This is a genomic window from Desulfotomaculum copahuensis, assembly GCF_001655685.1.
Lineage (GTDB): Bacteria > Bacillota > Desulfotomaculia > Desulfotomaculales > Desulfovirgulaceae > Desulfotomaculum_G > Desulfotomaculum_G copahuensis.
This window is the reverse complement of the sequence record NZ_LYVF01000191.1, coordinates 1-41,016: the sequence shown is the minus strand read 5'-3', so window position 1 is coordinate 41,016 and position 41,016 is coordinate 1. Positions and strand designations below refer to the sequence as shown.

The window sequence follows — 41,016 nt, the reverse complement described above, 5'->3', positions numbered from 1 at the left end:
ATTTGCGCGGTGTCGGAGAAATGAATGAAACGCCTTTTGCCACAACCGGTGAATGGTCGCAGATGAGGGCAGCATCTGCGGCTATTTTTTTACCCGCTCCGGTCAAGTAACGCTGTCAAGCCAGTAGTTTGCAGCCCGGGAAAAACCGCGTGCTCATCGTCACGCGGTTTTTTCACGGGTGAAAAGACCTGCCGGAGCCGGTGCATGATGCGTGTGTGTATATATGTGCAGCGGTGCAAAGAAAGGTATGCGGGTTACCGTTCCGGCGGCTGAAGCGGCTCCACTAATAAATGCTCCCCGAAAGGGGAATATTTTAACTGTTTCCGTTTTCACGGCATTACGCGGCAGCAAACCCCAAGGAGATAACATGATTCTAAATACAGATCAACTACGACAAAAAGCACATGAACTTGCCCTCATCCATGAGCCTTACCTGAAGCGCCGGTCAGCCGGGCGTTTGTGGCGCGAGCTTTACGCCGACGTCAAGAATTTGCGCACTTTTATACACTCACTGCAGGACGGCCGGACGGCTTGCGCGCAGCCCGCGGAAGAATGGCTTTTGGATCATGCCGAATTCATTGAAGAACAGGTATCGGCCATCCGGCACGAACTGTCCGTGGAATTGTTAAAGGCGTTGCCCTGCTTGCGCCGGACCGGCGAGACGAGAGTGCTGTCCGTCTGTACCAGCTATCTCGAACATGTGGACGGGAATCTGGATGAGGATTCACTCGTTGCCTACCTCAACTCCTACCAGGAAGTGGCAGTTTTGACCATTGCCGAGGGCTGGGCGGTGCCGCTGGTGCTGCGCATCGCCTTGATCCGCCGCCTGGCCGCGGTAATGGAGTTGGTCCGCGAGCGGCGGGAAGCCTGTTTGCTGGTCGAGCGGCTGCTGGCCCGGATCGGGCCGGCGCAGTTGACCCCGGATGTCTTAAAGGCCGCCCTCGAATCGGCCGGCCAAAACATCCCGCTTTCCGGACCGCTGATCGTCCAGTTGATCCGGCATTTGCGCGAGCGGGCGGACGATACGGCCACCGTGCGCGAATGGCTGCTCTGCAAACTGGAAAACGGCCCGGACAGCCTGGATCGCATCATTTCCTACGAATATCAGCTGCAGGCCGCTTATCAGGTGACCACGGGCAATCTGATCGGCAGCCTGCGCAAACTATCGCGTTTGCACTGGCGCGACCGGTTCGAACAGATTTGCCGGGTGGAGCACACACTGCGCACGGAAAGTACCGGTGTTTACCCGCGGCTCGACTTTTCCAGCCGTGATGTGCTGCGCAGGCGCGTTGAGCAGTTGGCCCGCCGCCTGGGTGTGCCGGAAAACCTGGTGGCACAGCAGGCTGTCGAACTGGCCGCCGTGGTACACGGCCAGGCGCAGGCGGAGCGTACGCCGGCGGCTGATCACGGCGGCAGTCCGGCGGAGAGTGCGCAGGCGGCCGGGGGCAGTGGCAATCAGGCGGAGCGTACGCCGGCGGCCGGAACTGCCGACAGTACTGCCGGGCAGGCGCAGGCGGCCGGGGGCGGCGGCAATCCTGCCGGGCGGATGCAAGCGTCTGATGTCGACGGCAGTCCGGCGGGGCAGGTACAGACAACCGGAGGGGACGCCAGCGATTCCGTTGAGCAAGCTACGGCCGCCGTGGCACACGTGCGGGCGCAGGCGGAGCGTACGCCGGCGGCCGAAGGGGACGCCGGCAGTACCGCCGGGCCGGTGCAGGCGGACGGGGAGGACAGTAATCCCGCCGGACCGCCGGTGACCGGTGTCGCCGGCAGTCCGGCGGAGCAAGCGGAACTGCCGCGCCGGGCGTTTGCCGCCTACTACCTGCTTGAACCGGACGGCGTCCGTGAGCTGCGGCGCGCGTTGAAAATGTGCGGTCCCTTCCGTTGCCTGCCGGAAACGGGAATTTTGCGCCGCGCCGGCGGCGTCTACTTCACCGCCCTCACCGCGTTGTTCGTGGCCGCCCTGACCGGGTTCGCCGTCTGGATTGCCGGGAACGCAAGTTACACGCCCGTGCAGTGGGTGGTGATTTTGCTCGCCCTCTTCCTGCCCGCCAGCGAGTGGGCCGTTACGGCCGCACATTGGCTTATTGAGACGGGCAGGCGCCCGCATCCGCTGTTACGCTATGATTTTTCGCGCGGCGTGCCGCCGGAAGCGTCCACCATGGTCGTTATTCCCGTGATCTGGTCCACAGTCAAAGAGGTGCGTGAACTCACGGACCGGCTGGAGATGCATTACCTGGCCAACCGCGACCCGCACATCCACTTTGCCCTGCTCGGGGATCTGGTTGACGCGGCGGCGGAGAAGGTGCCGGCGGACGCCGCCGTGCTGGAAGCCGCGCGGGCGGGCATCGGGGATTTGAACTGCCGCTATTCCCGGCCGGGCGGGAGTACATTTCATCTCTTTCAGCGCCGGCGGATCTGGAACTCCGCCGAGGGGGTCTGGATGGGCTGGGAACGCAAGCGGGGCGCGCTGGTGGAACTGGTCGAACTGCTCAAGGGACGCACTGATACCACTTTCGATTGTGTGGTTGGCGACAGTTCCGTCCTGCCGGGCATCCGTTACGTGATCACACTGGATGCGGATACGCAGCTGCCGCTGGAAAGCGCGCCGCGGATGATCGGCACATTGCACCTGCCTTACAACCGGCCGCGCTTGAACCGTACGCAGACGCGGGTTGTCGAGGGCTACGGGGTGCTGCAGCCGCGCATCGGGATCAGTTACGAGGCGGCTGTCCGTTCACGGTTCGCCTATTTGTGGTCGGCGGATCCGGGCATTGATCCGTATTCTTTCGCCGCCTCGGATCCCTACCAGGACTGGCTGGGGCAGGGTATCTTCACGGGAAAGGGCATCTTTGACGTCGATGTTTTTGCCCGCATATTGTGCGAACGGATTCCCGAAAACCGGGTGCTCAGCCATGACCTGCTGGAAGGTGGGTTTTTGCGCGCCGGCCTGCTCTCGGACATCGAATTAATCGACGGGCACCCGTCCACCTTCAGTGCCTACCAGAAGCGGATGCACCGCTGGGTGCGCGGTGACTGGCAGTTGCTTCCCTGGCTGTTGCACCGTGTGCGCAACCGGCAGGGAAAGCTGTTGCCGGTTGATTTGTCTCCTTTGAGCCGTTGGCAGATGATTGACAATTTGCGGCGCAGCCTGCTGTCTCCGGCGCTGTTTACCGTGCTTCTGCTTGGGCTGACCGTCCTGCCCGGTTTGCCCGGGCGCTGGCTTGCACTGGTGTCCGCCACCTTGTTTTTGCCCTTGATCCGCCAGCTGGCGGCCATCAAGCGGACAATGCGGTGGCTGAGAGGCTTGCCGGCCACAGCCGGGCAGGTTTGCCTGAACATAATCATCCTGCCGTTTCAAAGCGCTCTGCTGCTGGACGCCATCGCCAGAACGCTGTACCGCTTACTGGTATCAAAACGCCATTTGCTCGAGTGGGTCAGCGCCGCGGAAGTCGAGCGCCGCAGCCGGGGCGGGCGCCACACCGCCTTGCACGGTATATACGGCGGTTTTACGCTGGTGCTTGCCTTTGCGGCGGCGGCAATGGCCGTTTCCGTTCCGGGGTTGCGGCTGACCGCTTTGGCGCTTTGTGTGGTTTGGGCCGCCGCGCCGCTGGTGGTGCGATGGCTGGACCGGCCCTTGCATCCGCCGGGGCGCCCGCTGCCGGCGGCTGATCAGGAGGAACTGCGCAGGCTGGCGGAGCGGATTTGGGCCTTCTTTGAAGACCATGTAACTGAAACGGACCACTGGCTGCCGCCGGACAATGTGCAAATTGATCCCCCCAACGGCGTCGCCCACCGTACTTCGCCCACCAATATCGGACTGTATTTGGCCGGCGCGCTGGCGGCACGGGATCTGGGCTTCATCGGCACGCCCGGACTGGTTGATCGCTTGGAGCGCACGGTTGGTACACTGGAGCGTTTGGATAAGTGGCACGGCCACCTGTATAACTGGTATGATACGGTCACGCTCAAACCTCTGCCTCCGCTGTACGTTTCCACGGTGGACTCCGGCAACTTCACCGGCTGTCTGATCACAGTCAAAGAGGGATTGGCGGAGTGGCTGCAAAAGGACGGCGATAGGGACGGGCGGGCGGTTCCGGACCGGCCCGGCGAAGGGCGGGCGGCATCCCTGCAGGTGGCTTTTGCCGAAGAGCTGTCGCCTGCCGGCCCCGGGGAGGATTGGCCGGCTCGCGGGCGCAATCTGCTTGCCCGCCTGGAGACGCTGATCGACGGGACGGACTTCCGGCCGCTTTATGACCGTAAGACCAGGCTGTTTCATCTTGGTTATCTTGCCGGGCGGCGCGAACCGGATCAAGTCCTGTATGACCTGATGGCCTCGGAGGCCAGGCTGGCCAGCTATATTGCCATCGCCTTCGGCCAGGTGCCCGTGGCGCACTGGTATGTGCTCGGGCGGACCATGACCGCGGTGGGGCGGCGGGTTGCGCTGCTATCCTGGGCCGGAACCATGTTTGAATACTTGATGCCGCCTCTGTTCATGCGTATTTACCGGAATAGCGTCTGGGCCAGCACTTGCCGCGCAGTGATCAGGCGGCAGATCGAATATGCGCGTCAGCGGGGCGTTCCGTTCGGCATTTCCGAATCCGGCTACTATGCCTTCGATCACCGCATGAACTATCAATACCGCGCCTTCGGTGTACCAGGCCTCGGTTTCAAACGCGGCCTCGAGCAGGATCTGGTTGTGGCGCCCTACGCGACCATGCTGGTCCTGCCGTTTGCCGGAGAACGGGCGCTGGCCGGTTTGCGCAAAATGAAGGAGTATGGCGCGGAGGGCAAATACGGCTACTATGAAGCCATTGATTTCACGCCGGAGCGGTTGCCGGAAGGCCGCAACAGCGTGGTGGTGCGCAGCTTTATGGCCCATCATCAGGGTATGAGCCTGCTCGCCCTGGCCAACCTGTTGGCGCCGGAAAAAATATACGGGCGCTTTCACCGTGACAAGCGCGTCAGGGCGGCGGAACTGCTGCTACAGGAACGCATTCCCGCGCGGCCGAAAATAATCAAGCACCCCGCCGCCGCCCGTGTACGTCCGGCCGGCGGCGGGCCGGCGGCAGGCGGCGCCTGGCGGGAGCATCCCGTGGACACGCCGGCCCCCGAGGTTTGCGTCCTTTCCAACGGAACTTTTACAAGTGTGGTCACCAACAGCGGCAGCGGGTTTTGCCTTTATGCGGGTCTGGCCGTTACACGCTGGCGGGAGGATCCGGTGCTGGACAATTGGGGGAGCTATATCTATATCCGCGATGTTTCCCGCAACCTGGTCTGGTCGCCGTCCTTTCAGCCCTGCCGTGTTTCGCCGTCCGAACAGAGGGTGCAATTTTCCCTTGACCGGGCCTGCTTTATGTGCGTGCACGACGACATAAAGACGGACCTTGAGATCTGCGTATCTCCGGAATGGAACGCCGAAATCCGCCGGTTGACCCTGACCAACACCGGCAATGAAGCGCAGGTGATCGAGGTGACCACCTATCTTGAACCGGTGCTGACATCTGTTGCCGCCGATGAAGCGCACCCGGCCTTCAGCAAACTCTTCATCAAAACGGAATACGCGGCGGAGGCCGGCTGCCTGCTGGCCGGACGCCGGCCGCGCCGGGCGGACGAGCGGTCTTTATGGCTGGCACATGTGCTTATGACCAATGCACAAGCACCCGGCGCGGTGGAATATGAAACCGACCGGGCCGCCTTTATCGGCCGGGGTCATAAACTTTTCCGGCCGCAGGGAATTGATTGCCGTCTGCGCGGAACAGCGGGTTCCGTAGTCGACCCCGCCCTGGTCATGCGCCGGCGGCTTGTCATCGAACCGGAGGGGCAGGTAGAGTTGTTTGCTGTCACTGCGGTGGCGGAAACGAAAGAAGAGGCGGTGGAAATTGCCGGCCGTTTCCAGGGGAAGGCGGCGGTGGAACGAACCTTTCAAATGGCCTGGAACCGCAGTCAAATCGAACTGCAGCATCTGCGCCTGACCGCCGGCGAAGCGATGTCCTTTCAGGCCCTGGCCGGCCGGGTGCTTTACACCCCTTTACCGGGGCGTGAACGGCGGCAGTACATGGCGGCCAATACCAGGGGGCAGTCCGGCCTCTGGGCACACTGCATTTCCGGGGACGTGCCGGTTGTCCTGGTGCGCATTGCGGACCGGATCTACCTGCCGTTTGTCGTCAAACTGCTGACCGGATATGAATATTTGCGCCGCCTGGGCCTGTCTTTTGATTTGGCCGTCCTGAACGAATCGGCGGGCGGCTACCAGCAGGATTTGCAGGAAGCGCTGCGCCGGGCGGTGGAACAGGTGCTTGAACGGCATGAAGCCGTATCCGGCGGTGTTTTCATCATCAACGCCGCCGAACTGCCGGCGGAGGACCGGACACTGCTGTTTTCCGCAGCCCGCGTCGTGCTGCGGGCGGACGGCCCCAGCCTCCGGGCGCAGACCGCCCTGTCCCGGCATAAGCGCACCCTGCCCGCCACCCTGACGCCGGCGGCACCTGCCAACCGTTTTGCCGCCCCGGTGCCGGCAGGTCCGGCCGGGTTGCTGTATTTTAACGGGCGGGGAGGCTTTGCACCGGATGGCCGGGAATACCGGATGATCATAAAAAACGGCAGTTGTCCGCCGGCGCCGTGGATCAATGTAATTGCCAATCCACAATTCGGCTGCCTGGTCTCCGAACTCGGCACCGGCTACACCTGGTGGCGCAATAGCCGGGAGTGCAAATTGACCCCGTGGTCCAACGATCCGGTGCTCGACCCGCCGGGGGAAGTGTGTTACCTGCGGGACGAAGAAAGCGGCGAAGTGTGGACGGCGGCACCGTATGGCGCGCCGGTGGACGGTTCCTGCACGATTGTCCACGGCCGGGGGTATACGCGTTTTCAACACGAAAGGCACGGTGTCGGGCTGGAAATGACTGTCTTTGTACCGCTTGATGATCCGGTCAAAGTGATCGAACTGCGGTTGTGGAACAGGAGCGGCGTGCGGCGGCACCTGTCGGCCGCCTATTATGTGGAATGGGTGCTTGGTGTGCAGCGGCCGGAAAACGCCCCTTTCATCGTTACGGAGTGGGAGCGGACGGCCCGGATCATGCTGGCGCGCAATGTCTATCAGGAGACTTTTCGTGAGGCGACGGCCTTTTTGGGTCTTTATGCCGGGCCGCAAACACCGGCCGCTTCTCCGGATGCGGCGGAAGCGGAAAAAGAGGATCCCGCCGGGATGGATTGTGATCTGTCCTGGACAGCGGACCGCAGCGAATTCATCGGCCGCAACGGTACACTGGAAAGTCCGGCGGCGCTGGGCCGGGAGCGCCTGTCCGGTCAGACCGGGGTTTTGTATAACACCTGTGGCGCGGTGCAGGGCAAATTCATCCTGGAGCCGGGGGCCGGCCGGACGGTATGCATCCTGCTCGGCTGCACCACTTCCCGGGAGGAAGCAATAAAACTGGCGCAAAAGTACAGTCAAACCGGTGTTTGCGCGCGGGAATTGGTGCTGGTGCGCCAATTTTGGGACGGCGTTTTGGGACAGCTCACGGTATCCACCCCCAGTCCCGGGCTGGATTTGTTGCTGAACGGCTGGCTGCTTTACCAGGCCCTGGCCTGCCGGATATGGGCGCGGGCCGGCTTTTACCAGGCGGGAGGCGCTTACGGCTTTCGCGATCAACTGCAGGACGTCCTGGCCTTGTTGCACTGCCGTCCCGGTTTGGCCCGGGCGCAGATTTTACTGCATGCCGCGCATCAATATGAAGAAGGGGACGTGCAGCACTGGTGGCATGAAGAGACGGGGCGCGGCATCCGGACGCTTTTTTCCGATGATTTGCTCTGGCTGCCGTATACCGTGGCCCGGTACATCGAGCACACGGGAGACGCCGGCATACTGGACGAGACGGTGCCGTACCTGCACAGCGAGCCCCTGGCGGACGGGGAGGAAGAACGGTACGAGCAGGCGCAAAGCACGGGCGGCGGCACGCTGTACGAGCACTGCCTGCGCGCCGTCGACCGTGTCCTGGAGCGCTTTGGTGAACACGGCCTGCCGCTGATCGGAAGCGGCGACTGGAACGACGGGATGAGCAATGCCGGAGTAAAAGGGCGCGGGGAGAGTGTATGGCTGGGCTGGTTTTTATACGACGTGCTCAACCGCTTCACCGGTTTGTGCCGGCAGCGCGGCGATGAACAGCGCGCCCGGCGCTACCGGGACAGAAGCGTACAACTAGCCCCGGCGCTTGACCGGTACGCCTGGGACGGGCGGTGGTACCGGCGGGCCTTCACCGATGCCGGCTATTGGCTGGGTTCGGTGAACAACGGAGAATGCCGGATTGATGCCATCGCCCAGTCCTGGGCGGTCATTTCCGGCGCGGCGCCGCAGGAAAAGGCGGTGCAGGCGATGTTGTCTTTCGACCGCGAACTGGTGGACCGGGATCTTTCCGTGGCGCGCCTTTTAGCCCCGCCTTTCGAACAGACGGAGCCCAGTCCCGGCTATATCCAGGGCTACCCGCCCGGCATCCGGGAGAACGGCGGTCAGTACACGCACGGGGTGATCTGGAGCATTATCGCCTGGTGCCGGTTGGGCAACGGCGACAAGGCCTTTGAACTGTTCGAGCTTTTAAACCCGCTGAACCACACGCGCACAGCCGGTGAAGTGCGGCAGTACGGCGGCGAACCCTATGTCATGGCGGCGGATGTTTGCACGGCGGAACCGCACCGGGGGCGCGCCGGTTGGACGTGGTATACCGGCGCCGCGGGCTGGATGTATCAGGCCGGGGTGGAGTGGATCCTCGGTCTGCGCCGCCGGGGAGCACGGCTGTACATCCGCCCGTGCATTCCCGGCGAATGGCCGGAGTATTCCGTACGCTACCGGTTTGGCGGCACGCAATACCTGATTACCGTCAAAAACCCGTCGCACCGGTCCGGCGGCGCGACTGCGTTAAAAATTGACGGGCGGGAAGTGGTGCTGACGGATGCGGACAGGCGGGAGGGTCCGTATGTGGAATTGTCCGGCGACGGACGGGTCCATCGGGTCGAGCTTGTGTTGTAGCGGAAGGGGCGCCCGGCACCGGGCCGCTTTTCCGGCGCGGCGGCGCGGGGAAACGGTCAATTGTTGCCTTTCAACTCCCGGAACAGTTTGCTGATCGCTCTTTTTTCGATGCGCGATACATAGGAGCGGGAAATGCCCAGCAGGCGGGCGATTTCCCGCTGGGTGCGGCGGGTGTTTTTGCCCAGGCCGAAGCGCAGGGCAAGCACTTCCCTTTCCTGCCGGTTCAAACCGCCCACCTTGTGCATCAGCCGTCTTTGCTCGAAGTATTCCTCCACCGTTTCCGAAACTATTTCCGGGTGCGTGCCCAGCACATCGATCAATGTAATTTCGTTGCCTTCGCGGTCAACACCGATTGGATCGTACAGCGAAACCTCCGCCTGGCATTTTTTTAGCGAGCGTAAATGCATCAGGATTTCGTTTTCAATGCAGCGGGCGGCGTAAGTGGCCAGACGGGTGCCTTTTTCCGGGTTGAAGGTATTGATCGCCTTGATCAGGCCGATTGTGCCGATGGAAATCAAGTCGTCAGTTTCTTCACTCGTGTGCTCGAACTTTTTGACGATATGGGCGACCAGCCGCAGGTTGCGTTCGGTCAATATCCGGCGCGCTCCGTCATTGCCCTGCCGCAGTAATTTTAAATAGGCGGCCTCCTCTTCTTCGGTCAGCGGTTGTGGAAAGGTGTTGCTGGCGATGTAGGAAACCAGCAGCAACAACCCATTGGCCAGGGATAACACCAACAGCGCCCACAAACCGGGCAACATCCCCATCCCTCCCCGTGCAGGCTGTTAAATAATATGGTGCGGCCTTCCCGGCCGTGCCTGTCCCGGAAGGATGACGAAAACGGTTGAGGAAAGGTACAATTACAAGCCGGATTTCAATTTTACAGAAGGAATTTCCGAGCGGATCATCGAACATAATAAACACTTCCGCGTTGTTTGAAGCCGGGAAGCCGGCCGGTTTCCCGGAATATGTGCTTTAACGGTTTGAAGTAAGGAAAACGACAGGTGAGGGAATGCTATTAGTACTGTACGGGACCAGAGAGGCCCGGGAGTTGATTTCATTGCTCAGCGCCCATGGCTACCGTGTTATGGCCACCGCCCGCACCGCTTATGGCGGCACTTTGGCCGGCATGGGCGGGGCGGTGGAGGTTTTGCCTGCTCCGGCGGACACCGGGGAAATGGTTTCGGCCTTGAAAAAAAAGGGGATCACACTGGTGCTGGACGCCACTCATCCTTCTCCGGGGTTGCTGTCCCAGATGGCCCGGGAAGCCAGCAACCGTCTGAAACTGCCTTTTATTCGCTATGAGCGTAAGGAAACCAGTCTCCCCGTGGATCCGCAGGTACATGTGGTGGATAGTTGGGAAGAGGCGGTGGAGGTGGCGGCCGGCCTGGGGAACACGGTGTTTTTAACCACCGGCAGCAACAACCTGGAGGTTTTTGTCCGCTCAAAGGCCATGCGGGGCAAGCGGTTGGTGGTCAGAGTGCTGCCGGAGCACCGGATCATCAAAAAATGCGATGAGCTCGGACTGCTGCCCCGGGACATAGTGGCCCTGCAGGGGCCGTTTTCCGCCCGGTTCAACCGGGCGATGTTCCAGGCCTACCGGGCGGAAGTGGTGGTCACCCGGGAAAGCGGCGGCAGCACCGATGCCAAAATCCGGGCTGCTTTGGGCCTGAAACTGCCGGTGGTGGTAATCCGGCGCACACCGCCGCCGGGGAACAATCTGGTCCATAATTACCGGCAGGTGTTGCAGTTGGTCCGGCATTACCTGGGGGAACCGGATGATTGAGCGGCAGGCAAAACAAGATATTGATCCGTCCGGCCGGCCGGCGGTGACCGGTGTTGTCCTGGCCGGCGGAAACAGCAGCCGGATGGGCGCAAACAAGGCGCTGCTGAAGTTGGCCGGGCGCCGGCTGATTGAACGGGTGGTGTGCGCCCTGCAAAATGCGTTCGGCCGGGTCATGCTGGTGGTCAACAATTTTGACGATTACCGCTGTCTCGGCCTGCCCATGGTGAGCGACGTTTATCCCGGCCGGGGGCCGCTTTCCGGCATTCATGCCGGACTGCTCCACGCAAAAACGCCGTACATCTTTGTTGCCGCCTGTGATTTGCCGCTGGCCGACGCCCGGTTGGCCCGCCATATGGCCGCCCTGGCGCCGGGCAGTGATGTGGTGATTGCGCGCTCCGGCGGCTGCCTGGAGCCGTTGTTTGCTGTTTACAGCCGGGAATGCCTGGCGCCGGTCGAAAATTTGCTGCGCAGCGGCCGGCGGTGCCGGGTGGTGGACTTTTTCCCGATGGTGCGGATAAAATATATTGACCGAGCGGATTTTCCGCCCGGTATCGATGCGGAACGGGTCTTCTTGAACATCAATACTCCGGCGGATTTGCAGCGGGCCGGCTCTTACCTGCCCGCCGGCAGGGAGTGCGGGAGAAATTAACCGCCGGCAGGGTGTTTATGAAATGGGATGATCTATTTTGGCGCTGCTTTACCCGAAACAATATGTATCCAGTTTGTTTGACGTCGATCCGGATGATCTGCTCCGGCGGGGAATCCGGGGGATTCTTTTTGATCTGGACAATACCATTGTTCCCCGGGATGTGTCCCGCTGTCCGAGGGAAATTACCGCCTGGCTGGAAAAACTGAAACAACACGGGTTCAAGATATGCATTGTTTCCAACAACAACACACAGCGGGTGCGGCTTGTGGCCGATGCCCTGGCCGTGCCGGCCGTTTGCCATGCGATCAAACCTTTAAAACGGCCTTTTCGCCGGGCCATGGAACTGATGGGTACCGGACCGCATGAGACGGCCATTATCGGCGACCAGATATTTACGGACATACTGGGCGGCAACCGGCTGGGCCTGTACACCGTCCTGGTTTCCCCCCTGCCCGGACGGGAGTTCTGGGCCACCCGCCTGTTCAACCGGCGGATGGAAAAATTTGTTTTGTCCCGGTTGAAAAAGCGATCTTACTGGTAGGATATCTCATATGATATTTCATGTCTCAGGGTGGGGATTTATGTGTTACCGTCAATCAGTGGAAGTACCCGGGTGTGCGGGCTGTTCGGCTTTCCGGTGGCGCATTCCTTTTCGCCGGTCATGCATAATGCCGCTTTTGCCGCCCTCGGGCTGGATTATGTCTACGCCGCCTTTCCCGTATCCCCGGAGCAACTGCCGGCGGCGGTGGCGGCGGTGCGTGCACTGGACCTGGCCGGCGTCAACGTTACCGTGCCGCACAAGGAAAATGTGCCGTCCCTGCTGGACGACCTGACGCCGGGCGCCCGTCTGGCCGGGGCGGTGAACACCATAGTGCACCGGGACGGGCGGCTGAAGGGGCATAATACCGACGGGTCCGGTTTCGTCCGGGCGCTGGCGGAAGAAGCGGGTTTCGACCCGGGCGGCAAAACGGCGCTCATCCTGGGCGCCGGCGGGGCGGCCCGGGCGGTGGCTGTGCATCTCGCCCTGGCCGGGGCGGCAAGTGTGCTGGTGGCCAACCGGACAGTGAGCCGGGCGGCCGCCCTGGCCGCACTGTTGAACGGGCACACCGCCGCGCGGGCGGATTTTACAGGCTGGCCGGAAAACTTCGAGCCGGGCGCCCGGCCCGGGCCTTCCGGTCCGGGCCGGGGCTTTGATGCCGCCGGAAGGTCAAAATCACCGTTTGCGCCGGAAAAATCAATGGCCGGAGTGCCTGCCGCCACTCATGACACGGGTGGAATACTTGCCGGTATCGCCGGTGATGCGCCCGCCGCCCGGCTACCGGATGCCGGGACGGTGCCGGCCGTGTCCGGGGTGGCGCATGACGTCTGCGTACGCGTCGCCGAACGGGCGGCGGGCGGCGGAAAATCATTGGCCGCACCTGGGACTTCGCGGACCGCGGGCTTTTCCCGGTTCGTCCGGGATGCGGATTTAATCGTGCACACCACGCCCCTTGGCATGCATACACGGCAGGATACCTGCCCGCCTTTTCCTTTCGATCTTCTGCGTCCCGGCCAGGTGGTGGTGGACCTGGTTTACAACCCGCCGCGCACGGTTTTTCTGACCCGGGCGGCCGCCGCTGGGACGCGGGTGTATAACGGCCTGGGCATGTTGCTCTACCAGGGGGCGCTGGCCTTCGAACTGTGGACGGGGCGTGCCGCCCCGCTGGATGTGATGCGCCGGGCGCTGCCGGTAAAGTTGTAGCCTGAATACAGTTGTTCCATACCCCGGTAAATGGTTTTTTGGAGAGGATGGGTTTTTTTGTTGCGATTCCTTACCGCCGGCGAATCCCACGGTCCGGCGCTGACAGCCATAGTTGAAGGATTGCCGGCTGGCCTGCCGGTTGCTGTGGATTATGTAAACCAGCAACTGGCCCGGCGCCAGGGCGGCTACGGCCGCGGCGGACGCATGCAGATTGAGCGTGACCGGGTGCGTTTTCTGGCCGGGGTGCGGGGCGGTTTAACCATGGGCAGTCCGGTGGCATTGCAGATTGAAAACCGGGATTGGGCCAACTGGCAGGAAATCATGAGTGCTGGTGAGGACGCGCGTCTGGATCAGCGGCTGGTCACCCGCCCCCGGCCGGGGCATGCCGACCTGCCCGGGGCGTTGAAATACGGTCACCGGGACATGCGCAACGTGCTGGAACGCTCCAGCGCCCGGGAAACCGCTGCCCGGGTGGCCGTGGGTGCGCTGGCCGGGCGTCTGCTGGCGGAACTGGGTGTGGAGGTGCTCGGGCACGTGGTGCGCATCGGCGCCGCGGCGGTGCCGGATGATATCCCGTCCCCTCTCGACGGCCTCACGTTACCGGATGCCGGCGGTCCGGACGGCAAGCCGCGGGAAATCGTGGCCGGCGAAAACGGTCCGGGCGACACAGGCGGAAAACCGGCGCCGCCGGGCGGCGAAGCGCTTGTTTGCGGTGCTGTTGAATACCGCTCCGCACAGTCCGGTGACGTTTCCCCGGTCGCTCCACTCGACCAACCGGATACCGCCGCTATAAATCACTGGCGTGAAATCATTGCCGCCTCGCCCGTCTTCTGCGTCCATCCCGCTGCCGGGGAAGCGATGATGCGGGAAATCGACCGGGCGCGGGAAGCCGGCGATTCCCTGGGCGGCGTGTTTGAAATCCGGGTGTACGGCCTGCCACCGGGACTGGGCAGTTGCGTCCAGTGGGACCGGCGGTTGGACGGCCGGTTGGCCGGTGCGCTGATGAGCATTCAGGCCATCAAAGGGGTGGAGGTGGGCCTCGGTTTCACCGCCGCGGCCCGGCCGGGTTCACAGGTGCACGACGAAATCTTCCACACCCCGGGGCGCGGTTTTTACCGCCGCACCAACAACGCCGGCGGGCTGGAGGGCGGCATGGCCAACGGTGAACCGCTGGTGGTGCGGGCGGCCATGAAACCCATCCCCACGCTATACAAACCCCTGCGCAGTGTGGATCTGATCACCAAAGAGCCCTTTGCCGCCTCGGTAGAGCGCTCGGACGTCTGCGCCGTACCGGCCGCCTGTGTGGTCGGGGAAGCCGTGGTGGCCTGGGAGCTGGCTGCGGCCTGCGCGGAAAAATTCGGCGGCGACACTTTGGCGGAAATGCGGGACAACCTGCGGCGGTATTGGGCAGAAGTAAGGTCAAGGACACTGTAGTAATTGCCGGCCCGGAAAATTTTCCGCGGGATGGCGTTAAGCCGGGTACACGCCACCCGGAGTTTGACGGCTTCAAGGCGCCGGACGGGGAAACCGGCCGGTTGGCAAAAGTTTGCTCGCTCCGCCAACGGCCTGCTGTTGTCATGCCGTCGGCGGTCGTGAGGGATGCGTTTCATAAAAGTGGCGCAAAAGAAAAACGGATGATTGTTTGTTGTGCTTTTCCCCGGGCCGGTTTGGGCCGGAAAAGGGAAAATACGGTGCGATCCGGTAAAGAGGGTTGTTTTGATGAAAAACATTGTTTTGATTGGTTTCATGGGCACCGGCAAGTCGGCCGTCGGCCGCCGGCTGGCCGCACGGCTGGGCCGCCAGTTTGTGGATACGGACGAAGAAATTGAGCGGGTGACGGGACGCACCGTGGCCCAGCTTTTTGCCCGCGAGGGGGAGGTCCGCTTCCGTTCCGAAGAAGCGCTGGTGGTGAAAAAAGTGGCCGCACGTGCCGGGCTGGTGGTGGCCACCGGCGGGGGAGCGGTTTTGACCCCGGCCAATGTCGAGACGCTGAAGCAGAACGGCATCCTGATCGGCCTGACTACCGATCCGGAAATTATTTTTCACCGGGTGCGGCGCAAGAAGGACCGACCGTTGCTAAACGGCGCCGGGGATCTCCAGACCCGGATCAAAGAAATGCTTGCCGCGCGTGCGGATGCTTACGGGGTGGCGGAGTTCACCGTGGATACCGGAAGGCATGGACAGGAAGAAACGGTTGAGCTGATTGTCAAGTATTTGCAGGAAAGGTGTCAGTCAAGCGACCGCTAGACGGCCGGCGGCCGTGCGCGTGCCGGGCGGCGCTGTTTGATGCTCCGTTTTGCCCGGGGAAAACCGGTGTCACGTTAAAGATCCTTATGTGCAGAGGCTGTTTCTAAAAATATCAGGCAGGTGGCATGAGGCAATATGCAAAAAGTTTACATAAATCTGGCCGAACGCAGCTATTACATTCACATCGCCCCCGGCCTGCTGGCCCGTTTGGGGGAGCACCTGGCCGCCCTGGACGTGGGCCGGCGGGTGCTGCTGGTGACCAACCCCACTGTGCGCCGCTTGCACGGCGGTCCGGCGGAAGCGTCTTTGACCGCCGCCGGTTTTGCGGTGGTGCCGGCGGAAATCCCCGACGGCGAGGAATACAAAAGCCTCGCTTCGGCTGAAAAGCTCTACGATCTGGCTTACGGCCGGGGGCTGGACCGGCGCTGCCCGGTGGTCGCCCTGGGGGGTGGCGTCACGGGAGACCTGGCCGGTTTCGTGGCCGCCACCTACCTGCGCGGCGTGCCCTTCATCCAGGTGCCCACCACCCTGCTGGCCCAGGTTGACTCCAGCGTGGGCGGCAAGGTGGCCGTGAACCACCCGCGGGGGAAAAACATCATCGGCGCCTTTTACCAGCCCCGGCTGGTGCTGGCCGACCCGGACGTGCTGAAAACGCTGGACGCCCGGGAAATCAGCGCCGGTCTGGCCGAAGTGATCAAATACGGCGTGATTGCCGACGCCGGCTTCTTAGCCTGGTTGGAGGAAAACCTGGAGCGCCTGCTGAACCTGGAACCGGCGGCGCTGGCCCATGCCGTGGCTGTTTCCTGCCACATCAAGGCACAGGTGGTGCAGGATGACGAAACCGAGCAGGGCCGGCGGGCCATTCTCAACTTCGGACACACTGCGGGCCACGCCGTGGAGGCGCTCACCGGCTACACCGCCTGGCGCCACGGGGAAGCGGTGGCCATGGGCATGGCGGCTGCCTGCCGCCTGGCGGTGCAACTGGGCCGGTTGGAGGAAGCCGCCGCCGCCCGGGTGAAAAAGCTGCTTGTCCGGGCCGGCCTGCCGGTGGACGTGCCGGCCGGTTTGTCCCCGGCGGAGATGCTGGCCTCCATGCGTCACGACAAAAAGGTCATCGCCGGCCGGCTGACCTTTGTGCTGCCCACGGCGATCGGACGGGTGGAAATTCTCCGGGACGTGCCGGAAGAAGCGGTGCGGGGGATGCTGGAACAGCGGCGATAAGAAATTTCTCAGGTTTGAAGCCGGGAATTGTAGCCCGGCTACGTATGGACGAAGCGCCGGATGAGTGGTAAAATATTCCTTCCCGGCACATGATGCCGGATTCATGTGACCGTTCGAAAATTCAAAAAACAGTTGCTTCCTGTTTTTCCGATTCAGTATAATTAATTGACGACACGCGGGCGCGAGGCCGGCAATCATCAAAGTAAATGGACCGGCCGCCGGTGGTTAACTTTTCTTAAGCGGTACCGGTGGCGGGCCGCCCGGTCCCCGGCCGCCGTCCTTGACAGAGTATGGAACAAATTGCGTGGTAAAGTTGAGGGAATAAACATGCCCGCATCCACCGTCCAACCGAAACCCCGCCGCCTGCTGGGCGATCTGCTGGTGGAAACCGGCGTGATCACTCGCGAACAACTGCAGCAGGCGCTGGCCGGGCAGCGGCGCAGCAGCGAACGCCTGGGTCGCGTGCTGGTGCGCATGGGCTTCGTCACCGAGCGGGACATCACCAGTGCCCTGGCGGACCAGTTGGGCATCGCCCAGGTGGGCGGCGGTCTGGTCACCGATCCCCAGTTGCTGGCCCTGCTGCCCGAGCAACTGGCCCGCCGCTACAAGGTGATCCCGCTGGCCCGGGAGGGGCGCCGCCTGAAGGTGGCCATGGCCGATCCGGCCAACCTGATGGCTCTGGACGACCTGCGCCTGGTCACCGGCCTGGAAATCGACGCCCTTTTAGCCGGCGAGCGGGAGATCGAATCGGCGCTGCAGCGCTATTACGGACTGCCCGAGCTGGAGAAGGCCTTTCAGGAATTCCAGGTGATCGAGGAAGAAGCCCTGCAACTGGAGGAGCCGGCCGAGGTGGCCGCCGACGAAGCGCCGGTGGTGCGGCTGGTGAACAACATCATCGTGCAGGCGATCGAGGAGCAGGCCAGCGACATTCACATCGAACCCGGGCCGGAAAGCGTGCGTGTGCGCTACCGGGTGGACGGCATGCTGCGGGAGGCCATGCAATTGCCCCGCCGCTCCCGGGCCTCCCTGGCCGCGCGCCTGAAGATCCTGGCCCAGTTGAACATCGCCGAAAAGCGCTTACCTCAGGACGGGCGCATCCAGATCAAATACCGGGAGCGGGAAATCGACCTGCGGGTGTCCACCATGCCCACCGTGTTCGGGGAAAAGTTGGTGATCCGTCTTTTGGACCGCAGCCGGCAGATTACCGGCATAAAGGAACTGGGCTTCACCGGCGAAAATCTGGAGCGCTTCCAACGCCTGCTGCGTGGCACACACGGCATGGTGCTGGTCACCGGACCGACTGGCAGCGGCAAAACCACCACCCTCTACGCCGCCCTGGAGCAGTTGAACACCCCGGAAAAAAACCTGATCACCATCGAAGACCCGGTGGAATACCTGCTGCCCGGCATCACCCAGTGCCAGGTGGCGCCCAGGGCGCGCTTCACTTTCGCTGCCGGCCTGCGCTCGATGCTGCGCCAGGACCCGGACGTGATCATGGTCGGGGAGATCCGGGACGGGGAAACGGCGGAGATCGCCGTGCGCGCCGCCACTACCGGCCACCTGATGCTTTCCACCCTGCATACCAACGACGCGGCGGGCGCGGTGGTGCGGCTGGTCGATATGGGCGTGGAGCCTTTCCTGGTCGCCTCCTCCCTGCTCGGGGTGGTCGCCCAGCGCCTGGTGCGCCTGATCTGCCGCCACTGCCGGGAGGCCTATCAGCCGGCTCCGGACAGCATTGAACGCACCTTCCTGGGCATTCCGCCGGAAAAGCCCCTTACTCTCTACCGCGGCAAAGGGTGCGGCTACTGCGGGCGCACCGGCTACCGGGGCCGGGTGGCCGTCGCGGAAGTTCTGGTGGTGGACGGTCCCCTGCGCCAACTCATTTCCACCCGCGCCGGCGCGGACGAACTGCAGAAACTGGCCGCGGCGCAGGGCATGACCACCCTGCGGGAGGACGGCGCGGCCAAGGTATTGAGCGGGCTGACCACGGCCCGGGAAGTGATGCGGGTGACCTATGCGGGAGGAAACTGACATGGAATTGGCGGAACTGCTGCGCCTGGCCACGGAAACGGGCGCTTCCGACGTACACCTGATGGTGAACACTGTGCCGGTGTTCCGCATGAACGGGGTGCTGATTCCGGTAAGCGAGCCTCCCCTGGACGGCCGCATTCCGGCCCGCTGGCAGCGGCGCCTGCTGCCGGAGGACACCGGCAAACTGGCGGGGCAGGTGATGAATGCGGGGCAACAGGAAAAATTCCAGTCAAGCGGGGAGGCGGACCTTTCCTTCTCCATCCCCGGCGTGGGCCGCTTCCGCATCAATGTCTACCGCCAGCGGGGCAGCACCGGCCTGGCCGTGCGCCCGGTGAAAATGGACATCCCGCCCCTGGCGCGGCTCGGCCTGCCCGAAGTGGTGTCCCGGCTGACCCGCCTGCCCCGCGGGCTGGTGCTGGTCACCGGACCGACCGGCAGCGGCAAGTCCACCACTCTGGCCGCGATGATCGAATTGTTGAACAGCGAAGCCCGGCTGCACATCATTACCATTGAAGACCCGATCGAATTCGCCCACCGGCACCGCCACTGCCTGATCAACCAGCGTGAGATCGGCCAGGACACCGTCTCCTTCGCCAGCGCGCTGCGCGCGGCCATGCGGGAGGACCCGGACGTGATCATGATCGGCGAGATGCGTGACCTGGAAACCATCGCCGGTGCGATTACCGCCGCCGAAACCGGGCATCTGGTGCTGGCCACGCTGCACACCAGCAGCGCCGCCCAGACCATCGACCGCATCATCGACGTTTTCCCGCCCCACCAGCAGGAGCAGATCCGGGTGCAGCTGGCCAATACCATCCAGGGAGTGGTCTCCCAGCAGTTGCTCCCCCGGCAGGACGGCGCTGGCCGGGTGATTGCGGTGGAAGTGATGGTGGCCACCCCGGCCGTGCGCAATTTGATCCGGGAGAGCAAAACCTTCCAGATTCCTTCCCAGATCCAGAGCGGCGCCAGGTTCGGCATGCAGAGCATGGAAATGTCCCTGCGCAACCTCTACCGCGCCGGGCTGATCAGCCGGGAGGAGGCGCTCGGCCGGGCCGGCGATCCGGAAGGATTGCTGCGCATGCTGTAAGGCGTACAGCTATACGAAGCGAAAGTGCTTCGCCTGCTGTGAACCTCCTCCGGGACGAGCCCGGAGGCTTCTCCGCTAAGGTTTCTCATGTCATCGGAATGCTGCCTGCTAAAGCGCATGTCTTACGCTTTCCGCGTGAGCTACATCCCGGCATTTACCGGGAGGCCCGGTCCACGCCGCCTGCTATACCTAAAAACCGTTAAAAGTCATTTAAGAAGTTTTTAAAGAAAATTTAAGCAATTAGTCCTTGCTCAATGGTTTTTTCTCTGCTATACTCTAAAAACAAGGCAAATCCAAAGGCAACCTTTCCGAAAGGGGAGGAGCGCAAAGCCACGGGCCTAAAACGGGTGTGCCCCGTTACGGCGGCCGGGCTGCATTAATGCCGGCGGGTTTGTTTTTTTATATGCATCGAAACCCGCAGCCTGAAAGCAGCGCTGCGTTTTTGTTCATTGGACTGGCATTGCCCGGCCGGTGAAATGTCAGCTGCTTGAACAATTTGTTTACCTGTTGTACGGTTATATTGGAAGCGGGTGATTACATAATGCCGGCCACCTCCTTCGTTTACCGGGCCCGGGACGGCGCCGGGAAAATTCAAATCGGTTATATCGAAGCCGACGGCCCGGCCGCCGCCGCCGCCCTGCTGCGGCAGCGCCGCTATTACGTGGTCAACCTGCGCCCGGCCCCGGAAAAGGGCCGCCGGCTGACAGTACACGGCCTCAATGAACTGCTCGAGAAAAAAGTGGGCGTACGTGACCTGGCCCTCTTTTGCCGCCAGTTTGTCACTGTGGTGGAGGCCGGCATCCCGCTGCTCACCTGCCTGGACATCCTGGCCCGGCAGGCGGAAAACCCGCGCCTGGCCCGGGCGATCGCGGATGTGGCCCGCGAACTGCAGGGCGGGCGCACCCTGGCCGAGGCCATGGCCCGCCAGCACCACGTCTTTCCCGGCATCCTGATCAGCATGATCGAAGCTGGTGAGCTGGGCGGCGTGCTGGACCAGGCATTGCTGCGCATGGCCGACCACTTCGAACGGGACTACGACATCCGGGAAAAAGTCAAATCGGCCATGTACTACCCGTTCGCCCTGGTCTGCATTGGTACTTTGGCCGTGGGCTTCATCGTCACCACCGTGTTGCCCCGGTTCGCCACCATCCTGCAAAGCAGCAACATTCCGCTGCCCCTGCCCACACTGATCCTGATGGGCGTGGCCAACTTCCTGAGCCATTACTGGTACCTGCTGCCCGGTGGATTGGCCCTGCTCTTCCTGGGCGTGCAGCGCCTGCTGCGCATCGAACAGGTGCAGCACCGCCTGGACGCCCTGAAACTGCGCCTGCCCATCTTCGGCCCGCTAATCAAAAAAGTGGTCATCTCCCGCTTCTGCCGCACCCTGGCCACCCTGATCCACGCCGGCGTGCCCCTGATCCAGGCGCTGACCGTGGTCCAGGGCACGGCAGGCAACCACGTGGTGGCGGAAGTAACCGGCCAGGCCCTGGAAAACGTGCGCGAAGGCCTGGACATGGGCGGCCCGCTGGCCAGAAGCAGCGTCTTTCCGCCCCTGGTCAGCCGCATGATCATGGTGGGCGAGGAAACGGGCACCCTGGATCAACTGCTGGAAAAGGTGGCCAACTTCTACGACCGGGAAGTCAACGCCGGCGTGGCCCGCCTTTCCTCTTTGCTGGAGCCGGTGCTGCTGCTCTTCATGGGCGCGGCCATCGGTTCGGTGATCCTGGCCATCATGCTGCCCATGTTCAAAGTGATGAGCGGGGCGGGGCTGGTGCACTGAGTGGTTGCTCAGTTAACGTAATGATTGTCGTCATGTGAGACATAAAAATGCAGGGCGGTATGCTATACCGGGAGGGGGGTGGCCGGGGGCAAAATTAGGGAGTTTTTTGGTGCGGCCGGTGTGGTTAAACAGGGTGTCCTTGATCGATGGGACGTAACAGAAAGAAAACACGGGTAGAACTGCGGGCATGAAATTTTTATATAAACAAGAGGAGGCGTAAGAAAATGAAAAAATTGTTTGGAATCCTGAGAAGCGAGCAGGGTTTTACTCTGGTCGAACTGATGGTTGTGGTGATCATATTGGGTGTGCTGGCGGCCATTGCAGTGCCCCAGTTTACAAAAAATGCGGAAACGGCCAGGGAAAAGGCGGCTGTATCCAGCCTTCAGAATATGAAAAGCGCCATTGATGTTTGGATCGCACAAAACGGCGGCCAGGTACCAGTGGCAACCAACACAACCACTGCCGCAGGAGCAGGCAGTCCCGCCTATAGCGCTTCAGGTACGCAACAAAATATAGATATAAAATCGGTTTTGACCTCGGCCGGTATTAACTGGAGCGGGGATGGAAACAGTATCACCGATCCCTGGGGGAATAGATTCGTTTACGAAGCGGACTCGGCTGCAAACAGCAGTGGAACGGGTTATTTTATTTATTGCGGACCGGACAGTAATAACAAGTATTACTATACTGCCGCATCTTATCAAAGTGCGCAGTGTACCAACGCTGCAGTAACCCCTCTTCCGGATAACACTAAAATTAAAGGAACAATTGGTGCGGTATCTTCTACCGGGTCTTAATCCAGCATTGCGCTGATATTGTTATGCAACCGGTTAGACTTGCTGACTGTTCAGTGATAGTTTTGCTGTTTCCATTGTTGGTAGGGTTGGCTGCCGGCAGCTTTCTCAATGTCTGCATCCACCGCCTGCCCCGGGGCGAGTCGGTAGTTTTTCCTCCTTCCCGCTGCCCCCATTGCGGGCAAAGGCTCGCCGCCCGGGATCTGGTTCCGCTGTTCAGCTACCTGTGGCTGAAGGGCCGCTGCCGCTATTGCGGCAGCGGCATCAGCCCACGCTACCCGCTGGTGGAGGCTTTAACCGGGGTGCTGTTTGCCGTCCTGTACATGCGTTTTGGGCTTAACCTTTTGCTGTTTAAATATCTTTTTCTAACCTCTGTTCTGATTGTGCTTTCCTTCATCGACCTGGAACATTACCTCATCCCCGACCGGATAATCATCTTTGCCTTAGCCGGGGGAGTAATCATAAATCTTTTCACCCGTGACCTGACTTTCCTTTCCGTCCTGCTGGGCCTGGCCGCCCCGGCCGCCTTCCTGCTGCTGCTGGCCGTGGCCAGCCGGGGCGGCATGGGCGGTGGCGACATCAAACTGGCCGCCGTGACCGGGCTTTTCCTGGGCTGGCCCCTGGGCCTGCTGGCCGTCTTTCTCGGCTGCTTGCTGGGCGGCCTGGTTGGCGCGGTGCTGTTGCTGTCCCGCATCAAGGGGCGCAAGGACGCCATCCCTTTCGGCCCCTTTCTGGCCTGCGGGGCAATAACCACTATATTGGGGGGACAGCAAATCTTGAACTGGTATTTGGGTAATTTCCGGATTTGATCATACTGCGGGGCGTGCCGGGCGTGATAAAATGCTTTGGATGTGAACAAGGGGATGGATAAAAATAAATTTAGCCAGAGCGGCCTGACTCTGGTGGAAATTGTTATTGCCGCCATGCTCCTCGCCGTGGTTGTTACGGTGCTCAGTGCTGTTGTGGTCCAGCAGGCAAAATTGAAACAGCGTATGTCCGAAGAAAATTTTGCCCGGCAGCTATTGGAACAGGAATTAAAAGAATACTCTGTCAGGGTCTCCAGAGATGATACCGCTGTACATAATGATCCGCCGGGTCAATTCGACGGGAAGGTTTTTGAAATCAATCCAGTGATCAGCACGGAAAAATCATTTCCAGTCACTCTGCCAAACGGTGACACAATTACATATTCCCTTTACCGGGTGACGGTAACTGTTTCCTGGGGGGCGCCGGCCGGATCGGTTACGGCAACCACCCTGGTCAGCAATGAATTGAATCAAGCCGCTTCCGGGGATTAAAGGCAGGGGAAAAACCAGTGAAAAGAATTTTTACACGCCGGAATCAGGCCGGTTTTACCCTGGTGGAAGTACTGCTTGCTTGTGCACTTTTAGTGACTATAATTTCCGCTGCGTTTAACATATTCCGGACGACGGAAGTAAACGGCAACAACCAGACGGACGAAACGCTGGCCATCCAGCAGGCGACGGTTGCTTTGGACCGGATAACCAAAAGCATCCAGGGGGCAAATTCATTAATTGTAATTGACAACCATACTTTGCAGGCCATGTTCGCGGGACAGGATCCGGTGCTGATCAGTTATGCCGGCGGCACTGTAACAAAACAGCAAAAACAGGAGACTGAAATTTTAGCTGACGGTTTGAAGGGGTTTCAATTTTATGCACAGGTTGACAGTAATCCGGGTGCTATGCAAACCGTCAAAAACGTTGCCGGTTTCCAGGTTACAACTGCGGTAAACGGCAAGGACGCGACGCTATACCGCAGCGTTAAAGCACAAACCAGTGAAACCGTTCATCCGGACATCTCCCTGTCCACTGCCACCCAGGTTGAAAAACAGTTGAACGGTCCGGTATATGTTACCGCTCAAGGCCTGAACTTTGCCGGCGCACCGGATGGTAAACCAAATCAAAGTAATGGCGGCCGGCCGCAGGTGTGGATCAAAAATCCGGACGGCAGCATTACTGATATTTCCGGTCTTGTGGAAATAAGCGGAAGCAATACCCTGCAAATTTCAGAAAAAGACAACCCGCTTGCTTCAGCTTCGCCGGGCGATTATGCCATTATCGTGCAGCAGGGGGAACTGGACACGGCCGCTTCCTACAAAATTACCGCTTCCGGCGGCGGTGGCGGCGGGGGTGGCGGCGGTTCCGGCTGGACCATACCCGCCTGTACCCGCTATAGCGAATGGACACCTGACTGGTGGACGATGTTCTGGCGGGGATGGATGCTTCTCGGCCGTTATCTGTTTCATTTCCCCTGGTCAAATAATCTATATACCGTAATCTATAAGACACAGTCCCACGAAAACAATCTCGACTTTACAGCGCATTTGACGCTTTATGATTTTTGGTGGCCGGCAGGCGGACCAAACGCCTCGACAGCCGGTATAGCTTTTTATGCCCCACCGGCCGGGACACAGAACAATTTTCTTTATTTCGGCATCCAGGAAGCGGGCGGAAAAGCTTATGCCGTTTTTCGTGACTTCAGAGCGGGCAGTCAAGCCGGTTTTACGCAATTGGCCCTGCTGGGTGATTTTCACTCCGGAAATACATATGTTTTGCGTGTTTCCAGCAACGGCAGTAATTTTACTTTTTATGTAAACGACAGCCAGGTGGGCACCAGGGAAATTTCTGATCTACCGGCTAGCGGATACGCCGGGGTCTGGAAGGATTGGGAAAACGTTATGGCTGTTTATACATTTTCAGGTGAGCATTAGATGGACGATTTATATAAACGGGTGCTCAAAAATGAAACGGGCATGGTATTGGCATTTACACTGGTGATAGTCCTGATCCTGTCAATTATCCTGACCGCCCTGTTAATCAGCGTGAGTACGACGGCCCGCATACAGTCCGGTATCTGGCAAAAGGAGCAGGCCCGCTATCTGGCCCAGGCCGGGGTGCAACGCGTCATTTTTGAAACACGCTTTTTGATTGCCGGCAAGGGCAGTTATTTCAACGGGGCGTTGGATACTGTAAAATTACAACAGGGGCTTGTTAATTTGCAGTTGCAGAATGTCACTCTCGGTAATGGGGAATATACCATTTCAAACATCTCCCATCCGGTCACGGTGGATGCCGGTAATGATATTACCGCTTTGGACATTTCATTTGAAAGCACGGGGAGCAGTGCCAATTCGACTGTTGCCCTGCTGGCGACACTGGAATTTCAATTTAATCAATTGTTGCTTTCAAACCAAGGTGGACAACTGCAAGATGCTGTTATGCTGAATAAAATAACAGTTACGCCTGTACCGGCTGCACAAGGCAGTCAGAATCAGTAAAGCAGGGGATTAAGGTGCAAGTATTTTTGAAAAGAGCTTTCTTGTTTGTTCGAAAACAATGCGTCAAGAATATAACTTTTAACCAGGCTGCATTTTCAGCCCCAAAGAATTTTAATCAGGGCTTCCTCCTGCTCGACATCTCCCTGGCCATGCTTCTGGTTGCCGTGGCGCTTTTGCCCCTGCAGGCCATGTTTTCTTACAGCCAGTTGCACCTGTCCGCGGCGCGCAATATGACTGTGGCCGTCATGCTGGCGCAGTCCGGGATGGAGGAGTTGCTGGACCTGCCTTATGAGTCCCTGGTAAGCCAAAATAAGACTCCCCTTCCGGGCCGGCCTGGATTTTCGCGCAGCATTTCGGTCGGTGATTCTCCGGTTGGAAGTTTGAAAACCGTTGTGGTGACAGTTTTTTACCCCGAAGCAGGCGGGGAAAAGCAGGTTTCCCTTTCCGCCCGGCGGGCGGTGCCGGCGGTTTCACCACCCGGTGCCGGGCAGTAGCCAAAAATGGTTACTGGCATTTTACTGGGATAGTGCAGGAAGTTGTCTGGCAGGGGTGTTAAAAAAAGAGTAAGTCAAAGTCACTTTTAAGCACAATATACATAGTACTCCTTGTCACTTGCTACTACATATGGCACTAAAAGAAATTTTGACATGACTTTGACGTAAAACAGAAAAGATCGACTTTTTTTATATTTTGACGTCTGGTATAGTAAAGGTAATTTGCTTTATCAATAAACCAATTGACCAATTGTACGGTTATTTTGATCATTTTAACATGGTGCGGGCTGTGGAGGCAGATATGAAGCGGTTCAAAAGTTTGGCCGGTTTGGGCTCATTCAAGGAGTTGTTCAAACGGAACAAGGCTTTTCTCGGCGTGGAGGTGGATGCAGGGGAGATCCGGGCGGTGGAACTGGCCCCGGATGGCGAGGGATTCCGGATGGCGGCGTTGGTGGTGTTGCCGGGTCCGGAGTTGGGCCCCGGCGGGGTGCCGGATGAAAATAGTCTGACCGAAGTGCTGAAAGAGCTGGCGGAGCGGGCCGGTTTTTCGGCCAAACAGGTGGTGAGCGTTTTACCCGGCACGGTGGTCATTGAGCGGCTTGTGCACATGCCGCCCATGCCGGCGCGGGAACTGACGGGGGCGGTGCGCTTTGAGGCCGGACAGCTCATTCCCGTGCCCCTGGATGATATGCTTTTGCGCCACGTGGTGCTGGGGGAGACGGCCGGGCCGGAAAAACAGCTCAATGTGCTGGTGGCGGCGGCGCCGCAGGATTCCGTCTACCGTTTTCACCAGGCTTTCAACGACGCTGGGCTGACGCTGGCCGCCCTGGATTTGCCGGCGCTGGCCTTGTGGCGTATTTTTTGCGGTCCGGGGAAGGGCGGGTGGTGCCCGGGCCGGCAGGTGATTGTGGATGTAAATGCGGCGGTGACCCGCTGCGCGGTGGTGGAGGAAGGAAGCCTGCTTTTTATCCGTACGGCCCCGGTGGGCTGCCGGGAAATCGGATTGTATGCGGACGGATCAGTGTGGAAAGGGAATTTGTCCGGCGGGGTGGAAGGGCCGGACAAAGGGGATGGCGTTGCCGGCCATCCGGGGGGGCGATCCGGTGCAGCGCCGGATTTGAACTACGGTTCTTACCCGCCGCGAGAACCGCTTCCGGAAGCGGCCGCGGCCAAAGATACCATCAATAACGGCGCTGCCGCTGATGAGGAACTGGATTACCTTTTGTCCCCCGTTGGTTTCTTTGCCGCTGAGGAGCGGTCTTCCGCCGCCCCGCCCGGCCGGGCGCCTGGTGCGGCCCGGCGCACATTGCCGGCGCCTGCCGGGTCTGACGACGGGGACGTTGAGCGGCCGGGGTTGCGGCTGGATGAACTGGTGATCGAAATAAAGCGTTCCCTGGAGTTTTTCCGGGGCCTGTATGCCGGCCGGCCGGTGGACAGGCTGGTGCTTACCGGCCCGGCGGCCCGCCGGCCGGATCTGCCCGGGCTGCTTTCCTTTGAGCTGGATATGGACGTAATCACGGGCCGGCCGCCTTTGTTCCCCTCTCCGGAGGCGGGCGGGCAGGCTACGGATTTTGACCCGGCGCTGGCGGTGGCCGCCGGGCTGTCCCTTTGGGGGGTGGAAAGATGAATTACCGCATCAATCTGCTTCCCCTCGAATTGCAGCCCCGTCCGCCGGTGGAAGGGAAGCGTTTGGCCGTAATCTCCGGCTTAACCGTGCTGGCGGCGCTGATCCTGATTGGCGGCGCCGGCTGGTTGATCAAGTCGTACAACCAGCGGGTGGAACTGGCCGTCATTCAGTCGCAACTGGCGTCGCTTTCGCCGGTGGTGCGGAAGGTGGAGGCGGACCGGGCGGAGGAACAAAAACTGCAGGCTGGCGCCGCGGCGCTGGAAGAACTGCTGGCCCGGCACCGGGTGTGGAAGCCGGTGCTGGATGACATAGCGCAGATTGTGCCGGTGGATATCTGGCTCTCCTCCGTGGACGCAGCCTACGACAAGGATGCGGCAAAGACGCTGCAGCAAACCGCCGCTCTCGCGCCGGGTGCGCAGGCCGGGTCAGCGGGCGGCGGGGCCGGAACACCCGTTAATCCGGCCGGTTCAGGCAATTCTTCGTCCGGAACGGCCATCGCTCCGGCGGGCAATGCGTCCTGGAACGCGGCGGCCGGTGCACCGGGTGGTGCGGCGTCCGGAACCGCCGGCAATAATCCCACCGGGACGGGCGCCAACCCCCCGGCCGGACCGGTGCAGCAGGCGGGCCGGGTGGCCGGACAGCTGGCGCAGCGCAACCAGGCGCAGCAGGCGCAACTGGCCGCCGGGGAAGCGCCGGCGCAGCAGAAGGCCGAAGCGCAGGACAAGGTGCCCCTGCCGCCCAATGTGCTGACCATCAAAGGAACGTCCCGGTCTTTTCCTTCCATCGGCGTGTTTGTGCGCAAGCTTTCGGTGCTGCCCTATTTCCGGATGGTGAGCCTGAAGGAAATCGACGGCCAGGAAGACGGTACATTAATTTTTACCATTGTCTGTTATCTTCAAACTGCCTAAAATCAATTGGCCGTATCAAACGCCGTGATCTTGATTGGGAAAATCATGTGCAAACGGTTTCAGGGAAACGGCAGGTTGTGAAGCCAGTTTGCGGAGCTTGCAGGTGGACGGGAGAGTAAAGAAATTGTAAAAATGAATGGCGGGATATTTTCCCAGTCCGGGTGAAAAGCGGTGGAGATGTTATGTTAACCAGGCTCAGCAGGCGTGAACAGGTGTTGCTGGCGGTTTTACTGCTGGCGCTGGCCGGTTTCTCCGGCTACAAGTACATATTTATCCCCCAATACAGGCATTTTGCCGGTACGGCGGCGCAGTTGGACCAGGCGCGGCGGCAATTGCAGCAGGCGCGGGTGACGGCGGCTTCGTTGCCGGTGGCGGATAAGCGCCTGCGGGAGGCGCGGGCCGGGTACAGCCGGGCGGGAGAGCGTTTCGCATCCGAACTGCGGGACGGCGGCGCGGTGGTGGACATCGGCCTGCGGGCCATCGCCAGTGGGGTGCAGATCACCCGCTGGCAGGCGCAGGATGTGATCGTGGAACCCTATTTCCTGGAACTGCCGGTGGACATGGAGTTACGCGGGCCGTACCAGGGTGTGCTGTCCTTCATCGACAGCCTGGAAAGCCGCAAGGCGGTGCCCAACCTGGTGAGCATCCGCAAACTGTCGCTGGAGGCGCCCAAAGAAAATCAGGGGAGTTCCGGGCAGCCGGCCGGGACCGTCATTACACCGCCGGCGGGCGGGGGCGGGCCGCAGGGGATTTCGGCCAGGCTGTCCCTGGTCTTTTATTCCCAGCCCACGCCGGCCGGCCGGCTGGCGCTGGATCAGGTGGCGGCCTGGAAGGTAGGCCGGACGGATCCGTACAAGGAACCGGATCTGGTTTCGCCCTACCGGGGAGTGACGCCCCGGGGCCTGCCGCCGGGCGTGACGGCCAACGGCGGCGCCGCGGCCAACGGCGGCGCCGCGGCCGGGGCGGCGAATCCGGCCGGTACCCCGGCGGGGGGCAACGCTTATCCCAACTGGTTCCCCTGGCCCGGCTTCCCCGGTCCGCCCCCGGGCGCGTCTCCGTCCGCCTCCGGCGATCCAGCGGGCGTTTCGGCACCGGCGCCAGGCAGCCAATCACCAGTGCAGGGCAGCCAACCGGCGGCTCAAAAAACAGGCCGGCCTGCCGCGCCGGATTCATCCGGCGTCCCGTCCGGCCAGGCAGCCGGCGGGACGTCCAAAACGCCCGCTTCATCCGGTGCCGGGCAGCATTGAGGCTTATTCATTTTTAGAAAACATTTACATCGAAAGGTAAATTATCCTTAATCAGGTAATTAGGAAAAATCGGCGAAGCTGTTAAGAACATTTCCAGTCCCATCAGGAAGAAACATCCGGAAATCCCATGGCAGGATATTGCAGGTATGAGGGATATATTGATTCATGAATATTTTGAGGTTGATTTGGATGAAGTTTGGGAGACGGGCACAAAATAAATAGCGGAATTAGTCGGGCATGTGGAAGATATTTTAAAAGAATTGAATTAATAGGTGATTTTCAGAGGCGGTATCTATAATATTTTCTCAGGAAAATTTTACACCGGAAGGAAAAATAACCTTTGCGTCGAAGAACCTCCTGCAGGTTCTTTTTTTGTCTTTTATTCAGACCCGGGAGTGAAAACGCACATTTACCGGCGGTTTTTGCCGGGGAGGCGTTGTTATGAAGCCTGTCAAAGGCCGTGGGCACTGTATCTTACACCCCACCGCGTTTAGCGCCGGTTTTACACTGGTGGAATTGATGGTCGTGGTAGCTTTGCTGGGTGTTGTCTCCGCCGCTGCCGTTCCCTGTTTCCGCACGGCGCAAGCCCGTTATGAACTGGACGCCGCCGCCCGGCAGATGGCCGAAGATATCCGGGAGTGCCAGCAGGTGGCCCGGGGTTGCCGGGCGGACGGCGGGAAGGCGGACTGTGACAGTTTCAAAGTTGGTTTTGATATCAGCAGGCACGCCTATTCCCTGCGCCAGAATGATTGTCCGTTTAAGCAGGTGCAACTGCCGGCGGGGGTGGAACTGGCCGGAACAAAATTTTCGGAAAATTTGCTGTTTATAAAACCAAACGGCACGCCATTGGGGCAAGGCGGCACGGTATCCCTGCGCAGCCGCATAACCGGCGAATATCTTTACGTGGTGGTGGCCCCGATCTCCGGCCGGGTGCGGGTGAGCAGCACGGCGCCCGGGGAAGGGGAGATCGAGTAAACGGTGAATTTATAATTTGGGCCGGGGGTTGAGAAGCAGCTAAAGAAACCATAGAAATATATGACCCCTTATGATATAATATTTCCATGAAGCTAAGTGAATGGGCGAAGATAAACGGAATCACATATAGAACCGCCTGGAAATGGTTCAAGGCCGGGAAGTTGCCCGTCCCTGCGGAACAAACGCCGACAGGGACGATTCTGGTCAAAGAAAGGGGCGAACTACCAGGGAAAGTTGCGTTGTAGTGGAATCATCACTGTCCGCCCAGGGGAGGCGGGTTGTTGTCGTGGACCAAACCGAAATAAAGGATGACCTGGTGCAGGACATGATAGAAGTACCCACCTCATTTTGCGCCCGGCTGTACGGCCGCGGATCCGCCAAAAACAAAGCAAAAAAGGCGTTGGAGGCAATGGCGCGTGAAGATTAACCGTGCCTGTCGCTATGAGCTAAAACCGGATGCGGCCCAGCGAATCCTTCTGGCCAAGCATGCCGGAACGGTCCGGTTTGCCTACAACTGGGGATTGGACCGCCGGATTCTGTTATACCAGGAGGAAAAGAAACCCACCAACGCCATGGCGCAGCACCGGGAATTAAACCAGCTCAAGCAGACGGAACATCCCTGGATGTACGAAGTTTCCAAATGCGCTCCCCGGGAAGCCCTCCGGGACCTGGACCGGGCCTTCAAAAACTTCTTTGCCGGCCTGAAAGCGGGCCGGAAGCATTGTATAAAACCAAAAAGATACCGGGAGTTCCCCGGGAATTCACGCCTGTGGAGATCCCGCTGGCGGGGACGGGAAACCGTCCAGTCATGGGTCAATGAGGCAGGAATTTCTTGATAGGAATATTTTCCTATAAAGAAAGGAACGGGTTGTCATGCGGACTGGATCTCCGGGGACCGGAAACGGCTTTACCTTGATGGAAGTGGTGGTCGGGGCCGCCCTGACCATCCTTTTACTTGGTGCGGCATTGCAGTGCTGGCAACTGGGGGTGCGCTCCTGGCTGCGCCAGGAACGGCAGATCGACGTGCAGGACAACTTGCGTACGGCCTTGGAACTGATGTCCGGCGAGTTGCGCCTGTCCAAGGATGTCACTTCGACCGGAAATAATGAGTTGCATTTTTGGTGTTGGAATGTCAAAAGCGACAATTGGGTTGAAGTTCACTACTATGTGCTGGAAAATTCATCCCTGGTCCGCGAGCAGGGAGCGGCTCACCCGCCGGTTGCCGCCCACATCAAGAGTATGGCCGTCCGGTATTTTACCTCCGGCGGCAGTATGCCGGTAACGAATCCGGAGCAGGTCACCCGGGTGGAGATCGTGCTCACCGGGGGAATGACCGGTATGGAAGATATGACCATGAGCACCACGGTGCAGTTGCGTCTGAAAGGCTCTCAAAGTGAAACCTGCGGTTCATGAACACATGGCCTGAAGTACTTTGAGGAATTAGACCATTTAAAACCGGTTGGCTGGCATTTTGGTGTTCAATGAACGTCAAAAATGCAGCTGAACGGTGACTGTTGCATACTGATCCGTCGTTATTATAGACGTGCTCTTCCGGGTAAGGCGGTGAAATACGGATGCTTGACGCCTGCGCCTGTTCCAGATGGAATGACCGGGCTTTCCCGCGTCATTCCCGCGGCTTTGCGGCGGTAATGGTGATCATGGTGACGGCGGTGCTTTTTTTGCTGGGTTCGGCGGTGCTGGCCCTGGCCGCCCAGCACAGGCAAATGGCCATCCGCCATTACCAACAAACGCAAGCCTATTACATTGCCGAGGCCGGTGTGCAGACCGTGCTGGCGGATCGAGAATGGCTGAACAGGCTGGAGGGCATTGTGCCTGATTATAACGGCGACCGTGAGAAGGAATACAACAATTCCAAATATTATCCGGCGGACGGTGATCATACACACAGCTTTGGCGGTGGCACATTTATAGTCAAGGCGGTCCTTAAGCAAGACTTTGTAATGCGCAATGAAAAAAATGAACAGGTTCGCTATAAAGTTTTTCGCATCTATTCCACCGGCACCTGTGCCGGCAACACCCGGGTGCTGGTGGTTACTGTACGTGTTCCCACGAATGGGGGCCCGGTGGAGAGGATCACCTGGCAGGAGAAATACCCGCTCTTTTAACATTGAGCGCTTTTTCCCCACTGCGGCCGGTTGTTGTTTTCACCGCGGCATGATGGTAATATCATTGATACATCTGCAAAGAGCCGATCAGTATGCGATGGTGAAAGGGGGTGCCGAAAATGGATAAGTTTAAAGAAGCTGTTGAGCCATATGCTTGCAAGCCGCTGAAACCACTGCCGGAGGGCCGGATCAGTTTTGAAGGGTTTTTGGCCTGGTGCGATGAAGATACATGGGCGGAATGGGTGGATGGCGAGGTGGTCCTGTTGACGCCGGCAGCGTTGAAACACCAGCGGATTGCCCGGTTTCTTTTGTTCCTGCTGGGGGCGTATGCCGGCAAATTTGAGTGCGGCGAAGTTTTACCCGCTCCCTTCCTGGTCCGTTTGCCCCAAACACTGCGCCGGGGGCGGGAACCCGACATTTTGTATGTGGGCAATGAAAAACTGCCGTTGCTCAAAGAAACCTATCTAGACGGCGCTCCCGATTTGATTGTGGAAATAACGTCCCCGGAGAGCCTGACCCGCGACCGGGAGGAAAAATATGTGGAATACGAGGCCGCGGGTGTGCGGGAATACTGGCTCATTGATCCCGACCGGCAGCAGGCTGAATTTTACCGGTTGGGAAGCAACGGACGCTACCACCTGCATACGGCGGATGATCAGGGTGACTATCACGCGGCGGTCTTGCCCGGTTTCCGGTTGCAGGTGAACTGGTTGTGGCGCGAGCCCCTGCCGCCGGGAATTGCGTGTTTGGCGGAAATGGGGCTTATTTGACCTGCCGCCGCCGTTTAGCTTCGCCTTTTACCGGTGCCGGACGGGTTTAAAAAATCCGCCCGGCCGGTTTTCCTATGCCGTCCGCCGGCGGGGTTTAAAATTTTTAATATACATTGCTTACCAGTCCTCTTCCGGGGTATATTATATTGGAGATAGATGGTTTTTCCCCCACCTGTCCGATAAGCGGTCAATTTTAAAGCGAGGTGTTTCCTTTTGGTCGATAAACAGCTTTTAAAGGAAGTGCTGGATCTGGCCCTGGCCAACGGTGGCGATTTTGCCGATGTTTTTGTGGAGCACAAGCAGGCCACGGGCATCGGCGCCGAGGGGGGCAGGATCGAGCGGGTGCACTCGGGCATCGACGCCGGAGCGGGCATCCGGGTGTTGAACGGGGAGTCCACCGCCTATGCCTACACCAATGACCTGAGCCGGGAGGGCCTGGCGGAGGCGGCGCGGGTGGTCAGCCGTGCGGCGAAGGGGGCAAAAAAGGACTACAACCTGGACCTGCGCCGGGTGGAACCGCTGGTGAACTTCACCATCCGGGAGCGCCCGGACGCGGTGGACACCGGGCGCAAGGTGGCGGCGGTGGAGGCTGCCGACCGGGCCGCCCGGGCGGTGGATACGCAGCAGATCAAGCAGGTGATGGTGGGTTACGGCGATGTGGTGCAGCAGGTGGTGATTGCCAACAGCGCCGGCGATTATGTGGAGGATGAACGCATCCGCACCCGCCTGATGGTGCAGGCGGTAGCCGCGGCCGGTTCCGTGATTCAGACCGGCTATGAGGCCGCCGGCAGTCTATCCGGTTTTGAGCTGCTCGAGCGCTTCACCCCCCAGTCCATCGCCGAAACGGCCGCCCGGCGGGCGGTGGAGATGCTGCAGGCGAAGCCGGCGCCGGCCGGTAAGATGCCCGTGGTCATGGCCGGGGAGGCCGGCGGCACTATGGTGCACGAAGCCTGCGGGCACGGCCTGGAGGCGGACCTGGCCCAGAAGAAGCTGTCGGTTTACTCCGGCAAACAGGGGCAGAAGGTGGCCGCTGACGTGGTCACGGTGATCGACGACGCCGGGATGGCCGATCGCTACGGTTCCTACCGCTTTGACGACGAAGGCGTGCCGGCGCGCAAGGTGACTTTGATCGAAAACGGCGTGCTTACCGACTATATGTACGACCGGCTGACCGCCGGCAAGGAGGGACGGGCATCCAACGGCCACGGCCGGCGGGAGTCCTACCAGCACAAACCGATTCCGCGCATGGGCAATACATATATCGCCCCCGGCAAGGCGGATCCGGAAAGGATCATCAAGGAGACAAAAGAAGGCCTGCTGGTGAAGAAGATGGGCGGCGGTCAGGTGAACACCACCACCGGCGACTTTGTCTTCGATGTGGCCGAAGGCTATTTGATTAAAGACGGCCAGGTGGGGCCGATGGTGCGCGGGGCCACTCTGACCGGCAACGGTCCGGAGGTGCTGCGCATCGTGGAGATGGTCGGGAGCGACCTGGGCTTCACCATCGGCACCTGCGGCAAGGACGGTCAGGGGGTGCCCGTTAGCGACGCCCAGCCCACCATCGCGATCAAGGAACTGATTGTGGGCGGCACCGGACACGGCAAGGCCAACGGCCAAATCCGCCGGCTGTAAGCCGGTGCCGTGAAATCTCGCGGTACCGGTTATGCGCGGTTTAAATCCGGAAACACAAAGGGCGGGATGTTCGAAAATCACATCCCGCCCTTTACTGGATTTGATATTCTTCCGTAAAAGCCGTACACACCGAATCCCGCGACCGGGCCGCCGGATGGAGTCTAAAACGCCGCGTAACTCCCCGGCCGGTTGGCCACCAGTTTGGTCATCAGATTGGCCAGCATCTGTCTTTCCTGCTGATCGGCCACCGTCCACAGTTCCTTCAACGCTTTTTGCTCCGGGTTGGCCGGGGTGACGTTGTCCGCCAGCACCTGGCCGGCCTGCTGTGCCAGATTGGTGATGCGCTCCCGGGAAACCCCCAGTTCCTCGGCGAATTCCACCGCCTGTCCCAGAAACCGCTTCCAGTTTTCCCAGTCCGTGTTGACCTGCTGGATGTCCAATCCAACCACTCCTTTTTATTCATCAATAATCCCAATGCTCCACCCTGGACATTGGCTGTTACTATTATGTTCCATTACGCCGGCTGCTATACGGAGCCGTCCGGCCGTTACCCGTAATTGTCTGATATTCCAGCTTATATAATTCATGCCGTCAACAACCATACACATCCGGGTGTTTTGGGGCATATGGTAACAAAGGGAATAAAATTGGCCCGTTTGGAACAACCGGCCTTCGGGATAAACTGTCTGATTTTATGTAAACTCTCTTGTCCAAGATACTAAAGTATGCCTTCAGCTAACCTGAGGAGGTAGGAATTATGAAAATCGGCGACATTGTAACCCGCAAAGTTTACGGCGAGGACATGCAGTTTTGTATTCTCGGCTTCTATACCAGGCAGGACACGGGAGAAAGGGTGGCCATTCTGGCCATGCTGGATCCGGCACAAGTAACAGAAGCCGCGGTGCAGGAACTGGCCCCGGTCTCGCTACGCAACTTGTTTGCCCTGACCAGCGGTTTTTACGTGCATTGACAGCGGCGCCCGGATCCGTGGGCCGCCGTGCCGCATTACGGCGCGGCAAACAACGCCAAATGTGATTAACTGCCGCCGGGCAGTTTTTTATTGGCGGAAAAAGGAATAGCTTTGATTCCATTGAATTATACTATGATAATTGAAAGGAGAGCGGGAAATGGTGAATAACGCGCTGAATATAGCCCAATTTGCGCTGGAACGGGCCGCCGCGCTGGGAGCCGGCATGATTGAGGCTTATCTTAATTCCGGCCGGGAAATGACCGTGGAAGTACGCGAGGGCCGGGTGGAAACCATGAAACTGGCCCGGGACTGTGGTTTGGGACTGCGGGTGATGGTGGACGGAAAAACCGGTTTTGCCTTTACTACCGATTTGAGCCGTGAGGCGGTGGAAAACATTGCCCGGCAAGCATTGGCCAACGCCTCGCGGACAGCGGCCGACCCCTACCGGGTGTTGCCCAAACCGTACGCCGGTTACCCCCGGCTGGATATTTATGATCCGGCGATCAATCAGGCCGGTGAGGAGGAAAAGATTGAACTGGCCCGGCAGATGGAAAAAGCGGCCCGGGAACTGGATTCCCGGGTTAATATTATCGAAAGTTCGGTTTACCAGGACGCGGAAAGCGAGGTCACCCTGGTGAACAGCCATGGTATTGCAGCCACTTACCGCACTGCCTTTTGCGGTCTGTACATAGCGCTGGTGGCCGGCGAGGGGGAGGACAGCCAGACCGGTTTCGCCCTGGATTACCGGCTGCGCTTCAACGAACTGGATGCCGCCGCCCTGGGCCGCCGGGCGGCGGAGCGGGCGGTGCGCATGCTGGGCGCCCGGCCGGTGTCCACCCGCCAGGCCGCCGTTCTGCTGGAACCCTATGTGGCCACCGGCTTTCTCGGCCTGCTTGGACCGGGTCTGACCGCCGAGGCGGTGCAGAAGGGCCGCTCCCTTTTTGCGGGCCGGGTAGGCCGGAACGTGGCTTCGCCAAAGGTGACGGTGGTGGATGACGGCGCCCGGCCGGGAGGTATTGCTTCGGCCCCCTTTGACGGGGAGGGCGTACCCACCGGACGCACCGAGTTGATTGGACATGGTGTGCTCAAGGGATTCCTGCATAATACCTACACCGCCGCCAAGGACGGCGTCAAGTCCACCGGCAACGGCGTGCGAGACTCCTTCAAAGCTACGCCGGAGGTGGGGACGACCAATTTGTATATTGAGCCCGGGGATACTTCTCCGGCCGAACTGATCAAAAATACCGGCGATGGTCTTTACGTGACCGAAGTGATGGGCATGCATACGGCCAACCCCATTTCCGGTGATTTTTCCGTGGGCGCGTCCGGCATTTTAATTGAAAACGGTACCCTGACCCGGCCGGTGCGGGGAGTGGCGATTGCCGGCAATGTGCTGGAACTGCTCAAGGCAGTGGACGGCGTGGGCAACGACCTCACTTTCTTTGGCGGCAAGGGCAGTCCCACCCTCCGGGTGTCCCGTATGAGCATCAGCGGACGGTAAATCGTAACGGCATCGTACCGGTGCATGAACTGCAGCCGGGAAAGGTGTGCGACGGGTGCCGGCGGCTGGACTTTTTGTTGCAAAGGTACGGTTTTTTCTATCATGGCAAGAATTTTCGAGGCGTTCGCGCCCAGGTTTGCAATAAATCTTTTCCAGACGCCCGTTTTTGTGGTAAAATGTGAAATGTGTGCAACGCTCCTTTACGGCGGTGATGATCATGAAAATACTGGTTATGCACGGTCCGAACTTGAATCTGTTGGGGCGCCGGGAGCCCGCCGTTTACGGCGCCCTGACCCTGGACGAAATCAACGCCGGGTTGGGCGCACTGGCGGCCGGGCTGGGCGTGGAAATATCCTTTTTCCAGTCCAATCACGAAGGTGAGTTGGTGGACAGGCTGCATCAGGCGGTGGAAAAGGAGGATGCGGTGGTGTTCAACCCCGGTGCCTTCACCCATTACAGCCTGGCCCTGCGCGACGCCGTGGCGGCTGTCGGCATTCCGGTGATTGAAGTGCACCTTTCCAACATTTATGCCCGGGAGGAGTTCCGCCATCATTCGGTGATTGCCCCGGTGGCCGCCGGCCAGATCAGCGGACTGGGCGGGACGGGATACCGGCTGGCCCTGCGGGCGGCGGTGGAACTGGCCGCGGTCGGGAGGAATAAACAATGCAGCAAAGAATAGCACGGGTCAGGGAGGCGTGCCGTGCCGCAAACGTGGACGCGCTTTTAGTTATGCGTCCGGAAAACCGGTATTATCTGACCGGTTTTACCGGTTCGGCCGGGGCGGTGGTGGTTACCGCCCGGGATGTCCATTTCCTGGCCGATTTCCGTTATTATGAACAGGCAAAGCAGCAGTGCCCTCATTGCCGGGTGAGCATGTTCAAGGATTCGCTGTTTGAAAAGCTGGCCGGGGAACTGCCCGGCTGGGGTGTGACCAGGCCCGGCTGCGAAGGCGATTTTCTTACGTACCGGCAGTTTGCCACCCTGCAGGAAAAACTGGGGGATACCGGACTGACCCCGCTGTACGGCGTGGTGGAAAAGATCAGGCAGGTGAAGGATGCCGGCGAGATTGAACGCCTGGCCCGGGCGGTGGCCCTGGCGGACCGCGCCTTTGAACACATCCGGACTTTTTTGCGTTCCGGCGTCACGGAAAGGGAAGCCGCCCTGGAATTGGAATTTTTCATGCGCCGCCAGGGGGCGGCCAAACTGGCCTTTGACACCATTCTGGCCTCCGGCCCGCGCGGCGCCATGCCTCACGGCACGGCCACGGACCGGGTGCTGCAGGCCGGCGACCTGGTGACCCTGGACTTCGGCTGCACGCTGGACGGCTATAACTCCGACATTACCCGTACGGTGGTGATCGGCCGGCCGCCGGACGCCCGGCAGCAGGAAATCTACCGCATTGTGCTGGAGGCGCAAAAGGCGGGCATCAAAGCCGTGCGCGCCGGGGTGAAGGCCTGTGATGCCGACCGGGCGACCCGGGATGTGATCGCCGGTTACGGATACGGGGATAATTTCGGTCATGGCACCGGTCACGGGGTCGGTCTGGCGGTGCACGAGGAGCCGGCTCTCTCCAAACGGGACGAAACGGTGCTGCAGCCCGGCATGGTGGTCACCGTGGAACCGGGCATTTACCTCCCCGGATGGGGGGGCGTGCGCATTGAGGACATGGTGGTGGTTAGGGAAGACGGCTGCCGTATCCTGACCGGTGCGCCCAAGGAGCAGTTGCTGATCTGCGGCCGGGCGGGCTAGGAGCACAGGCATCACCGGATTTCCGCCGTTATTGCCGCCGGTCCGGCGGACGGACTTTTTTCCGGAGTGCCCGCCGCTAGCCGGGATTGGCTGACCGGTGCGTCGCGACTTTTGTGCCGCGGTACTTCAAGCCGCCCGGCCGGAACCGGTGGATTTTGTATGTCAGCCGCAAAGCAGAAGCCCATTTTCATGTTAATGATCAATAGCGGGAGGTAGAAGGAAGTGATTTCAACCAACGATTTTCGCACCGGGTTGACCATCGAGCTGGACGGCGATGTCTATCAGGTGGTGGAGTTTCAGCACGTAAAACCGGGGAAGGGCTCGGCTTTCGTACGCTCCAAGATTAAAAACATGCGCACCGGGGCAGTGGTGGAAAAGACCTTCAATGCCGGGGAGAAAATTCCCCGTGCGCATATTGAGCGGCGGGAAGTGCAGTATCTGTACAACGACGGCAGCAATTACAATTTCATGGACATGGAAAGCTACGATCAAATGGCGCTGACGGCCGAGCAACTGGGTGATGCGGTGAAATACCTCAAGGAGAACATGACCATCAACCTGCTCTTGTTCCAGGGCAAATCCATCGGTGTGGACCTGCCCAATTTCGTGGAGCTTACAGTGACGGAAACGGCGCCGGGGATCAAGGGCGACACCGCTTCCGGCGGTTCCAAACCGGCCACGCTGGAGACGGGCTATGTGGTCCAGGTGCCTTTTTTCATCAATACCGGTGACGTCCTGCAAATAGACACCCGCACCGGGCAATACATCAAACGGGCGTGATACGGCGGTCATTCCGCTGTTGGCGAGGCGGCATGTAAAGTAAAATGTTTAAAGTCCCCCCTTGCCGGGTAATACTAAAGCAGTCAACTTTTACTGCCCGTATAATTAACCGAGGGGGGTCGAGGTATGGAAGATTTAAGGTCACGGGTTGCTTACCTGCAGGGATTGTCGGCGGGCATGGATCTGTCGCCGGAAAGCAAGGAAGGCCGTCTGTTGGGCGGTATTATCGATGTGCTGAATGATTTTGCCGATTCCTTCGGCCGGCTGGAGGAGGCGCACGGCCAGCTGGAAGATTATCTGGAAAGCATTGACGAAGATCTTTATACGCTGGAAGACGAAATCTACGATCAGGATGATGATCAGGAGCAGGCGGAATATATGGAGGTAAAATGTCCCCGCTGTGGCGAAACGGTGTGTTTTGACGCCGGGATCGTTGAAGATGACGATGTAATCGAAGTAACCTGCCCGAATTGTGATGAAGTGGTTTTCATCAACGACGACCGGTTTGAGGCGGCCGATGAGCCGGAGATGCTCGAGGGCCGCGCTTGCGGCGGTGAAGAGGAAGATGACATATAAGACAT

At 60.0% G+C, this 41,016-nt stretch carries 35 protein-coding genes, 1 pseudogene and 1 riboswitch; of the genes and pseudogenes, 34 read left to right on the top strand and 2 right to left on the bottom strand.

The window, feature by feature from the left end; translation table 11 throughout:
* The first annotated feature begins 367 nt into the window (after positions 1-367).
* Positions 368-9,022, top strand: coding sequence for a GH36-type glycosyl hydrolase domain-containing protein (locus A6M21_RS15575; RefSeq protein WP_242868877.1), 8,655 nt, complete (start codon positions 368-370; stop codon positions 9,020-9,022).
* Between the two features lie 56 nt (positions 9,023-9,078).
* Here the strand turns inward: A6M21_RS15575 and sigK are convergent, their stop codons facing one another.
* Positions 9,079-9,780, bottom strand: coding sequence for an RNA polymerase sporulation sigma factor SigK (gene sigK / locus A6M21_RS15570; protein ID WP_066670783.1), 702 nt, complete (start codon positions 9,778-9,780; stop codon positions 9,079-9,081).
* 251 nt (positions 9,781-10,031) lie between these two features.
* On the opposite strand from sigK, the gene cobK reads away from it, so the two are divergent.
* The 27 genes and pseudogenes from cobK to A6M21_RS15445 all read left to right on the top strand — a co-directional run bounded on the left by cobK (position 10,032) and on the right by A6M21_RS15445 (position 35,435).
* On the top strand, positions 10,032-10,805 hold the full coding sequence (gene cobK, locus A6M21_RS15565; RefSeq protein WP_066670780.1) for a precorrin-6A reductase: 774 nt from the start codon (positions 10,032-10,034) through the stop codon (positions 10,803-10,805).
* Positions 10,798-11,454 carry a molybdenum cofactor guanylyltransferase gene (gene mobA, locus A6M21_RS15560; protein ID WP_066670777.1) on the top strand — a complete coding sequence of 219 codons (657 nt, stop codon included), beginning with the start codon at positions 10,798-10,800 and terminating at the stop codon, positions 11,452-11,454. Before cobK ends, mobA begins: the two co-directional genes overlap by 8 nt.
* A 37-nt stretch (positions 11,455-11,491) precedes the next feature.
* A complete protein-coding gene (locus A6M21_RS15555; RefSeq protein ID WP_345788111.1) occupies positions 11,492-11,995 on the top strand; it encodes a YqeG family HAD IIIA-type phosphatase in 504 nt (167 codons plus the stop codon).
* Positions 11,996-12,037: 42 nt separating this feature from the next.
* Positions 12,038-13,195 carry a shikimate dehydrogenase family protein gene (locus tag A6M21_RS19175; RefSeq protein ID WP_242868876.1) on the top strand — a complete coding sequence of 386 codons (1,158 nt, stop codon included), beginning with the start codon at positions 12,038-12,040 and terminating at the stop codon, positions 13,193-13,195.
* Positions 13,196-13,252: 57 nt separating this feature from the next.
* The gene (locus tag A6M21_RS15545; RefSeq protein ID WP_066670773.1) at positions 13,253-14,629 is read left to right on the top strand and encodes a chorismate synthase; all 1,377 of its coding nucleotides are present in this window, start codon (positions 13,253-13,255) and stop codon (positions 14,627-14,629) included.
* Positions 14,630-14,914: 285 nt separating this feature from the next.
* Entirely contained in the window at positions 14,915-15,442 is a 528-nt protein-coding gene (locus A6M21_RS15540; RefSeq protein WP_066670771.1) for a shikimate kinase, read from the top strand.
* Positions 15,443-15,577: 135 nt separating this feature from the next.
* Positions 15,578-16,663, top strand: coding sequence for a 3-dehydroquinate synthase (gene aroB / locus A6M21_RS15535; RefSeq protein WP_066670768.1), 1,086 nt, complete (start codon positions 15,578-15,580; stop codon positions 16,661-16,663).
* 300 nt (positions 16,664-16,963) lie between these two features.
* On the top strand, positions 16,964-18,694 hold the full coding sequence (locus tag A6M21_RS15530) for a GspE/PulE family protein (protein WP_345788110.1): 1,731 nt from the start codon (positions 16,964-16,966) through the stop codon (positions 18,692-18,694).
* A gap of 1 nt (position 18,695) precedes the next feature.
* Positions 18,696-19,781: a type IV pilus twitching motility protein PilT gene (locus tag A6M21_RS15525; RefSeq protein WP_066670763.1), complete on the top strand. Its 1,086-nt coding sequence runs from the start codon at positions 18,696-18,698 to the stop codon at positions 19,779-19,781.
* Positions 19,782-20,069: 288 nt separating this feature from the next.
* Positions 20,070-20,160: riboswitch (cyclic di-GMP riboswitch) on the top strand.
* Positions 20,161-20,322: 162 nt separating this feature from the next.
* Complete coding sequence (locus tag A6M21_RS15520; protein WP_066670789.1) at positions 20,323-21,561, top strand: type II secretion system F family protein; 1,239 nt, start codon at positions 20,323-20,325, stop codon at positions 21,559-21,561.
* Between the two features lie 224 nt (positions 21,562-21,785).
* Positions 21,786-22,358, top strand: coding sequence for a prepilin-type N-terminal cleavage/methylation domain-containing protein (locus tag A6M21_RS15515; RefSeq protein WP_066670760.1), 573 nt, complete (start codon positions 21,786-21,788; stop codon positions 22,356-22,358).
* A 77-nt stretch (positions 22,359-22,435) separates the two neighbouring features.
* The gene (locus A6M21_RS15510) at positions 22,436-23,164 is read left to right on the top strand and encodes a prepilin peptidase (RefSeq protein WP_242868875.1); all 729 of its coding nucleotides are present in this window, start codon (positions 22,436-22,438) and stop codon (positions 23,162-23,164) included.
* 54 nt (positions 23,165-23,218) lie between these two features.
* A complete protein-coding gene (locus tag A6M21_RS15505) occupies positions 23,219-23,653 on the top strand; it encodes a hypothetical protein (RefSeq protein WP_151191979.1) in 435 nt (144 codons plus the stop codon).
* 17 nt (positions 23,654-23,670) lie between these two features.
* Positions 23,671-25,089 carry a PilW family protein gene (locus A6M21_RS15500; RefSeq protein WP_066670752.1) on the top strand — a complete coding sequence of 473 codons (1,419 nt, stop codon included), beginning with the start codon at positions 23,671-23,673 and terminating at the stop codon, positions 25,087-25,089.
* A complete protein-coding gene (locus A6M21_RS15495; RefSeq protein WP_066670750.1) occupies positions 25,090-25,656 on the top strand; it encodes a hypothetical protein in 567 nt (188 codons plus the stop codon).
* 14 nt (positions 25,657-25,670) lie between these two features.
* Positions 25,671-26,150: a hypothetical protein gene (locus A6M21_RS15490; protein ID WP_066670748.1), complete on the top strand. Its 480-nt coding sequence runs from the start codon at positions 25,671-25,673 to the stop codon at positions 26,148-26,150.
* A 301-nt stretch (positions 26,151-26,451) separates the two neighbouring features.
* Positions 26,452-27,777 carry a pilus assembly protein PilM gene (gene pilM, locus A6M21_RS15485; protein WP_161486096.1) on the top strand — a complete coding sequence of 442 codons (1,326 nt, stop codon included), beginning with the start codon at positions 26,452-26,454 and terminating at the stop codon, positions 27,775-27,777.
* Positions 27,774-28,685, top strand: coding sequence for a PilN domain-containing protein (locus A6M21_RS18500; protein WP_066670743.1), 912 nt, complete (start codon positions 27,774-27,776; stop codon positions 28,683-28,685). The genes pilM and A6M21_RS18500 overlap by 4 nt, the downstream gene beginning before the upstream one ends.
* 182 nt (positions 28,686-28,867) lie before the next feature.
* Positions 28,868-29,932: a type IV pilus inner membrane component PilO gene (locus A6M21_RS15475; RefSeq protein ID WP_066670740.1), complete on the top strand. Its 1,065-nt coding sequence runs from the start codon at positions 28,868-28,870 to the stop codon at positions 29,930-29,932.
* 68 nt (positions 29,933-30,000) lie between these two features.
* The gene (locus A6M21_RS19515; protein WP_078060778.1) at positions 30,001-30,150 is read left to right on the top strand and encodes a HepT-like ribonuclease domain-containing protein; all 150 of its coding nucleotides are present in this window, start codon (positions 30,001-30,003) and stop codon (positions 30,148-30,150) included.
* A gap of 223 nt (positions 30,151-30,373) precedes the next feature.
* Positions 30,374-30,907 (top strand): pilus assembly FimT family protein, encoded by a 534-nt coding sequence (locus A6M21_RS15470; protein WP_066670737.1) that lies wholly within the window; start codon positions 30,374-30,376, stop codon positions 30,905-30,907.
* 241 nt (positions 30,908-31,148) lie between these two features.
* Positions 31,149-31,334, top strand: a pseudogene (locus tag A6M21_RS19510) (IS607 family transposase); the annotation flags it as partial.
* A complete protein-coding gene (locus A6M21_RS15465; protein WP_066670734.1) occupies positions 31,324-31,743 on the top strand; it encodes a helix-turn-helix domain-containing protein in 420 nt (139 codons plus the stop codon). The pseudogene A6M21_RS19510 and the gene A6M21_RS15465, both read left to right, overlap by 11 nt.
* Before the next feature lie 37 nt (positions 31,744-31,780).
* The gene (locus tag A6M21_RS15460; protein ID WP_151191978.1) at positions 31,781-32,320 is read left to right on the top strand and encodes a PilW family protein; all 540 of its coding nucleotides are present in this window, start codon (positions 31,781-31,783) and stop codon (positions 32,318-32,320) included.
* 161 nt (positions 32,321-32,481) lie between these two features.
* Entirely contained in the window at positions 32,482-33,033 is a 552-nt protein-coding gene (locus A6M21_RS15455; protein WP_066670727.1) for a pilus assembly PilX N-terminal domain-containing protein, read from the top strand.
* Between the two features lie 119 nt (positions 33,034-33,152).
* Positions 33,153-33,803: a Uma2 family endonuclease gene (locus A6M21_RS15450; RefSeq protein WP_066670725.1), complete on the top strand. Its 651-nt coding sequence runs from the start codon at positions 33,153-33,155 to the stop codon at positions 33,801-33,803.
* A 213-nt stretch (positions 33,804-34,016) separates the two neighbouring features.
* Positions 34,017-35,435: a TldD/PmbA family protein gene (locus tag A6M21_RS15445; RefSeq protein ID WP_066670724.1), complete on the top strand. Its 1,419-nt coding sequence runs from the start codon at positions 34,017-34,019 to the stop codon at positions 35,433-35,435.
* 161 nt (positions 35,436-35,596) lie between these two features.
* Here A6M21_RS15445 and A6M21_RS15440 read toward each other — a convergent pair whose 3' ends face one another.
* Positions 35,597-35,884: a DUF3243 domain-containing protein gene (locus tag A6M21_RS15440; protein ID WP_427854636.1), complete on the bottom strand. Its 288-nt coding sequence runs from the start codon at positions 35,882-35,884 to the stop codon at positions 35,597-35,599.
* Between the two features lie 308 nt (positions 35,885-36,192).
* Here A6M21_RS15440 and A6M21_RS15435 point away from each other — a divergent pair, with 308 nt between their 5' ends.
* The 6 genes from A6M21_RS15435 (at position 36,193) to A6M21_RS15410 (ending at position 41,011) form a co-directional block, all read left to right on the top strand.
* Positions 36,193-36,405, top strand: coding sequence for a hypothetical protein (locus A6M21_RS15435; protein ID WP_201721914.1), 213 nt, complete (start codon positions 36,193-36,195; stop codon positions 36,403-36,405).
* A gap of 157 nt (positions 36,406-36,562) precedes the next feature.
* Positions 36,563-37,906, top strand: coding sequence for a TldD/PmbA family protein (locus A6M21_RS15430; protein WP_066670718.1), 1,344 nt, complete (start codon positions 36,563-36,565; stop codon positions 37,904-37,906).
* 217 nt (positions 37,907-38,123) lie between these two features.
* A complete protein-coding gene (gene aroQ, locus A6M21_RS15425; protein WP_066670715.1) occupies positions 38,124-38,585 on the top strand; it encodes a type II 3-dehydroquinate dehydratase in 462 nt (153 codons plus the stop codon).
* Positions 38,570-39,655, top strand: a complete 1,086-nt coding sequence (locus A6M21_RS15420) for a M24 family metallopeptidase (protein WP_066670714.1) — start codon at positions 38,570-38,572, stop codon at positions 39,653-39,655. The genes aroQ and A6M21_RS15420 overlap by 16 nt, the downstream gene beginning before the upstream one ends.
* Before the next feature lie 222 nt (positions 39,656-39,877).
* Positions 39,878-40,435: an elongation factor P gene (gene efp / locus A6M21_RS15415; RefSeq protein ID WP_066670712.1), complete on the top strand. Its 558-nt coding sequence runs from the start codon at positions 39,878-39,880 to the stop codon at positions 40,433-40,435.
* Positions 40,436-40,561: 126 nt separating this feature from the next.
* Positions 40,562-41,011 (top strand): CD1247 N-terminal domain-containing protein, encoded by a 450-nt coding sequence (locus A6M21_RS15410; protein ID WP_066670710.1) that lies wholly within the window; start codon positions 40,562-40,564, stop codon positions 41,009-41,011.
* The last annotated feature ends 5 nt before the right edge of the window (positions 41,012-41,016 follow it).

Coding starts and splice junctions, on each gene's coding strand:
- A6M21_RS15575 (WP_242868877.1), top strand. CDS start 368: ATGATTCTAAATACAGATCAACTACGACAAAAAGCACATGAACTTGCC.
- sigK (WP_066670783.1), bottom strand. CDS start 9,780: ATGTTGCCCGGTTTGTGGGCGCTGTTGGTGTTATCCCTGGCCAATGGG.
- cobK (WP_066670780.1), top strand. CDS start 10,032: ATGCTATTAGTACTGTACGGGACCAGAGAGGCCCGGGAGTTGATTTCA.
- mobA (WP_066670777.1), top strand. CDS start 10,798: ATGATTGAGCGGCAGGCAAAACAAGATATTGATCCGTCCGGCCGGCCG.
- A6M21_RS15540 (WP_066670771.1), top strand. CDS start 14,915: ATGAAAAACATTGTTTTGATTGGTTTCATGGGCACCGGCAAGTCGGCC.
- aroB (WP_066670768.1), top strand. CDS start 15,578: ATGCAAAAAGTTTACATAAATCTGGCCGAACGCAGCTATTACATTCAC.
- A6M21_RS15525 (WP_066670763.1), top strand. CDS start 18,696: ATGGAATTGGCGGAACTGCTGCGCCTGGCCACGGAAACGGGCGCTTCC.
- A6M21_RS15520 (WP_066670789.1), top strand. CDS start 20,323: ATGCCGGCCACCTCCTTCGTTTACCGGGCCCGGGACGGCGCCGGGAAA.
- A6M21_RS15515 (WP_066670760.1), top strand. CDS start 21,786: ATGAAAAAATTGTTTGGAATCCTGAGAAGCGAGCAGGGTTTTACTCTG.
- A6M21_RS15505 (WP_151191979.1), top strand. CDS start 23,219: ATGGATAAAAATAAATTTAGCCAGAGCGGCCTGACTCTGGTGGAAATT.
- A6M21_RS15495 (WP_066670750.1), top strand. CDS start 25,090: ATGGACGATTTATATAAACGGGTGCTCAAAAATGAAACGGGCATGGTA.
- pilM (WP_161486096.1), top strand. CDS start 26,452: ATGAAGCGGTTCAAAAGTTTGGCCGGTTTGGGCTCATTCAAGGAGTTG.
- A6M21_RS18500 (WP_066670743.1), top strand. CDS start 27,774: ATGAATTACCGCATCAATCTGCTTCCCCTCGAATTGCAGCCCCGTCCG.
- A6M21_RS15475 (WP_066670740.1), top strand. CDS start 28,868: ATGTTAACCAGGCTCAGCAGGCGTGAACAGGTGTTGCTGGCGGTTTTA.
- A6M21_RS15470 (WP_066670737.1), top strand. CDS start 30,374: ATGAAGCCTGTCAAAGGCCGTGGGCACTGTATCTTACACCCCACCGCG.
- A6M21_RS15460 (WP_151191978.1), top strand. CDS start 31,781: ATGCGGACTGGATCTCCGGGGACCGGAAACGGCTTTACCTTGATGGAA.
- A6M21_RS15455 (WP_066670727.1), top strand. CDS start 32,482: ATGCTTGACGCCTGCGCCTGTTCCAGATGGAATGACCGGGCTTTCCCG.
- A6M21_RS15450 (WP_066670725.1), top strand. CDS start 33,153: ATGGATAAGTTTAAAGAAGCTGTTGAGCCATATGCTTGCAAGCCGCTG.
- A6M21_RS15435 (WP_201721914.1), top strand. CDS start 36,193: ATGAAAATCGGCGACATTGTAACCCGCAAAGTTTACGGCGAGGACATG.
- A6M21_RS15430 (WP_066670718.1), top strand. CDS start 36,563: ATGGTGAATAACGCGCTGAATATAGCCCAATTTGCGCTGGAACGGGCC.
- aroQ (WP_066670715.1), top strand. CDS start 38,124: ATGAAAATACTGGTTATGCACGGTCCGAACTTGAATCTGTTGGGGCGC.
- A6M21_RS15420 (WP_066670714.1), top strand. CDS start 38,570: ATGCAGCAAAGAATAGCACGGGTCAGGGAGGCGTGCCGTGCCGCAAAC.
- A6M21_RS15410 (WP_066670710.1), top strand. CDS start 40,562: ATGGAAGATTTAAGGTCACGGGTTGCTTACCTGCAGGGATTGTCGGCG.